Source organism: Catellatospora sp. NPDC049609 (assembly GCF_040675365.1).
GTDB lineage: Bacteria > Actinomycetota > Actinomycetes > Mycobacteriales > Micromonosporaceae > Catellatospora.
Genome location: NZ_JBFAOU010000066.1, coordinates 1 through 40,622, shown reverse-complemented (window position 1 = coordinate 40,622; position 40,622 = coordinate 1). Strand labels below are relative to the sequence as shown.

The following is a 40,622-nucleotide window of genomic DNA, read 5'->3' as shown; positions in this document are numbered from 1 at the left end:
ACCGGGGCGCCGGCCACGACGGCGTACGCGAGCAGCTCGGCGCCGCCCTGGCCGCCGTGCACACGGTCACCGGCGGCCGGTTCGGCTACACCGGGTCGGCTCAGGGCTCGAAGGCCCCGGCGCTGGTCGTTCCTACTGGGCACGACGGCCGTCAGGGCCTAGGCTGGCACAGATATGTGTGGCACAGACCTGACCATTGAGCGTCGGGACTGTTAGAGTCCGATCCCAGCTACGCGTAAACTGCGCGTGGCGCGGTGACGGCCGACCGTAACGCGGTCCGGTCACGCCGAGATGAACCATCAGTCACGCCCCTTACCACAGCCACCGGCCCCCGGTGCCGCGCGCAGGAGGAAGAAGTTGCTCTCCGCTTTTGTCAGTGCGTTCAAGACGCCTGACCTGCGCAAGAAGATTCTGTTCACACTCGGGATCATCGCCCTCTACCGTCTCGGCGCCACTCTGCCCAGCCCCGGTGTCTCGTACGGGAACGTGCAGAAGTGCATCGCGGCGATGGAGACCGGGGCCGAGAGCGGCGTCTTCACGCTTCTCAACCTCTTCTCCGGTGGTGCGCTGCTGTCGCTGTCGGTCTTCGCGCTCGGCATCATGCCGTACATCACCGCGTCGATCATCCTGCAGCTGCTGACCGTGGTCATCCCGCGTCTGGAGCAGCTCCGCAAGGAGGGCCAGGCGGGCCAGTCGAAGATCACGCAGTACACCCGCTACCTGACCCTGGGTCTGGCGGTCCTGCAGTCCTCGGCGTTCGTCGCGCTCGCCCGGTCCGGCCAGCTGTTCAACGGCGCCTGCGACTCGTTCCCGATCGTGCCGGACACCCGGCTGCCGCAGTGGGTCACGCTGACCGCCCTGGTCGTCACCATGACCGCCGGCACCGGTGTCGTCATGTGGCTGGGTGAGCTCATCACCGACCGCGGCGTCGGCAACGGCATGTCGGTCCTGATCTTCACCTCGATCGCCGCCCGCCTCCCCAGTGAGGGCTGGCAGCTCAAGGAGTCCAAGGGCTGGTGGGGCTTCGTCGGCGTGCTGGCGCTCGTCGTCGTGGTCATCGCCCTGGTGGTGTACATCGAGCAGGCGCAGCGCCGCATCCCGGTGCAGTACGCCAAGCGCATGGTCGGCCGGCGCATGTACGGCGGCACGTCGACGTACATCCCGCTGAAGGTCAACCAGGCGGGTGTCATCCCGGTCATCTTCGCGTCGTCGCTGCTCTACCTGCCCACGCTGGCGCTGCAGTTCATGGACAGCACCGACCCGAGCAAGGTCTACCTGTGGATCCAGACGTACCTGACGGATCCCACCCACTGGAGCTACATCGCGCTCTACTTCGCGATGATCATCTTCTTCACGTACTTCTACGTCTCGATCACGTTCAACCCGACCGAGATCGCGGACAACATGAAGAAGTACGGCGGCTTCGTGCCGGGTATCCGTCCGGGCAAGCCCACGGCCGACTACCTGGACTTCATCCTCAGCCGGATCACCCTGCCGGGCGCGCTCTACCTGGGCATCATCGCGATCCTGCCGAACATGTTCTTCATCTGGCTTGACTCGCAGAGCTACCAGAACTTCCCCTTCGGTGGCACGGCCGTGCTGATCATGGTGGGTGTGGGCCTGGAGACGGTCAAGCAGATCGAGAGCCAGCTCATGCAGCGCAGCTACGAAGGGTTCCTCCGATGAGTTACCGGGCGCAGCGGATCGGCGGCGTGTTCCCGCGCCGCCGGTTCGCCGAGCTTTGCGAGGTGCCATGATGCGGCTGGTGCTGGTGGGTCCGCCCGGAGCGGGCAAGGGTACGCAGGCCGAGTTCGTCGCCGCGCACCTGTCCGTGCCGAAGATCTCGACCGGTGACATCTTCCGGGCCAACGTCTCGCAGGGCACCCCGCTCGGGCTCGAGGCCAAGCGCTACATGGACGCGGGCGGCCTGGTGCCGGACGAGGTGACCATCAACATGGTGCGCGGCCGGCTGGCCGAGGCGGACGCCGCGGACGGCTTCCTGCTCGACGGCTTCCCGCGCACCGTGCCGCAGGCGGTCGCCCTGGACAAGATGCTGGCCGACACCGGCGCCACGCTGGACCTGGTGCTGGAGCTGATCGTCGACAACGACGAGGTCATCCGGCGCCTGTCCGGCCGCCGCACCTGCCACGGCTGCAAGAAGATCTGGCACGTGGAGTTCGACCCGACCACCGGTGAGGGCGTCTGCGACCGCTGCGGCGGCGAGCTCTACCAGCGTGACGACGACAAGGCCGAGACGATCGCGGAGCGGCTGAAGGTGTACGCCCGCGACACGTCCCCGCTGATCGACCACTACGGCGCCCAGGGCAAGCTCGTCGGCATCGACGCCACCGGGCCGGTGGAGGACGTCACCGAGCGGGCCATCAACGAGCTGCGCTCGTTCAGCGCGTAACATTGCCTGGCGCGCGGCGGTGTGGCCGGCGCCTGCGGGACTGCGGCTACGCCTCGTCGCGCTGAGCGGGACGACCAAGCGTCAACGGGACCCCGCCGGGTCTGACCACCCGGCGGGGCCGTCACGGCGGGGGAAGGCGACGGCCGAGCACATGGACATCGAGATCAAGACCCCGGAGCAGCTGCGGTTGATGCGCGCTGCCGGGCTGGTGGTGGCGGCCGCGCTGGCCGCGACCCGCGAGGCGGTCAAGCCCGGGGTGAGCACCGCCGAACTCGACGCGATCGCCGAGGACGTGATCCGGTCGCACGGCGCCGTCCCGTCGTTCAAGGGCTACCACGGCTTCCCGGCGACGATCTGCTCGTCGGTGAACGAGCAGATCGTGCACACCATTCCCAACCCGAAGCACGTGCTGGCCGAGGGCGACCTGATCTCGATCGACTGCGGTGCGATCCTGAACGGCTGGCACGGCGACGCCGCGATCACCGTGGGCGTCGGCGAGACCCGCCCCGACCTGCTGCGCATGGCCGAGGTCGCGGAGGACTCCATGTGGGCCGGCATCGCCGCCGCGGCCCGGGGGGTGCGTGCCGGGACCGGGCGGCTCACCGACATCTCGTGGGCGGTGGAGTCGGCGGTCCGCAAGGCGCCGCGCAAGTACGGCATCGTCAAGGGCTACGGCGGCCACGGCATCGGCACCGCCATGCACCAGGAGCCGCACATCCACAACCACGGCCGGCCCGGTCGCGGCCCGAAGCTGGTGCCCGGCATGGCGCTGGCGATCGAGCCGATGATCACGATGGGCTCGGCGCGCACCGCGGAGCTGTCCGACGGCTGGACGGTCGTCACCACGGACGGCTCCCACGCCGCGCACGTCGAGCACTCGATCGGCCTGTTCGAGGACGGGGTCTGGGTCCTCACCGCCCCCGACGGCGGCGCCGCCCGCCTCGGCGACCTGCTCACCTCGGCCGCCACCGCCGCCTGACCACCCCACCCGGCTTCTGGGTCCGCACCCCGGACGGCGGTGTCGCCCGCCATGGCGACCTCCTCACCTCGGCCGGCCGCCGGCCACATCGCCAAGCGAAGATCGTCGTAATGGGTCAGAACCTGTGGTCAGAACCCACCATCTGACCTGAAACAGCGATCTCCAGCCCACCCCGCCGCGCGGGGTGCCGGCGATGGTTGTGGAGTGCGACACTCCCGGCCGCGGGTGTTGGGGGGTGGTTTGGTATCGATGCCAGCGTGGGCGTAGACTGGCCAATCGGCGCACCGCGTCCACTCCATCATGCTCCCCGCGCTTCGGGGGCGTTTCGGAACCGCGGCTGGCGTGGTCCGGCTCTGACCGGATCGCGATGGACTGGTGAGCCGACCAAATTCACCCTAGTCAGGTAGCGGAGGACATGCCGAAGAAGGACGGGGCCATCGAGATCGAGGGCCGGGTAATCGAGCCACTCCCGAACGCAATGTTCCGGGTCGAGCTCGCGAACGGTCACAAGGTCTTGGCCCACATCAGCGGCAAGATGCGTCAGCACTACATTCGCATCCTGCCCGAGGACCGGGTCGTCGTCGAGCTCTCGCCGTACGACCTCACTCGTGGCCGGATCGTCTACCGCTACAAGTAACTGACTCACCGGGGTGAGTCTCTGTCCGTCTTTCCCTGGCCCGCCGCCGTGCGGGTTGGGAATAGCAGCAAAGGCGAGCCGTGAAGGTCAAGCCGAGTGTCAAGAAGATCTGCAACAAGTGCCGCGTGATCCGTCGGCACGGTCGCGTCATGATCATTTGTGACGACCCGCGCCACAAGCAGCGTCAGGGCTGATTCCAGCTCCCGACCCTGCCTGAGGCAGTTGCAGCACCACCAGCAATAGCTCGTTCCAGCCGCGGGAACGCTCCGACTCGTCGGACAGCTCTGCGGATCAACCCCCGGTCGGAGGCCGGGGCCCCACCCGGGCAGGTGGGGGATGGATCGGGCGCAGACCTCCGCGAACAACGAGGAGCAGCCCGCAATGGCACGTCTCGTCGGCGTCGATCTTCCCCGCGAAAAGCGGCTGGAGATCGCGCTCACCTACATCTACGGCATCGGCCGCACCCGGTCGGTTGAGCTGTGCTCCGCTACGGGCATCGACCCGAACAAGCGGGCCAAGGACCTCACCGACGAAGAGGTCGTCCAGCTTCGTGACTACATCGAAGCGAACTTCAAGGTTGAAGGCGACCTGCGCCGCGAGGTCGCCGCTGACATCCGCCGCAAGGTGGAGATCGGTTGCTACGAGGGCATCCGGCACCGCAAGGGCCTGCCTGTCCGTGGGCAGCGCACCCGCACGAACGCTCGTACCCGCAAGGGCCCGAAGCGCACCGTGGCCGGCAAGAAGAAGCCCGGCAAGAAGTAAGCCAGGGCCGTAGCAACCGCATCGAGAAGGAGCGCATAAAGATATGCCACCCAAGGCACGCGCTGGGGCCGCCGTCAAGAAGGTCCGGCGTAAGGAACGCAAGAACGTCTCCCACGGGCAGGCGCACATCAAGAGCACGTTCAACAACACCATCGTGTCCATCACGGACCCGACCGGTGCTGTGATCTCGTGGGCCTCCGCCGGCCAGGTCGGCTTCAAGGGCTCGCGCAAGTCGACCCCGTTCGCCGCGCAGCTGGCCGCCGAGGCCGCCGCTCGCCGGGCGATGGAGCACGGCATGCGCAAGGTCGACGTGTTCGTCAAGGGTCCGGGCTCTGGCCGTGAGACCGCCATCCGTTCGCTGACCGCCGCGGGTCTCGAGGTCGGGCAGATCTCCGACGTCACGCCGCAGCCGCACAACGGATGCCGTCCGCCCAAGCGTCGCCGGGTCTAAGGGGAGATAGAGAAACATGGCTCGTTACACCGGCGCCGACTGCCGCCGTTGCCGTCGCGAGAAGGTCAAGCTGTTCCTCAAGGGCAGCAAGTGCGATGGGCCGAAGTGCCCGTTCGAGTCGCGCCCCTTCCCGCCCGGCCAGCACGGCCGCGGTCGCACCAAGGAGTCCGAGTACCTGCTGCAGCTTCGTGAGAAGCAGAAGGCCCGCCGCATCTACGGCGTGCTGGAGAAGCAGTTCCGCGGCTACTACGAAGAGGCCAACCGCAAGTCCGGCAAGACGGGTGAGGTTCTGCTGCAGATCCTCGAGTCTCGCCTGGACAACGTCGTCTACCGGGCCGGCCTGGCCAAGTCCCGTGACCACGCCCGTCAGGTCGTGAAGCACGGTCACTTCCTGGTGAACGGCAAGAAGGTCGACATCCCGTCGTACCGCGTCACCGAGCACGACATCGTCGAGGTGCGGGACAAGTCCCGCCAGCTGACCCCGTTCGTGGTCGCGCAGGCCGAGGCCGGCTCCCGCTCGGTTCCGGCGTGGCTGGAGGTCATCCCCAGCCAGTTCAAGGTTCTCGTTCACTCGCTCCCGGCCCGTCAGGTGATCGACACCCAGGTCCAGGAGCAGCTGATCGTCGAGCTCTACTCCAAGTAGTAGTGCTCTGGCCGGTACGGCGTCATGCCGTACCGGCCGCCATTACGCGTGGCGTCAAATAGTGGGCGCCCTACGTATAGGAGTTCACCTGTGCTTATCTCTCAGCGGCCGACTCTGACCGAAGAGTCGATCAACGAGACCCGCTCCCGGTTCACCATCGAGCCGCTCGAGCCCGGGTTCGGCTACACCCTCGGCAACTCGCTGCGTCGTACGCTGCTCAGCTCGATCCCGGGCGCGGCCGTCACCAGCATCAAGATCGACGGTGTGCTGCACGAGTTCACCACGATCCCCGGTGTCAAGGAGGACGTGGTCGAGCTGGTCATGAACGTCAAGGACCTGTGCGTCTCGTCGGAGCACGACGAGCCGGTCAGCATGTACCTGCGCAAGCAGGGCCCTGGCGACGTGACCGCCGGTGACATCCAGCCCCCGGCCGGTGTCTCCGTGCACAACCCGGACCTGAAGCTCGCGACCCTGAACGGCAAGGGCCGGCTCGACATGGAGCTGACCGTCGAGCGGGGCCGGGGCTACGTCACCGCGGCGCAGAACAAGAACGCCGGTGCCGAGATCGGCCGGATCCCGGTCGACTCGATCTACTCGCCGGTGCTCAAGGTGACGTACCGCGTCGAGGCGACCCGTGTCGAGCAGCGCACGGACTTCGACCGTCTGATCATCGACGTCGAGTCGAAGTCGTCGATCTCGCCGCGGACCGCGCTGGCGTCGGCCGGTTCCACCCTGGTGGAGCTGTTCGGCCTCTGCCGCGAGCTGGACGAGACCGCCGAGGGCATCGACATCGGCCCGTCGCCGCAGGACGCGCAGCTCGCTGCCGACCTGGCGCTGCCGATCGAGGAGCTGGACCTGACCGTCCGCTCGTACAACTGCCTCAAGCGCGAGGGCATCAACTCCGTCGGTGAGCTCATCGGGCGCACCGAGGCGGACCTGCTCGACATCCGCAACTTCGGGCAGAAGTCCATCGACGAGGTGAAGATGAAGCTCGCCGGGATGGGTCTGGGGCTGAAGGACTCGGCTCCGAACTTCGACCCGGCGCATGTCGTGGACTCCTACGGCGACGCCGACTACGACACTGACGACTACCGCGAGACCGAGCAGCTGTAACCGAACCTGCCTCGGCAGCTCGGTAAGACAACTAGGAGCACCAATGCCCACGCCCACCAAGGGTCCCCGCCTCGGGGGCAGCCCCGCGCACGAGCAGCTGATCCTGGCCAACCTGGCCACGTCGCTGTTCAAGCACGGCCGCATCACCACCACCGAGACCAAGGCCAAGCGGCTGCGCCCGCTGGCCGAGCGGCTCATCACCAAGGCCAAGCGGGACGACCTGGCGGCTCGCCGCGAGGTCCGCAAGACGATCAGCGAGAAGGACACGTTCGTGGCCCTCTTCGAGCAGATCGCCCCGCGCTTCGCGAACCGCAACGGTGGCTACACCCGCATCGTGAAGACCGGCCCGCGCAAGGGTGACGCCGCTCCGATGGCGATCATCGAGCTGGTCGAGGAGCTCGAGGTGGCGGCGCCCGAGGCGCCGGCGAAGGCTGCCAAGGCCCAGGCCAAGAAGGCCGCGCAGGAGGACAAGGTCGCCGTCCTGTCGGGCGAGGCCGAGGCCGACGAGGCCGCGGACAAGGCCTGATTCTCACCGGTCGAAGCTCCTCTCCCGCTGCTCGCGCAGCCGGGAGGGGAGCTTCTCCGTCTTCAGGGAGCAGTGGACAGATGCAGATGATCCGGGTACGCCTGGACGTCGGGTACGACGGCACCGACTTCTCCGGCTGGGCCGCGCAGCCCGGCCGCCGCACCGTCGCCGGGGTGCTGCTGGCGGAGCTGGAGCGGGTCTTCGGGGGGGGCAACCCGGCCGGGCTGACCGTGGCCGGGCGCACCGACGCGGGCGTGCACGCGGTCGGGCAGGTGTGCCACGTCGACGTGCCGCAGGAGCGCTGGCAGGCGCTCGCGCCGACCCTGGTACGCCGCCTGGCGGGGCTGCTGCCGGGCGACGTACGCGTCTGGCGGGCGCGGGAGGTCCCGGAGTCCTTCGACGCCCGTTTCTCGGCCCTGTGGCGGCGCTACGAGTACCGCGTCTGCGACGCCGCGCCGGGGCCGGACCCGCTGCGGCGCCACGACACCCTGCACTGGGTGCGCCCGCTCGACCTGGACCGGCTCAACGCCGCCGCGGCGGGGCTGTGCGGCGAGCATGACTTCGCGGCGTTCTGCAAGCGCAAGGAGCACGCGACGACCATCCGGCACATCACGGCGATGTCATGGCGGCGCGAGCCCGACGGGGTGCTGGTCGCCACGGTGCAGGCCGACGCGTTCTGCCAGGCGATGGTGCGCAGCCTCGTCGGGGCGATGGTGACGGTGGGGGACGGCCGGCGGGAGCCGGACTGGCCGGCGTCGCTGCTGACGCGCCACGAGCGCTCCAGCGAGGTCGTGGTGGCGCCGCCGCACGGGCTGAACCTGGTCGAGGTCGGTTACCCGGACGAGGCGGAGTTCGCCGCCCGCGCCGAGCAGACCCGCAACCTGCGTGGCGTACCGGCCGGGCTGGCCCGCGCGGCGCGCGAGGGCTGACCAGGCAGGAGCCCACGAAGGGCGAGCACGTTAAGAAGGGCACCTTCTACAACGCATGGCGTTAAGAAGGTGCCCTTCCTTCCTTCCTAGCTGGCGGCGGGGGCGGGGGAGGCGCTGGCGATCGGGTCGGTGGCGCGGTCTTCGAGCACCCTGCCCCGCAGGTAGAACTCGATGACGTCGTAGAGGATCTGCTTGGCGAACGGGTCGCCGACCGCGATCTCCTCGCCGTCGGACCGGGCGATCACGCAGTAGACCAGGTAGTGGCCCTTGATGTTCCAGCCCGCGTGGGTGGAGGCGAGGGCGAGCGGCTTGGTGATGCTCTTCTTGGCCTGCCGGTCGGGCGCGTAGCCGAGGAACCGGCCCTTGCCGTCGTCGACGATCGGCTTGATCGCCTCGTACGCCTGCTCGGCGTTCGCGACCGTGTCCAGGTTCACGATGCCGCCGGTGACCAGGTACGCCCCGTTGGGGGACTTCATGGTGCCGCGGACGACCTGGCTGCAGCCCAGTTTCGTGATCAGCTTGGTGATCTCGCCGCTGGCCGCCGCCCGGCAGTCGGTGAGCACCTGCGGCTTGATGACGGTGTAGACCTCGGTGGGCTTGTTCGGGTCGATGACGATCTGCGTGCCGGGGAAGACCTCAGCGGCGGTGAGCGGCTTCGGGTCCACCTCGCGCGAGGTGATGTCGACCGGGGTGGCCGTCGGCGGCGGCGAGCTGTTGGCCTGCGCCTGGTTGCCCTTCTTCTCGTCCAGCACCATGAGGAACGAGCCGACCGCGCAGACGCCCAGCACCGCGACGACGCCGAGCACGCTCAGCGCCTTCTTCCACCGGCTGGACATGTTCGGGTTGACCGCCAGCCGCTGCAGGCCGGCGGCGGCCAGGCCACCCGCCGCGGCGGCCGGGCGCGGGCCGGTCTGCCGCGGCGGCACCGGCGGCGGGGTCACCGTCGGGCGGGTCGGCGGCGGGGGCACGACGCGGACGGGTGCGCCCGGGTTCGCGGGGACCGCGCGCGGCATCCCGCCGGGGCGGCCGGGCGCGCCGAGACCGGGGGAGACCGGCGTGGCGGGCGGGGCGGATCGCTGGCGGGGCTCGGTGACGTTGCGCCGGGGCGGTGCCGCGGGCGTGCCGGGCGGGGCGCCGCGGTGCGCGGACGGCGGCGGGTCCTCGACGCCGCGCGGGCGGGCCAGCGCGCCGTTGCGGGCGCCGGGCGGCTCACCGGGCGCGGGACCGCGGCGGGTGGGCGGGGCGAACCGCGGCTCGGCGGCACGGCGCGGGTCGTAGGCCAGCGGCGACGCGGGCGGGCCGGGCGGACCGCCCGGGATGGCGCCGCGACCGCCGGTGCGCGGGGTCTGCGGCGGCGGTGCGGCCGGTCGCCCGGCGGCGCGGCCGGGCATGCCGCCCGGGGGCTCGCTCGGGGGTTTGCGCTCCACGAAGCCGTTGAAGCGGTCCGGCGCCGGGTGCTGCGGCGGCTCGGGGGCCCGCCGGCGGCCTCCGCCTGGCGATCCGGTGCGGCTTGGTGACTCAGAGTCATGGGCACTGTCGCGTGGTGACCCGTGCCGACCGGCACCCGTGTCCCCTGGTGCACGGGGACCGGGCGTATCGAGGTCGCGCGGGTCACGACGGGAAGGTGGCGGCCAGTCCCCCGAACCAGCGCCGTAGCCGTGAGCCATGTCGCACAGCGTAATGGACGACACAGTCGCCAATAACCCTGCGGCGGTCGAGTCCGACCGTTCGGGGGAGAATGTGCGGGTGGGCGAGCACTATTTCACTGCGGAGCCGGGCGCGTCGGCGCGCCCGCGCGAGGTCGTCTTCACCATCGGGGGGCGTGATTACGAGCTGGCGGCGGCCGGTGGCGTCTTCTCCGCCACCCGCCTCGACCCCGGCACCACGGTGCTGCTCAAGAAGGCCGAGCTGCCCGCGGCGGACAGCGCCGGCAGCCTGCTGGACCTGGGCTGCGGCTACGGGCCGATCAGCATGGTGCTGGCCACGCGGTCGCCGGGCACGCAGGTGTGGGCGGTCGACGTCAACGCCCGCGCCCGCGAGCTGACCGCCGAGAACGCGAAGCGGTTGCAGGTGGCGGACCGGGTGCGGGTGGCCGATCCGGACGGCGTGCCGGGCGATGTCGTGTTCACGCAGATCTGGTCCAACCCGCCGATCCGCATCGGCAAGGAGGAGCTGCATGCGCTGCTGCTGCGCTGGCTGCCGCGGCTCACGCCGGGCGGCACGGCGTGGCTGGTGGTGGCCAAGCACAAGGGCGCGGACTCGCTGCAGCAGTGGCTGGCCGAGCAGGGCTGGCCGACCGAGCGGCACGCCAGCGGGTCGGGCTTCCGGGTGCTGAAAGTGACTCGCCCCGAGCCCGCCTGATCAGGCAGTATTCCGGCGTGGGATACGTGGATGTGGCCGGTGTCGCCTTCAGCCTGCCCGACGGGCGCGAACTGTTCTCCGACGTCTCGTTCCGGGTCGGCGAGGGGGCGAAGGTCGCGCTGGTCGGGCCGAACGGCGCGGGCAAGACGACGTTGCTGCGGATGGTCTCCGGCGACCTGCCGGTGACCGTCGGCGCCGTCGCGCGCTCCGGCGGGCTGGGCGTGATGCGCCAGTTCATCGGCATGCTCGGCTCGTCGGCCGCGACCGGCGCGCCGGGCGGCAGCGAGCTGACCCTGGCCGAGATGGCGTTCTCGCTCGTCGAGCCGCGGTTGCAGGCGGCCGGGTCACGCCTGGTCAAGGCCGAGCAGGCGATGCGCGAGGCGGAGGCCCGCGGCCGGCTGAGCAGCTCAGCCCAGCAGGCCCAGCTGCGCTACGCCGAGGCGCTGTCGGCGTACGGCGAGGCCGGCGGCTATGAGGCCGAGGTGCTCTTCGACACCGTGTCCACGCTGATCCTGGAGCTGTCCTGGGACGCCTGCCGGGACCGCCCGGTGCGCACCCTGTCCGGCGGGCAGCAGAAGCGCTTCGCCCTGGAGCTGCTGCTGCGCGGCACCGACGAGGTGCTGCTGCTCGACGAGCCGGACAACTTCCTCGACGTGCCCGCCAAACGCTGGCTGGAGCAGCGGCTGCGCGAGTCGAAGAAGTCCGTGCTCTACGTCTCGCACGATCGGGAGCTGCTCAACCAGACCGCCGACCGGGTGGTCGCGGTCGAGGGCGGCAGCGCCTGGACGCACGTCGGCTCGTTCGCGTCGTGGCACGAGGCCCGGGTGGCCCGGCACGACAGCATGGAGGAGCGCCGCCGCCGCTGGGACGAGGAGCACGAGAAGCTGCGCGCGCTGATGCTGATGTACAAGCAGAAGGCGGCGTACAACGACGGCCTGGCCTCGCGCTACCAGGCCGCGCAGACCCGGCTGCGCAAGTTCGAGGAGGCCGGCCCGCCGCCGCTGCCGCCGAAGGACCAGCAGATCCAGATGCGCCTGGCGGGTTCCCGCACCGGCAAGCGCGCCGTGATCTGCGAGCAGCTCGAACTGGAGAACCTCACCTTCCCGTTCGACCTGGAGCTCTGGTACGGCGACCGCCTGGCGGTGCTCGGCGCCAACGGCACCGGCAAGAGCCACTTCCTGCGGCTGCTCGCGCAGCAGGCGCACAGCGGCGAGGACGCGGGCCGCTCGGCCGACGGCGCCGTGCACGCCCACGTCAGGCACACCGGAGTGGCGCGCCTGGGCGCCCGCGTCGTGCCCGGCCATTTCTCGCAGACCCACGACCGCCCCGACCTGGCCGGCCGCGAGCTGATCGACATCCTGTGGCGCGGCGACACCCACCGCCCCTCGCTGGCCCGCGAGGCGGCGTACAAGGTCCTCGACCGCTACGAGCTGGCCAAGCAGGCCGAGCAGCGCTTCGGCACGCTCTCCGGGGGCCAGCAGGCCCGTTTCCTGGTGCTCCTGCTGGAGCTCAGCGGCGTCACCCTGCTCCTGCTCGACGAGCCCACCGACAACCTCGACCTCGCCAGCGCCGAAGCCCTCGAACAGGGCCTGCTCAGCTTCGAGGGCACGGTGGTCGCGGTGACCCACGACCGCTGGTTCACCCGCTCCTTCGACCGCTTCCTGCTGTTCCAGTCCGACGGCGAGGTCCTCGAAACCCCCGCCCCGGTCTGGAACGTCCGCTGACCAGGATCGCGCCGATCTTGCGCGTACTGTGGGGACGACACGCCCCTTCCGGGCATATCCCCAACAGTTCGTGCAAGATCGACGCGATCTAGGGCGGGGTGGTCAGTTCAGGCCGGTGTGGATCGCTGAGGTGAGGTCGCCGGCGGGGGTGTCGCCGTCGAGGGACCAGGCCATGGTGCCGCCCAGGCCGTTGGCTTTGACGTAGGCCGTCTTCTGGGCGATGACCTGCGGGGTGTCGTAGGACCAGAAGGCGCCGCCGCCGAACTTCCAGGCGGCCCCGGCGACCGGGTCGTAGTAGACGGTGCCCTGCTTGGCGATGACCTTCTTGTAGTCGTCGACGCCGTCCTCGTAGGTGCCGCGGGCGGGGCCGCTCGCGGGCTGGTAGAGGCCGGTGTTCGCGCTGGCGGCGCCGGCCCAGCCGCGGCCGTAGTACGGGATGCCGACGACGATCTTGTTGGCGGGCGCACCCTGGGCGCGGTACGTGTCCACGGCCAGGTCCACGCTGAACGGCGACTGCGCGGTGGAGTAGAGGTTGGCCTGGTGGCCGGTGACCGGGTCCCACGCGCCGACCAGGTCGTACCCCTGCACCGTGGCGAAGTCGAGGTGCGAGAAGAGCGCCGCGGTCTCGATGCCGGCGTTGATCTTCGCCGGGTCGGCGGGCAGGAACGCGGTGAGCGAGTAGTACCGGCCGACCTGCGCGCCGTACGCGTCGAGCTGGCGGCGGAACTCGGCGGCCAGCAGGGTGTAGTTCTGCTTGTCCTCGGGGCGCACGACGTTGCCGACCTCACCCGCGGAGGCGGGCCACTCCCAGTCCAGGTCGAACCCGTCGAAGACGCCGAAGGCGCTGCCGGTGCCGCCGTGCGGCGAGGTGCCGATGAAGGGCAGGTTGCCCTTGAGGTAGAGGTCGATGCAGCTGGCGACCATCGTCTGGCGGGAGGCCGGGGTGAGCGCGGCGTCGGAGAAGTACCTCGACCAGGTCCAGCCGCCCAGGGACAGGTGGATCCGCAGGTGCGGATACATCGCCTTGAGCTTGCGCAGCTGGTTGAAGTTGCCGGCCAGCGGCTGGCTCACCACGTCGCCGACCCCGTCGACCGACTCGCCCGACTTGAAGCGCTTCTGGTAGTCGGCCCAGGCGTCACCGACGCCGGCCTCGTTCGCCTCGAAGCAGCGCCCGTCCGGGCCGACGTTGCCGAAGGCGTAGTTGATGTGCGTCAGCTTCGCGGCCATCCCGGACGTGTGCAGGTTCTTGACCAGGAAGTTGCGGCGGTAGATGCCCCACTGGACGAAGTAGCCGACCTTGACGTATCCGGCGGCCGCCGCGGCGGCGCCCTCGGGAACGGGTGCGGGTGCGGCGGCCGCCGGTGTGACAGCGGCGATCGCGGTGCCGCCCAGGATGAGGGCGGTGAGGGCGAGGCGGAGTCTCATACCGTTCGAAGCTAACTGTAAACACTTTTCACAGAATCAGCGATCTGGATGAGGCGATGTAGACGCCGCCTGTCACGGAGGGCCCGTACCCATTCACCGATGAGAATCGATAGGGTGAGGGCATGGCGCTGGGGAGACTCCATCTGATCACCGACAGCCGGCCCGGCCGGGACCCGATCGCGATCGTGCGGGCGGCGTTGAGCGTCGCCACACCGGATCTCGTGATCCAGTTCCGGCCCGCCGACGACTGGACCGACCGGATGGCGTACGAGCTGGCCAACCAGATCGTGGCGCTGTGCCGCCCGGCGGGGGTCCCGGTGCTGGTCAACGACCGGCTGCACGTGGCGCTCGCGACCGGCGCCAGCGGCGGCCACGTCGGCGCGGACGACCTGCCGGTGACCGCGGCGCGGCGGCTGCTCGGCCCGGCCGCGGTGCTCGGCGCGACCTCGCGGCTGCCCGCCACCGCCCTGCGCGCGGTCGGTGACGGCGCCGACTACCTGGGCGTCGGCCCCTGCTACGCGACGTCCACGAAGGATGGTCTGCCCGTGTCGATCGGCCCGGAGGGCCTGCGCGCGGTGGCCCGGCAGTGCGCCGGGACCCCGATCATCGCGATCGGCGGGGTGACCGTGGCGCGCGTGCCGGAGCTGCTCGCCGCCGGAGCGCACGGGGTCGCGGTCATCGGCGCGGTCTCCGACGCCGCCGACCCGGCCCGCGCCGTCGCCGACCTGCTCGCCACCGTCGCCGCCTGACCGCCCCGCCGGCTACACGCCGGGCGGCAGGTTCAGGGGAACTGCGGTCATCGCGAGTCCGGAAGCGACACTTTCCCGGAAACTGCGGCATCACGGCGAGGTCCCGCGGTCGCGTGAGTGAAATGTGGTGAGGATCGCGGCGGGGCGCAACGGGTTGCCCGACGGTGCATGCGGGGTTACGCTGCCGACAGCCGTCACGGACGGCAACACACAAGTAACACGTGCACCACACTGAAAAGAACCCCACGGGAGCCTGGTGAACCAGGCTGAGAGGGGAGCTGATTCTCGCTCCCGACCGTAGAACCTGATCCGGGTAATGCCGGCGCAGGGAGGAGGCCGCGGTGGCCGCACCGCATTCCGTGTCCGTCGTAGGCGGCGGCATCATCGGGCTCAGCATCGCCTGGGAGTGCGCCCGGCGCGGCCACGACGTCACCGTCTACGACCCCGCTCCCGGCCGTGGCGCCTCGCACGTCGCCGCGGGCATGCTCGCCCCGGTGGGGGAGTCCTACTTCGGCGAGCGCGAGCTGACCGAGCTGCTGCTGGAGTGCGCGCGGCGCTGGCCCGCGTACGCCGCCGAGCTGAGTGCCGCGAGCGGCCGGGAGCTGGGCCACCGCACCGAGGGCACGCTGCAGGTGGGGCTGACCGCCGACGACCTGGCCGAGCTGCGCCGGTTGTGGACGCACCAGCGCGCGCTGGGCGCGGAGGTGATCGCCCTGGACGGCGACCGGCTGCGCGAGCTCGAACCGCTGCTGCACCCGCGCGCCCGGGGCGTGCTGGTCGAGTCCGACCACCAGGTCGACCCGCGCCGGGTGGTGGCCGCGCTGCGCGAGCTGGTGCCGATCCGCCGCGAGGCGGTGCGCTCGCTGTCCGATCTGGACGGCATCGTGGTGCTGGCCGCGGGCTGCGCGAGCGCCGCGCTGGCCGGGCTGCCGGTGCGGCCCGTGCAGGGTGCGATCCTGCGCCTGCGCGGCCAGGCGGCGCCGCGGCACGTCATCCGGGGGTACGCCGACGGCCGAGCCGTCTACCTGGTGCCCCGCCGCGACGGCGAGGTGCTGGTCGGGGCGACGGTCGAGGAGCGGGCCGACGGCCACGCCACCGCGGGCGGCGTCCGCGACCTGCTGCGCGCCGCGACCGACCTGGTGCCCGAGCTGGCCGAGCACGCGCTGGTCGAGGTGTCCGTGGGGCAGCGCCCCGGCACCGCCGACAACGGCCCGATCGTGGGCCGCCTGGCGAAGGACCTGCTGGTGGCCACCGGGCACTACCGGCACGGCGTGCTGGCCGCCCCGTACACCGCGCAGGCCGTGGCCGATCTGGTCGAGGGCCGTGCGCTGCCCCTGCTCTGGGAACCCTTCACGCCGCAACGACCCACCGCCGGAGGTGCCTGATGATCACAATTCTGGTGAACGACGTCCCGCGTCCCGCCGAGCGGGGCGGGACCGTGGCCGAGCTGCTGGCCGGGCTCGCGGTGCCGCGCCGCGGCGTCGCCGTCGCGGTCAACGGCGAGGTGGTGCGCCGCGCCGAGTGGCCCGAGCACCACCTGGCCGACGGCGACCGGGTCGAGGTGCTCACCGCGGCGCAGGGCGGCTGACCGGCATGGACGACAGGTTCCTGTTGGGCGGGGTCGAGTTCGGCTCCCGGCTCATCCTGGGCACCGGCGGCGCGAGCAGCCTGCACGCGTTGGAGCAGGCGCTGCTGGCGGGCGGCACCGAGCTGGTCACCGTCGCGCTGCGGCGCGTCGACCCGAGCGCCCACGCCGGGCTGCTCGACGTGCTGGAGCGCTGCGGTGTGCGGCTGCTGCCCAACACGGCCGGCTGCTACACCGCCACCGACGCGGTGCGCACCGCGCACCTGGCCCGGGACGCCTTCGAGACCGACTGGATCAAGCTGGAGGTGATCGGCGACGACCGCACGCTGCTTCCGGACGCGGTGGAGCTGCTGCGGGCGGCCGAACGGCTGGTGGGGGACGGGTTCACCGTGCTGCCGTACACCACCGACGATCCCGTGCTGGCGCGCCGCCTGGCCGACCTGGGCTGCGCCGCGGTGATGCCCGCGGGCTCGCCGATCGGCTCGGGGCTCGGCGTGTCCAACCCGCACCACATCCGGCTCATCCGCGAGGCGGTGCGCTGCCCCGTCATCCTCGACGCCGGCATCGGCACCGCCAGCGACGCCGCCCTCGCCATGGAGCTGGGCTGCGACGCGGTGCTGCTGGCCAGCGCGGTGACCCGGGCCGCCGACCCGGTCGCGATGGCGACCGCGATGCGGCACGCGGTGCTCGCGGGCCGCCTCGCCGCGCAGGCCGGCCGCATCCCGGTCCGCCACCACGCGCTCGCCTCGACGCCGGCGGACGGGCTCGCGACGTGGTGACCGGGGTGGTGACGGGCATGGTGACCGGGGTGGTCGTGGTGACCGACCGCAGCCAGACGTCGCGCCCGCTGGTGGACGTCATCGCCGCGGCCGTGGCCGGTGGCGCGCGCACCGTGCTGCTGCGGGAGAAGGATCTCCCACGTACCCAGCGGATGCGGCTGGCCGTGGCGCTGCGCGAGCTGTTGAAGCCGTTCGGCGGCCTGCTCATCGTGGCCGGACAGGACACTCTGGACGGTGAGGCGCTGCACCTGCGGGCCGGTGCCATCGCTCCGCTCGGCCGCCCCCGCCTGCTCGGCCGCTCGTGCCACGACGCGCACGAGCTGGCCCGGCTGTCCATCGAGGACTACGCGACCGTGTCGCCGGTCTTCCCCAGCCGCAGCAAGCCCGGCTACGGCCCGGCGCTGGAGCCGGCCGGGCTGCGGCGGCTGTGCGCCCGCGCGGCCCGGCCGGTGCTCGCGCTCGGCGGGGTCGAGCGGCCGGAGCACGCGGCCGCGTGCCGCGAGAGCGGTGCGGCCGGGATCGCCGTGATGGGCGCGGTCATGCGGGCCGCCGACCCGGCGCAGGCGTACGCCCGGCTGCGCGCCGGGTGGGACGGCGTGTGCGACACCCTCCCCGGCGACGGCGGGACAGTGATCGCATGAGCGAACGCAGTGACCGAACCGAATGGCCCGCCGGCCCTGCCGCCGACGGGCGAAGCAGGCCCGAGGCGCGCAGTCGCCGTGCCGCCACCGAGCTGACGGAGGCGACGGCATGACCCCTCACCTCGTGCTGACCATCGCCGGCTCCGACAGCAGCGGAGGGGCCGGCATCCAGGCCGATCTGAAGACGTTCGCCGCGCTGGACTGCTACGGCGCGAGCGTGATCACCGCGGTGACCTCGCAGAACACCAAGACGATCACGGACGTGCACCCGATGCCGGCGACCGTGGTCGCGGCGCAGCTCGGCGCGGTGCTGGAGGACATGCCCGTGTCGGCGGTGAAGGTCGGCATGGTCGCCAGCGGCGAGATCGCGGCGACGATCCGGGCCAAGGCCCGCAACGGCGAGCTGCCGAAGATGGTGCTGGACCCGGTGCTGACCGCGTCGACGGGGCGGCGCCTGGGCGTGGTCTCGGCGATCGAGCGGCTGCTGCCGTACGCCATGGTGGTGACGCCGAACGTCGAGGAGGCGTCGGCGCTGCTCGGCTGGCAGGTGAGCACCCCGGCGGACATGGCGGGCGCGGCGGCGCAGATCGCCTCGCACGGGCCGCAGTGCGTGGTGGTGACCGGGGGCGACCTGGGCGGCCCGGAGGTCGTCGACGCCGTGTGGACCGCCAGCGGGGCGCGGTTCCTGCGCTCGTCGCGGGTGGAGACGCCGAACAACCACGGCACGGGCTGCACGTTCTCGGCGGCGATCGCGGCCCGGCTGGCCCACGGCTACCCGGTCGACGACTCGATCGCGTACGCGAACCGGTATGTCCGCTCGGCGTTGCTGGCGGCACAGGACTGGCGGCTCGGCAGCGGAGCCGGACCGCTGAACCATTTTCCCCGCCTGTAGCAGAAGGAGGCAGCATGAGGCGCAAGGTCTACGTGCCGGGATCCCGTCCCGACATCCAGGTGCCGTTCGCGGAGGTCGACCTGACCGACGGCAGCACCCCGGTCCGGCTCTACGACACATCCGGCCCGGGGGTCTTCGACGACCTGCCGCGCCGCAACTGGGTCGAGGACCGCCGGGTGCACGGCGCGCCGGTGACCCAGCTCGGGTGCGCCCGCGCCGGGATCGTCACCCCGGAGATGGAGTACGTGGCCCTGCGCGAGGGCGTCAGCCCCGAGCTGGTGCGCGAGGAGATCGCGGCGGGCCGGGCCGTGCTGCCCGCCAACGTCAACCACCCCGAGATCGAGCCGATGATCATCGGCAAGGCGTTCCTGGTGAAGGTCAACGCCAACATCGGCACCTCGGCGGTCACCTCCGACGTCGCGGAGGAGGTGGAGAAGCTGACCTGGGCCACCCGCTGGGGCGCCGACACGGTGATGGACCTGTCCACCGGGCCGCGCATCCACGAGACCCGCGAGGCGATCGTGCGCAACTCGGCGGTGCCGATCGGCACCGTGCCGATCTACCAGGCGCTGGAGAAGGTGAAGGGCGACCCGCTCAAGCTGACCTGGGAGATCTACCGCGAGACCATCATCGAGCAGGCCGAGCAGGGCGTGGACTACATGACCGTGCACGCCGGGGTGCTGCTGCGCTACGTGCCGCTGGCCGCGAACCGGGTCACCGGCATCGTCTCGCGCGGCGGCTCCATCATGGCGGCCTGGTGCCTGGCCAAGCACCAGGAGAACTTCCTCTACACCAACTTCGCGGAGCTCTGCGAGATCTTCGCCCGGTACGACATCACCTTCTCGCTGGGTGACGGGCTGCGGCCCGGCTCGATCGCGGACGCCAACGACGAGGCGCAGTTCGGCGAGCTGCGTACGCTCGGCGAGCTGACCGAGATCGCGTGGCGGCACGACGTGCAGGTGATGATCGAGGGCCCGGGGCACGTGCCCATGCACAAGATCAAGGAGAACGTCGACCTGCAGCAGGAGGTGTGCCACGAGGCGCCCTTCTACACGCTCGGCCCGCTGACCACCGACATCGCGCCCGCGTACGACCACATCACCAGTGCCATCGGCGCCGCGATGATCGCCATGTACGGCACCGCGATGCTGTGCTACGTCACGCCCAAGGAGCATCTGGGCCTGCCGGACCGCGACGACGTGAAGGCCGGCGTGATCGCGTACAAGATCGCGGCGCACGCCGCCGACCTGGCCAAGGGTCACCCGGGCGCGCAGGCGTGGGACGACGCGCTGTCCAAGGCGCGCTTCGAGTTCCGCTGGGAGGACCAGTTCAACCTGTCGCTGGACCCGGACACCGCGCGCTCCTATCACGACCAGACACTGCCCGCCCCCGCCGCCAAGACGGCCCACTTCTGCTCCATGTGCGGCCCGAAGTTCTGCTCCATGCGCATCAGCCAGGAGCTGAAGGAGTACGCCGCGCAGGGCATGGCCGACAAGTCCGCCGAGTTCCTCGCCTCCGGCGGCAAGGTCTACCTGCCCCTGGCCTGACCCCCTAGATCACCCGACTTGCCTGGCACATGGGCGTATGAGCGGTCAAGATACGCACAGGTGCCGGGCAAGTCGGACGATCATGGCCCGCGCGGGGCGGGTCAGAGGACGCCGGGGCGGCGGGGGGCCAGGGCGATGACGGAGGAGACGACGAGGCCGACGACCACCGCGATCATCGCGCCGAGGTAGGCGTCCGCCTGGTCGGTGAGCGCGCGGGAGATGCCGGGGCCGCCGATGACGTACGCCATCGCGACCAGCAGCGGCCCGACCGCGCCGGACAGCGCGATCCACAGCCGCGACCGGCCGCGGTGCCGGGCCGCCAGGCCGCAGGCCAGCGCCGCCACCAGGGCGAGCACCGGCATGCTGAAGGTGGCCCGCGGGATCGGCTCCAGCGAGCTCAGGTCGAGCACGCCCAGCCGCATCGGGTCGTAGTACTCGGCGAGCGCGTCGCGGTTGCGGCCGAACTGCGCACTGTCCAGGAACGACGCCGCGGCCAGCAGCCACACCCCCGCGGTGCACACCCACAGGTTCGTGCTGAGCGGCTTGCGCGCCACCACCAGCAGCGTGACGAGCAGGCCGGCGACCACGCCCGCCCCGACCGCGATGGCGGCGGTCAGTTCGGGGTCGAACGACGCGTTGACCCGCGCGATCCGGGCCGGTTGCAGGGTCAGCGGCACGGTGGCCGCCGCCGCGCCGAGCGCCGCCCCGACCCCGCCGACGGCGCGCACCCCGGCGCCCACCCGGCTGCGGCCGGTCTGCTGCACCGCCAGGCTCGCCGCGTACGTCGCGCCGGCCAGCACGGCCAGCGCGGCGAACCACGCCACCCAGGTCAGCTGGAGATTCCACTCGTTGTCGGCGCCGCTGGAGAACTCACGGTCCAGGCGCAGCGCGTTCAGTCCATACACGACACCGAACTGGGCGGCCCCGACCAGCGCCGCCATGCCGAACGACGCCGCCAGCAGCTTGCCCCAGAAACGCATCACGCGGGGACCATACGTCGGCGCGCCGTTTCAGTCCACCGGCAGCCGGTAACCCCGCTTGACCACGGTCTGGACGAAGCCGGGGTCGCCCAGCCCGGCGCGCAGCCGCGCCACGGCCATCTCCACGGCGTGCTCGTCCGCGCCACGTGGCAGCGCAGGTAGCAGCGAGGCCCGGGATCGCACCTTCCCGGGCACCGCCGCCAGCGCCCGCAGCACCGCCATCGGGGCCGGAGCCAGCGGTTTCAGCTCGCCGTCCACCATCGCGGCGTGCCCGCGCAGGGTCAGCTGGTGCTCGGCGACCCGCAGCGTCACCGCCCGCCGGGGCAGCTCGTCGACGATCGCGCGGACCAGCGCGCCCAGCCGGGCGCGGGCGGGCGCGATGACCGGAATGCCCTGCCTGATCAGCGGCGCGGCGGTCACCGGCCCGACACAGGCGGCGACGACGTCGGCGCGCAGCGCCTCCAGGACCGCGTCGCCGCCCGGTCCGGCCGCGGCCAGCAGCGCGCCGACCGCCGGGGCCGAGGTGAAGGTGATCGCGTCCACCAGCCGGTTGGAGACCAGGTCCACCAGCCGGTGCAGGGGCGCGGAGTCCAGCGGCGGCGCCCAGCGGTACACCGGGACCTCGATGACCTCGGCGCCCGCCGCGCGCAGCGAGGCGCAGAACTCCGGCTGCTGGTCGCCGTGCAGCTGGACGGCGACGACCTGCCCGCCCACCCCCCGTTTGAGCAGGTGGGCGAGGCACTCGTCGCAGCTCTCCGAGTCGGGCGACCACTGGTCGTGCAGGCCCGCGGCACGCACCGCGCCCCGGGCCTTGGGGCCGCGGGCCACGATGTACGCCTCGGCCAGCACCGCGCGCAGCGGGTCGGCCAGGCCCCAGCCCTCCGCCGCCTCCAGCCAGCCCCGCATGCCGATGCCGGTGTTGGCCACCACCACGTCCGGCGGGGTGTCGAGGCAGCGGCGGGTGGCTTCGCGCAGCTGGGAGTCGTCGTGCAGCGGGACGATGCGCAGCGCGGGCGCGATCACGACCCGGGCACCGCGCCGCTCCAGCAGCGCGGCCAGCTCGTCGCGCCGCCGGTCGGCGGTCACGCCGACGGTGAACCCGGCCAGCTCGCTCATGACACGCCCTCGCTGCGCTCGGTCGTGCCATGTCCACGGAGCCGCCAGATGACCTCGCCGCGCTCGCTCATGACACGCCCCCGTCCGAGCCGGTCATGACCGTCCCCCGTCCCGCCGCACGACCGGTGTTCATGGCGTACCCACGACCACTTCGACGGTGTCGCCGCTGATCCGCACCGGGTAGGTGGGCACCGCCACCCCGGGCACGTCCAGGCACTCGCCGGTACGCAGGTCGTACACCTGCTTGTGCAGCGGAGAGGCGACGGTGGGCGCGTCGCCGCGGGTGCCGACGATGCCACGCGACATCACCTGCGCGCCCGCGATCGGGTCGCGGTTGCCGATGGCGAACAGCTCGCCGTCGTAGGTCCGGAAGAGCGCGATCTGTACGCCGTCCACCAGTGCGGCGACGCCGCGCTCGGCCTGCAGCCGGTCGTAGGCGCAGATCGCCGTCCAGGTCCCGGTCAAAGTCGCGACGGTCATGAGACACCTCCCAGGGTTACCGGCACCGGGCCGCGGGCAGGGATCTTCTGCCCGCGCTCGACCTCGAACGTGATGTCGGGGTCGGGCGTGCCCGGCGCGTTGACGAACGAGACGAAACGGGCGAGGCGCTGCGGGTCCTCCAGGGTGGCCCGCCACTCGTCGGCGTAGGTCCCGACATGGCGGGCCATCTGCGCGTCGAGCTCCTCGCACAGCCCCAGCGCGTCGTCGACGATGACCTCGCGCAGGTGGTCCAGGCCGCCGTCCATCGCCTCCAGCCAGGTGGCGGTGCGCTGGAGCCGGTCGGCGGTGCGGATGTAGTACATGAGGAACCGGTCGATGGTGCGGATCAGCTCCTCGGTGGACACGTCGGTGAGGAACAGGTCGGCGTGCCGGGGCCGGAAGCCGCCGTTGCCGGCGAGGTAGAGGTTCCAGCCCTTCTCGGTGGCGATGATGCCGAAGTCCTTGCTGCGCGCCTCGGCGCACTCGCGGGCGCAGCCGCTCACCGCCGACTTGATCTTGTGTGGGGCGCGCAGGCCGCGGTAGCGCAGCTCCAGCTCGATGGCCAGCCCGACCGAGTCCTGCACGCCGTACCGGCACCAGGTGGAGCCGACGCAGCTCTTCACCGTGCGCAGCGCCTTGCCGTACGCGTGCCCCGACTCGAACCCGGCGCCGACCAGCCGCTGCCAGATCTGCGGCAGCTGCTCCACCCGCGCGCCGAACAGGTCGATGCGCTGCCCGCCGGTGATCTTCGTGTAGAGCCCGAAGTCGCGGGCGACCTCGCCGATGACGATCAGCTTCTCCGGGGTGATCTCACCGCCGGGGATGCGGGGCACCACCGAGTACGTCCCGTCGCGCTGGATGTTGGCGAGGAAGTGGTCGTTGGTGTCCTGCAGGGCCGCCTCCTCGCCGTCGAGGATGTAGCCGTTGTTCACGGTGGCCAGGATCGACGCGATCGCGGGCTTGCAGATGTCGCAGCCGCGGCCGGTGCCGTACTCGCTCACCAGCTCGGTGAAGGACCGGATGCCGCGCACCCGGATGATGTCGAACAGCTCCTGGCGCGAGTACGTGAAGTGCTCGCACAGCGCCTTGGACTGGACCACGCCGCCCGCGGCCAGCAGCTGCTTGAGCAGCGGCACGCAGGAGCCGCAGCCGGTGCCCGCCTTGGTGCAGGACTTCAGGCCGGGCACGTCGGTGCAGCCGCCCGCGATGGCCTCGGTGATGTGGTCCTTGGTCACCGCGTGGCAGGAGCAGACCTGCGCGCTGCCGGGCAGCTCGGCCTTGGCCCCGCCCTCGCCGGCCGGGGCCAGCAGCGCCAGCGGCGGCGCGGGCAGCGGCCCGCCGAGCGAGGCCCGCAGCGTCGGGTACGCCGAGGCGTCGCCGACCAGGATGCCGCCGAGCAGGGTCTGCGCGTCGTCGGTGAGCAGCAGCTTGGCGTACACGCCGGTGACCTGGTCGGTGACGACCACGTCGAGGCCCTCGGTGAACGGTGCGCCGAAGCTGGCCACGTCCACCCCGAGCAGCTTCAGCTTGGTGGAGGTGTCCGGGCGGGCCATCGTCGCGTCGCCGCCGGTCAGCCGGTCGGCGACCACCTCGGCCATGGCGTAGCCGGGCGCGACCAGGCCGTAGCAGATCCCGTCGCCGTCGTCGACGGCCAGCGCCGCGCACTCGCCGATGGCCCACACCGCCGGGTCGGCGGTGGCGCAGGTCGCGTCGACCGCGAAGCCGCCGCGCGGCCCGCGGGCCAGCCCGGCCGGCTCGGCCAGCTCGTCGCGGGGCCGGATGCCCGCCGCGACCACGACCACGTCGACGTCGAGCGAGCCGCCGTCGTTGAACAGCATCCGGGTGACGCCCTCGTCGTCGCCCTCCAGGCCGGCGCAGGCGCGGCCGGTGTGCACGGTGACGCCGAGCGCCTCGATGTGCCGCCGCAGCACCGCGCCGCCGCCCTCGTCCACCTGCAGCGGCATCAGCCGCGGCGCGAACTCGACGACGTGCGTGCTGACGCCCAGCATCCGCAGCGCGTTCGCGGCCTCCAGGCCGAGCAGGCCGCCGCCCAGCACCGCGCCGACCCGCCGGCCGTCGGCGGTCGCCCACTCGCGCAGCGCCGCCAGGTCGTCGAGCGTGCGGTACACGAACACGCCGGGCAGGTCGGCGCCCGCGATCGGCGGCACGAACGCCCGCGACCCGGTGGCCAGCACCAGCGCGTCGTACGGCGTCTCGCCGGAGGCGCTGCGCACCACCCTGCGGTCGCGGTCGACGCCGGTGACGGCCTCGTTCAGCCGCACCGCGACCCCGTCCGGCGCGCCGCCCAGGTGCAGGGAGGAGGCGTCGTAGTCGTCGAACCAGGCCGACAGCCGGACCCGGTCGTAGGCGGGGCGGTCCTCCTCGGCCAGCACGGTCACCGACCAGCCGGGCTCCGCCCGCTCGGCGAAGGCCTCCAGGAACCGCTGGGCCACCATGCCGTACCCGGCGACGACCAGCCGCTTCATGGGTTCGCTCATGATCAGGACACCCCCACACTGTCTGAGGTGGACAGCCACCCGACGATGCCGTCAACCGCGTCCTTGCAGCTGCCGCAGCCGGTGGTGGCTCGGGTCTGGGCGACGACGTCGTCGATCGTGCGGGCGCCGGAGCGCCAGCAGCGCACCAGCGCGCCCTTGGTGACCGTGTTGCACTGGCACACGGTGGCGTTGTCGGGCATGAGCGCGGGCGTGGTCGTGGCGACCGGCGCCTCCCCGCCGCCCAGGGCCCGGCCGAGCAGCAGCGCGCGCCGGTCGCGTGGCACCAGGCCGCGCCGGTCGAACAGCTGGATGACCTGGCCGACGCTCGGGTTGTCGCCGAGCATCACCGCGCCGGCCAGCCGGTCGTCGCGGATCAGCAGCCGGGCGTACGTGCCGCGGGCCGGGTCGGCGAAGCTGACGTCCTCGCAGGCCGGATCGGGCTGCAGGGTGCCCATGGCGGCCAGGTCGATGCCGGAGGCCTTGAGCCGGGTCACCGGCGCGCTCGGCACGTACACCGCGTCGGGGTCGGCTCCGGACAGGCGGGCGGCCAGCACCTTCGCCTGCTCCCAGGCGGGCGCGACCAGGCCGCCGACGACCTCGCCGAACTGCGCGCAGTCGCCGATCGCCGAGATGCGCGGGTCGGAGGTGCGCAGCCGCTCGTCGATGACGATGCCGCGCTCCACCCGCAGCCCGGCGGCGCGGGCCAGGGCCGTGTCGGCCCGCACGCCGCAGGACAGCACCAGCAGGTCGGCGCGCAGGTTGCGGCCGTCCAGCCGCAGCGTCACGCCGTCGGCGTCGGCGCTCACCCCGGTCGCGGACGAGGCCAGGTGCACCGCCACGCCGTGCTCGGCGAGCGTGCGCACCAGCACCGCGCTGGCGCCCGGGTCGAGCTGTCGCTCCATCAGGTGGCCGACGCCGTGCACCACCTCGACGGCCAGGCCGCGCCCGGCCAGGCCGCGGGCGGCCTCCAGGCCGAGCAGGCCGCCGCCGAGCACGAGCGCCGAGCGGGCGCCCTCGGCCGCGTCGATGATGCGCCGGCAGTCCTCCAGGGTGCGGAAGGCGGCGACGCGCGGGTGCGGTGCGTCCAGGCCCGGGATCGGCGGCACGATCGCCTGCGACCCGGTGGCCAGCACCAGGTGGTCGTAGCCGAGCACCTCGCCGTCGTCGAGGGTGACGGTGCGGGCGGCGCGGTCGATCGCGGTGACGGCGACCCCGGTGCGGGTCTTCACCCCGTGCCCGGCGGCCTCGGTGAGCGTGATGTCGCCCTCGGCGTGCTTTCCGGCCAGGACGCTGGACAGCAGGATGCGGTTGTAGGCCCGGTGCGGCTCGGCGCCGAGCACGGTGACCTCGACGCCGGGCGTGGCGGACAGCTCGGTCGCGAGCCGGGCGCCGGCCATGCCGTACCCGACGATCACGACGTGGTTGGGGGAGACGTGGGGTCGCTCGACTGGCGGCACGCCGCCGCGCCGCTGGGTGTTACCTGGGTTCATGGCGTCACCGGCTCGATTCGTACGGCACAGACCTTGAACTCCGGCATCCGTGAGATCGGGTCCAACGCGTCGCCGGTGAGCGTGTTGACCCGGCCCGCGCCGGAGTAGTGGAAGGGTGCGAAGAGGGTGTCGGGGCGGATCGTGGTGACGATCCGGGCGGGTGCGGTCATCTCGCCGCGTCGGCTGATCACCCGCACCTGGTCGCCCTCGGCCAGTTCCAGCCGCTCGGCCAGGTCCGGGTGCAGCTCGACGAAGGGCCCGCCGGGCAGCGCCGCGATGCGGCGGGTCTGCGCGCCGGACTGGTACTGCGCCAGCACCCGCCCCGTGGTGAGGTAGAGCGGGTACTCGGCGTCGATCTCCTCGGCCACCGGCCGGTGCTCCACCGCGATCATGCGGGCGCGACCGTCCGGGGTCGGGAAGCCTTCTTCGAAGAGCCGCGGCGTGCCTGCCCGGTCCGCTGCGGGGCAGGGCCAGAAGACACCCTTCTCGGCGTCCACCCGCTCCCACGTGACGCCGGCGTAATCGGCCACCCCACCAGCGGTGGCACGCCGCAGCTCCTCGAAGACGGCGTACGGCTCCGCGGCGAACCGCGCAGACCGTACGCCACCGGCGCCGGAGCGACCGTCGCCGGTTCGGCCGAGCCGGGAGGCCAGCTCGGCCATCACCGCCAGATCCGTCCCTACCCCTGGCGGTGGCTTGCGCAGGGCCCGGCGCCGCAGCACCCGGCCCTCCAGATTGGTCATGGTGCCGTCCTCCTCGGCCCACTGGGCCACCGGGAGCACCACGTCGGCCAGCGCGGCCGTCTCGCTGAGCACGAAGTCGCAGACGACCAGCAGGTCCAGCGACTTCAGCCGTTCGGTGATCCGGCCCGCGCGCGGCGCGGAGACCACCGGGTTGGAGCCGAAGAGCAGCATCGCCTTCGGGCCGCCGGGCTGGCCCAGCGCGTCGAGCAGCTCGTAGGCGGACAGGCCGGGGCCGGGCAGGCTGTCCGGGTCGACGCCCCACACCGCGGCCACGTGCGCGCGCGCCGCCGGGTCGTCGATCCTGCGGTATCCGGGCAGCTGGTCGGCCTTCTGGCCGTGCTCACGGCCGCCCTGGCCGTTGCCCTGGCCGGTGAGGCAGCCGTAACCGGAGCCGGGCCGGCCGGGCAGCCCGAGCGCGAGCGCGAGGTTGATGAAGGCGGTGACCGTGTCGACGCCCTTGCTGTGCTGCTCGGCGCCGCGCGCGGTGAGGATGATCGCCCGGTCGGCGTTGGCCAGCGCGCGGGCGGTGGCCTCCAGGTCGGCGACGGGCACCCCGGTGATCCGCTCCACCCGGGCGGGCCAGTAGCCGGCCACGGTGCGGCGGACCTCGTCCCAGCCGGTGGTGCGCGCGGCCAGGTATGCCGAGTCGGTCAGGCCCTCGGCGACCACGATGTGCAGCAGGCCCAGGGCCAGCGCCAGGTCGGTGCCGGGGGTCGGCTGCAGGTGCAGGGTGGCCGCGCGGGCGGTCGGCGTGGCGCGCGGGTCGACCACGATCTGGGTGCCGCCGCCGGCGCGCTGCTCGGTCAGGTAACGCGCGAACGGCGGCATGGTCTCCGCCACGTTCGCGCCGATCAGCAGCAGGGTGTCGGCGCCGGAGATGTCGGCCATCGGGAACGGCAGGCCGCGGTCGATGCCGAAGGCGCGGTTGCCCGCCGCCGCGGCCGAGCTCATGCAGAAGCGGCCGTTGTAGTCGATGTTGGCGGTGCGCAGCACGACCCGGGCGAACTTGCCGAGGGCGTAGGCCTTCTCGTTGGTCAGGCCGCCGCCGCCGAACACCGAGACGGCGTCGCGGCCGTGCTCGGCCTGCACCCGCTCGATGCCCGCGACGATGAAGTCGTACGCCTCGTCCCAGGTCGCCGGCTTGCCCTTGATCAGCGGGGTGGTCAGCCGCTCGGGGTGGTCCAGCAGCTCGGCCGAGGTCCAGCCCTTCTGGCACAGCCCGCCGCGGTTGGTGGGGAAGTCGCGCGCGCCGACCTCGACCCGGCCGTCCGGCCGCTCCCGCAGCGTCATCCCGCACTGCAGCGCGCAGTAGGGGCAGTGCGTCTCGACCTCGCGCCCGCTCGCCACCACGGGGAGCCCGGTGGCGGGAGTGGCGGATGGGGCCGAGGGAGTCATGTGCGAAATCCTGCGGGCCGGGAGTTTCGCCTCAGCGTCCCTTGTGTTTCCAACCTGCTAAGACCAGCGCACGTCGCGCGCGAAACCGCTGTTGGTGACGCTGGGGTGATCGATCGCACGGCGGCGGGGGCCGTTCGGGCCGGTCGGCCGTCCAGTGATGACGATGATCGTCCGAATGGTCGATTATCCCATCCGGGCGCTAACGGTTACGATGACGTCACAGTGCGTAAAACTGCTCAGATTGGGTGATTTTCACTCATGCATCTGGCACGAAGAACAGGATGACTCGTGGTCACACCGGGCGTAATCTAATCGGCATGACTGCCAAAGTAACGCTGTCCTTCGCGGACGAGACGATTGAGGAAGCGCGCCGTTACGCCGAGCGCGACGGGCTGTCGCTGTCGGCCTGGATGGACCAGGCGGCCCGCGAGAAGGCCCTACGGGAGCTGTTCAGCGCCCACGCGGACGTGGTGCGCCGGGCGGGCGTCGACCGCTTGGAGAAGAACGCGCTCGACGACGAGCAAGAGGTCGAATTGGTACGCCTGGAACTGTCAGGACGGGGGCGGCGTGCTGCGTAGAGGCGAGATCTGGCGGATCGACGGTGCCCGGGAGCGGCTCGGCCTGGTCATCAGCTCGGATGTGTACAACAGCACGGACGTGCCGATCGTCATCGTCGCGGAGGTCGTCGAGGAGGACGAGCTCCGCGACTCGCCGCTGGCGGTGCCGATGGGCGAACTGATCATCATGCCGGACCGGGTGTCCTCGCCCATGAAGAAGTGGTTCACCGACATGGTCGAGGTCTGCGACACCGACACCATGCGCCGCGTGGGCCGGGCCCTGCGCATCATCCAGGACCTCTGACGCCCCGGCTCGGCAAGGAGCCCGCGTAGCGGCGACGCATGACTCGGCAAGGAGCCCGTCGGAGCGGCCGCTCGGTGTCATCCGGAGCGAAGCGGAGGATGACTGCCGGTTAAGGCCGCGTAGCGGGCGACGCATTAATCAGCTCAGCACTCCGTCTCGTCCTTGGGGCACTGCGCCCGGATCGAGGTCTGCAGGGGAGTGAACATCTCCGTCAGCTGATCGAGCTGCTCGGGGGTCAGCCGGTCGATGAAGACCGAGCGCACCAGCTCGACGTGATGCGGCGCGACCCGCCGGATCGTCTCCCACCCCTGGTCGGTCAGCACGGCGAACTGCCCCCGCCGGTCGTCGGGGCAGCTCTGGCGGCGGACCAGGCCCTCGCGCTCCATCCGGGTGATCTGGTGGGACAGGCGGCTCTTCTCCAGCAGCATCGTCTGCGACAGCTCCGACATGCGCATCCGCCGCTGCGGAGCCTCGGACAGGCACACCAGCACGCCGTAGTCGGTGCCCGACAGGCCGTGCTGGGCCATGCCGCGCTCCATCTCGGCCAGCACCAGCTTGGCCGTGAAGATGTAGCTGCGCCAGGCCGCCTGCTCCTTGTCGGTCAGCCAGGGGACCTCTGTCGTCTGCACTGCGGTGGTCGCCATGAATCACACCCTAGAGGGGTGGGGGCAGCAGCTCCCACCCCTCATCGTCTCGATCAGGCCGTCGTCACGACTTCGTCGTACGCCAGTCGGGGGTTGCGGTCGAACCAGGCGTTCTCGCCCGGCTTGCCGATGTTGACCACGGCCAGCACCCGGTGCTCGCCGTCGGTGAAGAACTCCTTCTCCACGCCGGCCGCGTCGAAGCCGGTCATCGGGCCGGCGGCCAGCCCGGCGGCGCGGACGCCCAGGATGAAGTAGCCGACCTGCAGCGCGCCGTTGAACCGGGCGGTCTCCGCGCGGGCGGCGTCGTCACCGGTGAACCAGTCGCGCACGCCCGGGGCGTGCGGGAAGGTCCGGTCGAACTTGTCGTGGAAGTTGGTGTCGGCGGCCAGCACGGCGACCAGCGGGGCGGCCGCGGTCTTGGCCTGGTTGCCCTCAGCCATCAGCGCCACCAGGCGCTCGCGGGCCTCCGGCGAGCGGACCAGCACCACCCGCAGCGGCTGCATGTTCAGCGAGGTGGGCGCGTACTTGACCAGCTCGTAGATGGCCTGCACCTGCTCGTCGGTCACCGGCTCGTCACTGAAGGTGTTGGCGGTGCGCGCGTCGCGGAACAGCAGGTCCTGCGCGGACTGGTCGAGAACGATGGACATGGCGTCTCCTTGGAAGTTCGGTCGGGCGGTGTCGGCCGCCTGTCCTCAACTTTGGTGAAAGTTCAACCATTTGGCAAGCCACATGGATGTGGCATATGCGACACCACCAACCCGTGACCTGGGAATACGAATGGCCCCGACCCCGGCAGGCGGGCCGGGGTCGGGGCGGGAGGAAGGTCGGGGTCAGACGCCCGCGTGGGCGAGGCTGGGGGCCTGCGCGACCAGCACGCGCCGGCGCAGGTAGCACCACCAGGTGACGGCGAGGCAGACGCCGTACATCGCGGTGAACCAGCCGAACGCGGTGCCGATGCCGCCGGTGGCGTTGATCGAGTCGCTGATGGCGCGCGGCAGGTAGAAGCCGCCGATCGCGCCGATGGCGCCGGCGATGCCCAGGGTCGCCGCCGACTCCCGCTTCGCGGTGGCCAGGTCGGGCGAGGTGGCCGCGAAGATCGCCGGGATCATGCGGTACGTCGACCCGTTGCCGGCCCCGGCCGCGGTGAACAGCAGCAGGAACGCGGTGAGGAAGCCGGCCATGCTCTTGGCCTGGACCGCGGTGATCACGCCGTACGAGCCGAGGCCCATGACCACGAAGCAGGCCGCGGTGACCCGGGCGCCGCCGATCCGGTCCGACAGCCAGCCGCCGAACGGGCGGGCCAGCGAGCCGACCAGCGGGCCGGTGAAGGCCAGGGTGATGGTCGCCGCGCCCAGGTGGGCGACCGGCGCCTGCGGGAACTGCAGCTTGAGCACCAGCGGGAAGGCGGCCGAGTAGCCCAGGAACGAGCCGAAGGTGCCGATGTAGAGGAAGGACATGATCCAGGTGTGCGCCCGCTTGACCGTGGCGAACTGGGCCTTGAGCGGCGACTTCGCCATCTCCAGGTTGTTCATGTACAGGCGGGCGCAGAGCGCGGCGGCCAGCACCAGCGGCAGCCACATCAGGCCGCCGTAGACCAGGCCGAACGACAGCGCGATCGGCACCACCAGCTGCATCACGCTGATGCCCAGGTTGCCGCCGGCCGCGTTCAGGCCGAGCGCCGTGCCCTTCTCCTTCTCCGGGTAGAAGAAGGAGATGTTGGTCATGGAGGAGGCGAAGTTGCCGCCGCCGAGGCCGGCCGTGGCGGCGAGCAGCAGCACCACCCAGTAGGCGGGCTTGGCGGTGACCGCGAACACCATGCCCGCGATCGGGATCAGCAGCAGCAGTGCGCTGATCATGGTCCAGGTCCGGCCGCCGAACCGGGTCACCGCGAAGGTGTACGGGATGCGCATCAGCGCACCGATCAGGTTCGGCAGCGCGACCAGCCAGAACTTCTGGTCGACGGTGTACGGGAAGGTGGTGGCGGGCATGGCCACCACCACGACGCTCCAGAGCGTCCACACCGAGAACCCGAGGTGCTCCGCGAAGATGGAGAAGATCAGGTTCCGCCGGGCGACGCGGCGGCCGGTGGACGCCCAGAACTCCGGGTTCTCGGGATCCCAGTGGCTGATGGCGGCGGGCTTCGAGCTCGTCGGCACAGGCGCGGTGACGGTCATGGCGACGAAGTTACGAACGTGTGATTGCCATGATGTTCCGCGACCTGTACCCGGGGTGTGAATCCCACCGCACCGTGCGCCGTCCGCCGCTGTGAGCTTGGCCTGCGGAATCGGACACGGGACGGCATACCACAGGGTCAGCAGGCCGTTTTGACCTCACTGCGGGGCAGCGGGTATCGTTAGCGGCTGTTGTGCGAGAGGTGGCGCCGAGCCGGTAGTCCTGATGCTCAGGTAGGCTTGTCGTTCGCGCGCCGGTCCGTGTTTGCGGCCGGCCGGCATCGCAGAATCCGTTGGTCGTGGGATTGCCCGCGATCACACAGACCTACGACGAGACAAGGTAGACCTGTGCGTACGTACAGCCCGAAGCCGGGTGAGATCGAGCGTCAGTGGCACGTGATCGACGCTTCTGACGTCGTGCTGGGCCGGCTCGCCACCCACACCGCCAACCTCCTGCGCGGTAAGCACAAGCCGACTTTCGCGCCGCACGTCGACACCGGCGACTTTGTGATCATCATCAACGCCGGCAAGGTTGCCCTCACCGGCAACAAGCGCGCGACCAAGATCGCGTACCGGCACTCCGGTTACCCCGGTGGCCTCAAGCAGGTCGGCTACGAGGAGCTGCTCACCAAGCGGCCCGAGAAGGCGATCGAGCTGGCCGTCAAGGGCATGATCCCCCACAACAAGCTGGGCCGGCAGATCCTGTCGAAGCTCAAGGTCTACGCCGGTGCGGAGCACCCGCACGCGGCGCAGCAGCCGGTGCCGTTCGAGATCAAGCAGATCGCGCAGTGAGCGCGGACGAAGGAATCACCATGACCGACACTTCCGTGCCGACCCAGGCCGTGGTCGAGGCTGAGGCCTCGGTCGCCGTCGCTGCCAAGCCGGCCACCCCGAAGTTCAAGGGCGACCGCCCGATCCAGACCGTCGGCCGCCGCAAGCAGGCCGTCGTCCGGGTGCGCCTGATCCCGGGCACCGGCAAGATCACCTGCAACGGCCGTGAGCTGGAGAAGTACCTCCCCAGCAAGGTCGCGCAGCAGTCGGTGCGGGAGCCGCTCGTGCTCGCGGAGAAGGGCGAGACGCTCGACGTCGTCGCCAACCTGCGCGGCGGCGGCATCAGCGGTCAGGCCGGCGCGCTGCGCCTGGCGATCGCCCGCGCCCTGTGCGAGCTCGACCTCGACGACCGCCCGGCGCTGAAGAAGGCCGGCTTCCTCACCCGCGACGCCCGCGTCACGGAGAGCAAGAAGTACGGTCTCAAGAAGGCCCGCAAGGCTCCGCAGTACTCGAAGCGTTGATCGCTTTCAGCTGCTGAACGGCCGGGCACGCTCCTGCTTCCAGGCGGGATGGCGTGCCCGGCCGTTCGACTTTTCCCCTTCTTCCGGCCACGGCTGCGCGTACCCGCGAGCCGGGTCGTGTCGTACCCCCTCCTTTCGCACCCCACAGAAAGGGCCACCGGATGGCACGCCTCTTCGGCACCGACGGCGTACGCGGCCTGGCCAACGCGGACCTCAGCCCCGAGCTCGCGCTCTCCCTCGCCGTCGCGGCGGCGCACACCCTCCCCGACCAGGCGGACCGGGTCTCCCCGCCGCTGGTGGTGGTCGGCCGTGACCCCCGGGCCAGCGGCGAGATGCTCGAGGCGGCCGTGGTCGCGGGCCTGGCCAGCGCCGGTGCCAACGTGGTCCGGGTGGGCGTGCTGCCGACCCCCGGGGTCGCCTTCCTGACCGCCGAGGTGCGCGCCGACTTCGGCGTGATGATCTCCGCCAGCCACAACCCGATGCCCGACAACGGCATCAAGTTCTTCGCCGCCGGCGGGCACAAGCTGACCGACGAGCAGGAGGACGCGATCGAGGCCGCGCTCGGCGCGACCTGGACGCGGCCCACCGGAGCCCAGGTCGGCCGGGTGCACGACCTGCTCGACGGCGCCGAGCACTACACCTCGCACCTGGTCGAGGCGACCGGCCGCCCGCTGTCCGGGATCAAGGTCGTGCTGGACTGCGCCCACGGCGCGGCCAGCGACGTGGCGCCTGAGGCGTTCCGGGAGGCCGGAGCCGAGGTCGTCGCGATCAACGCCGAGCCGGACGGGCTGAACATCAACGACGAGTGCGGCGCCACGCACCTCGGCCCGCTCAAGGCCGCCGTGGTCGAGCACGGCGCCCACCTGGGCATCGCCGTCGACGGCGACGCCGACCGGTGTCTCGCGGTGGACGCCTCGGGTGCCGAGGTGGACGGCGACCAGATCATGGCGATCCTGGCGCTGGCGATGCGCGACGCCGGTACGCTCGCCGAGGACACCCTGGTCGCGACCGTGATGAGTAACCTCGGGCTGCGCATCGCGATGCGCGAGGCCGGCATCAAGCTGGTCGAGACCAAGGTCGGCGACCGGTACGTGCTGGAGGAGCTGCGGGCCGGCGGGTTCAGCCTGGGCGGCGAGCAGAGCGGCCACGTGGTCTTCACCGAGCACGCCACCACCGGCGACGGTGTCCTGACCGGCCTGCGTCTGCTGGCCCGGGTCACCGAGACCGGCAAGCCGCTGGCCGAGCTGGCCGCCGTGGTGCGCCGCCTGCCGCAGGTGCTGATCAACGTCCGGGTCGCGGACAAGGGTGTGGCCCGCGCACCGGAGATCCTCGCCGCGGTCGCCGCCGCCGAGGCGCAGCTGGCCGGCAGCGGCCGGGTGCTGCTGCGCCCGTCGGGCACCGAGCCGCTGGTCCGGGTCATGGTGGAGGCGTCCACCGAGGACGTCGCCCAGAAGATCGCCGAAGGCATCGCCGCCGACGTCCGCGCCGCCAGCCCCGCCGCCTGACGACGCGGCCCGCGCGGTCGCCCCGTCGCCGGTCGGCGAAGATCGCTGTTTCGTGTCAGAAACTGTGGTCTGGCCTCACTCCCTGACCCGAAGCAGCGATCTCCACGAACACGAGCACGGCCTCCCCGGCACATGTCGGGGAGGCCGTGGCTGTTTCGGCAGGTCGTGGCCGCCGGGTGGGCGGGTCGCGTGGGTGGTCAGCCGCCGACGAAGACCGAGGTGCAGATGGCGGTGGCGCCGGTGGCGCTGGCCCGCTTCTGCTCCTTGCCGTCGATCGAGATGCTGCAGCCGTCCAGCTTCGTGTCCGCACCGCCGCCGAGCGCGATCACCGAGACGGCGAACGAGTCCGAGCTGACCGTGATCTCCTTGCTCCAGGGCAGGGTGGCCGTCTCGCTCTCGGTGCCACCGGTGCCCAGGCCCCAGGTGACGACCGTCGTGCCGGTGCCCTCGATGGTGTAGCGGACCGTGTGCGAGCCGCCGCCCTCACCGGTGACCACGCCCATGCTGGGCAGCGAGTCCTCGATCTCCTGGACCTTGTCGCCGGTCCAGTCGAGGACGAAGTATCCGACGGCGCCGCAGCCCACGCAGAGCAGCAGCACGACGCCCAGGATGATCCCGACGATCATGCCCGCGTTGCTCTTCTTGGCCGGCTGGATCGGGTTGACCTGGTATGCGGGCGCGCCGTACGGCGGGGGCGACGGCGGCTGGTTCGGGTCGTACGGAGGGGGGTAACTCATGCGCGGATGGTAGGCCAGGCGGGCTCGCCGATCACCTCCGCTGCCGCCAACCCGTCACTATTCGGGCGCGCGCGAGCGGGCGCCGAGGTCCGTCCGCATTGCAATCAGATCGCGTGCGTGAATGCCCCGGTTCCGAGCATGCAATATGAGCGAAACTCCGCTAAGGTAACGGGCATGTGCGGGATCGTGGGATACGTGGGCGGCCAGTCGGCCCTTGGTGTGGTGTTGGAAGGGCTGCGGCGCCTGGAGTACCGGGGTTACGACTCCGCCGGTGTCGCCGTGCTCGCGAGCGACCGGCTGCTGCTGGCGAAGAAGGCCGGCAAGCTGTCGAATCTGGAGAAGCTGCTGGCCGAGGCGGCCGAGGCCGACCTGCGTGCGGGCACCACGGGCATCGGGCACACCCGCTGGGCGACCCACGGCGGCCCGACCGACCGCAACGCGCACCCGCACCTGTCGGCCGACGGCCGCATCGCGGTGATCCACAACGGCATTATCGAGAACTTCGCGAAGCTGCGGGCCGAGTTGCAGGCAACCGGCGTGGAGTTCGCCAGCGACACCGACACCGAGTGCGTGGCGCACCTGCTGGCCGCGGAGCTGGCCGGCGTCGCGGGCAGCGCGCAGGCGCTCGCCGACGCGATGCGCGCGGTCTGCAACCGGCTGGAGGGCGCGTTCACCCTGCTCGCGGTCGACGCCCAGGCGCCGGGCGCGGTGGTCGGCGCGCGCCGCAACTCGCCCCTGGTGGTGGGCCGCGGCAACGGCGAGAACTTCCTCGCCAGCGACGTCAGCGCGTTCATCGAGCACACCCGCGAGGCGGTCGAGCTGGGCCAGGACCAGGTCGTCCTGATCACCGCCGACAGCATCGAGATCACCGACTTCGCCGGCAACCCGGCGCAGGGCCGCGACTACCACGTCGACTGGGACGCCCGCGCCGCCGAGAAGGACGGCCACGCCTGGTTCATGCTCAAGGAGATCGCCGAGCAGCCGCAGGCCGTCGCCGACACCCTGCGCGGGCGCATCGGCGAGCACGGCGAGATCATGCTGGACGAGGTCCGGCTGACCGACCAGGACCTGCGCGACGTGGACAAGGTCTTCATCGTCTCCTGCGGCACGTCGTACCATGCCGGCCTGGTCGCCAAGTACGCCATCGAGCACTGGACGCGCATCCCGTGCGAGGTCGAGCTGGCCAGCGAGTTCCGCTACCGCGACCCGGTGCTCGACCGGTCGACGCTGGTCGTGGTCATCTCGCAGTCCGGCGAGACCATGGACACGCTGATGGCGCTGCGGCACGCGAAGGAGCAGAAGGCCCGCGTGCTGGCCATCTGCAACACCAACGGCTCGACCATCCCGCGCGAGTCCGACGCGGTGCTCTACACCCACGGCGGTCCGGAGATCGCCGTCGCCTCGACCAAGGCGTTCCTGACCCAGCTCGCCGCCTGCTTCCTGGTCGGCCTGCACCTGGCCCAGGTGCGCGGGGTCAAGTACGCCGACGAGGTCGGTGCGGTGCTGGCGCAGCTCCAGGAGATGCCCGCCAAGATCGAGAAGGTGCTGGCGAGCATGGACCCGGTCCGCGAGCTGGGCCGCCAGCTGGCCGAGACCAACGCCTCCACGGTGCTGTTCATCGGCCGCCACGTCGGCTACCCGGTGGCGCTGGAGGGCGCGCTCAAGCTCAAGGAGCTGGCATACCTGCACGCCGAGGGCTTCGCCGCGGGCGAGCTCAAGCACGGCCCGATCGCGCTCATCGCCGGTCCGGCCGGGGACGGGCGGGCGTTCGACCGGGGCACCCCGGTGGTCTGCATCGTGCCGTCGCCCGCGGGCCGCGGTGTGCTGCACGACAAGATCGTGAGCAACATCCAGGAGGTGCGCGCCCGCGGCGCCCACACCATCGTCATCGCCGAGGAGGGCGACGACGCCGTCGTCCCGTACGCCGACATGCTGGTGCGGGTGCCGCGGACGCCGACGCTGCTGGCGCCGTTCGTCACCACCGTGCCGCTGCAGGTGCTCGCCGCCGCGATCGCCGACGCCAGCGGGCACGACGTCGACCAGCCGCGCAACCTGGCCAAGTCCGTCACGGTGGAGTAGCCGACCGGCGGGTCCGGCCAGGTGCCGCCACCATGCGCCAGGGCGGCGTGACCGAACCCGGCCGTCCGGTCGGGTGCGTCGGTTCGTCGTGACCGGGCCTGGTCGTCGGGTCGGGTGCGTCAGGGCGGCGTGGCCGGGCCTGGCCGTCCGGTCACGATCCCGGCCATGGCGCGCAGCGCCGGGCTGCCGGAGTCGAAGTAGCTCGCGTGGGCGTCGATCGGATCGGCGCCCACGCCCGCCGGGAACACCCGCGCGCCGAACTGCGCCGACGCCGGGTCCACGCCGTGCCACAGGTCGGCGTTGCCGCCGAGCACGGCATCGCTCACCGCGCCCAGCGCGATCAGCCCCGGCCCGCCGAATGCGCCGAGCGCCGCCTCGCCCGGCGACGGCGCGTACCGGATGATGTCGTTGGGTGCGGTCGACGCCCAGACGTGCTGCGGATCGCGCAGCTCGGCCGCGTGGTCCACGCCCATCCCAGGACTGCCCAGGGCCACGATCTCGTCCGCGGCGACCGCGCCGTCGCGCTCGGCCAGCCCGACGGCGAGACTGCCGTACGAGTGCCCGATCAGCGTCAGCCGCGCCGGCTCGCCTTCGTGCGTGACGCCCAGCCCGGCCTGGAACGAGGTCAGCTCGGCCCGCGCCGCGACCGCCGCGTCGTCGCGCGCGGCGTCCAGCCCGTTCGGCGCGTCGTAGCCCAGCCACATGATCGTGGACGTGCTCGCGTCGGGCGCGTGCGCGGCGGCGTGCTGCTGCAGCGTCGCGGCCCGGTCGAGCTCCCCGCCGAACGAGTCCAGCGACGTGCCCGCACCCGGCACGTACGTGGCGACGTTGTCGCTGACGTCCGGGTCGCCGAAGGACACCACTGCCCGCCCGTCGCCGCCCGCGCCGAAGCGGAGCAGGTAGGGCCGCGGGTCGACGCCGGCCAGCCGGTGGTAGAGCCCGCTGAGCGCGTCGAGGCGCTCACGTGCCGCCGCGCTGCCCGCGTCAGCGGCGACCTCGGCCCGCAGCCGGTCCAGCTCCCGGTCGAGCAGGTCCCGGTTGGCCCGGTCGCGGGCGGTCACCGGGACGCCGTCCAGCCCGCCGATCTGCTCGGGGCGGTGCGCCACCAGCCAGCGGCGCTCGGCGTCGGTGAGCCCGGCCCACCACTGCGCCACCTGCAGCAGGCCGACCCCGGTGGGCACGGTCGCCGGACCTCCCGCCCAGCCGGTGCGGGCGGCCGCGGCCAGTTCGGTGAGCGCCCGCGCGGTCTCGGTGTCACTGCGCTCGGCCGCAGCCAGCACCGCGTCGATCTGCGCGGCCAACCGCACGGCCAGGGCCACGTCGGCCTGCCCCGGCATCCCGCCTGCGCCACCGCCACCGGCCGCGCCGCCGCGGGCACCTGCGCCACTGCCGCCACCGCCGCCTGCGTGACCGCCACCCGCCCCGCCGCTGCCGCCTGAGCGGCCGCCATGGTCAGTGCCGGGCCCGCTGATCATGCCCGGCCCGGGTGCCAGGCCGCGACCACCGGAGCGGCCGTCCAGACCGTAGCCGGCGGCCGGGGCGACCACGCTCACGTCGCCGTTGGCCGAGACCCGGACGGCGGTGCCGCGGATGGTCGCGAGCGCGTCGGCGAGGCGCTGCCGGAGCACCTCGATCCGGGCGGCGTGCCGGGACAGGAGCTGATCGGCCTCCAGCAGCGCGCCCGGCGCGACCGCGAGCCGCCCCGCCACCTCCGCGCCCGACCGCCGGGCCGCCTCGGCGGCGGTGCCGCCGCTCCACGCGCGGTCCAGCCGGGCGAGCCGCGCCGCCAGATCGTCGGCGTGCTCGTCGACGCGGCGGCTCAGCCCGCGCCAGCCTGCCGCGCTGTGGCTCCACAGGCCCGGATCGGCGTCGCGCAGCTGCGCGTACGTGACGGTCATCGGCGGGCCGCCGCGGTGATCCGGCGGGCCAGGGCCGAGTCGCGGTCGGCGTAGCTGAGCCCGGCCACCCGCAGCCGTCCGCCGAACTCGGCGAGGTCGTCGGCGACGCCGGCCAGGTGCGCGGTCACCTCGTGCGCCAGCGCCGCCTGGGCGGCGCCGACCGCCCACCCCGGCGGTGAGCTGCGCAGACCCGTCGCGGCGGGTGCCTCCCGGGCGAGCGCGCCGGACAGTCCGTCCAGCCCGGCGGCCAGCCGGACCAGTTCATCGGGCTCTACACGCACCGGCTCGACCGGCGCGTTCCCCTCAGCGAAGGTGGGTTCCATGCCAGGGATGCTCCCGGCCGGAAAACCGCCCCCGCACCCCCTGTGGATAACTTCCGGCCCGGTTACCCACAGGTTTTCCACAGCCCTTGTCCACAGGCCGGCGCCGCTGCTAGGCGGTCTGCGGGCGCCGTACCAGCGTCGATCTTGCGCGAACTGTTGCCACGATGCCGGGGCGGCAGGAGCCGCTCGTGGTGGAGAGCGCGCGCGGGGTGCGGCTGCGGCTGGCCGACGGGCGCGAGGTGGTCGACGGCATGTCG

The 40,622-nt window shown here is 71.9% G+C and carries 41 protein-coding genes and 1 riboswitch; of the genes, 27 read left to right on the top strand and 14 right to left on the bottom strand.

The genetic code is table 11. From position 1 onward, the window contains the following. From AB0J67_RS19955 to truA, 12 genes are all read left to right on the top strand, one after another. On the top strand, positions 1 to 200 hold a 200-nt coding region (locus tag AB0J67_RS19955; protein WP_363484584.1), incomplete at its 5' end, for a hypothetical protein. Positions 201 to 357: 157 nt separating this feature from the next. Further along, positions 358 to 1,686, top strand: coding sequence for a preprotein translocase subunit SecY (gene secY / locus AB0J67_RS19950; protein ID WP_363484581.1), 1,329 nt, complete (start codon positions 358 to 360; stop codon positions 1,684 to 1,686). A gap of 70 nt (positions 1,687 to 1,756) precedes the next feature. Further along, on the top strand, positions 1,757 to 2,410 hold the full coding sequence (locus AB0J67_RS19945; RefSeq protein ID WP_363484578.1) for an adenylate kinase: 654 nt from the start codon (positions 1,757 to 1,759) through the stop codon (positions 2,408 to 2,410). Positions 2,411 to 2,561: 151 nt separating this feature from the next. Next, entirely contained in the window at positions 2,562 to 3,389 is an 828-nt protein-coding gene (gene map, locus AB0J67_RS19940; protein ID WP_363484575.1) for a type I methionyl aminopeptidase, read from the top strand. 415 nt (positions 3,390 to 3,804) lie between these two features. Then, on the top strand, positions 3,805 to 4,026 hold the full coding sequence (gene infA / locus AB0J67_RS19935; protein ID WP_007073013.1) for a translation initiation factor IF-1: 222 nt from the start codon (positions 3,805 to 3,807) through the stop codon (positions 4,024 to 4,026). 80 nt (positions 4,027 to 4,106) lie between these two features. Then, positions 4,107 to 4,220 (top strand): 50S ribosomal protein L36, encoded by a 114-nt coding sequence (gene rpmJ / locus AB0J67_RS19930; protein ID WP_020520458.1) that lies wholly within the window; start codon positions 4,107 to 4,109, stop codon positions 4,218 to 4,220. 187 nt (positions 4,221 to 4,407) lie between these two features. Continuing rightward, positions 4,408 to 4,788 carry a 30S ribosomal protein S13 gene (gene rpsM, locus AB0J67_RS19925; RefSeq protein ID WP_363484589.1) on the top strand — a complete coding sequence of 127 codons (381 nt, stop codon included), beginning with the start codon at positions 4,408 to 4,410 and terminating at the stop codon, positions 4,786 to 4,788. 43 nt (positions 4,789 to 4,831) lie between these two features. Further along, positions 4,832 to 5,239 carry a 30S ribosomal protein S11 gene (gene rpsK, locus AB0J67_RS19920; RefSeq protein WP_120317122.1) on the top strand — a complete coding sequence of 136 codons (408 nt, stop codon included), beginning with the start codon at positions 4,832 to 4,834 and terminating at the stop codon, positions 5,237 to 5,239. Positions 5,240 to 5,255: 16 nt separating this feature from the next. Further along, positions 5,256 to 5,882 carry a 30S ribosomal protein S4 gene (gene rpsD, locus AB0J67_RS19915; protein WP_203741686.1) on the top strand — a complete coding sequence of 209 codons (627 nt, stop codon included), beginning with the start codon at positions 5,256 to 5,258 and terminating at the stop codon, positions 5,880 to 5,882. 90 nt (positions 5,883 to 5,972) lie between these two features. Next, a complete protein-coding gene (locus AB0J67_RS19910; protein WP_203741680.1) occupies positions 5,973 to 6,995 on the top strand; it encodes a DNA-directed RNA polymerase subunit alpha in 1,023 nt (340 codons plus the stop codon). Positions 6,996 to 7,038: 43 nt separating this feature from the next. Further along, on the top strand, positions 7,039 to 7,521 hold the full coding sequence (rplQ, locus tag AB0J67_RS19905) for a 50S ribosomal protein L17 (protein WP_363484569.1): 483 nt from the start codon (positions 7,039 to 7,041) through the stop codon (positions 7,519 to 7,521). Between the two features lie 80 nt (positions 7,522 to 7,601). Continuing rightward, positions 7,602 to 8,450 carry a tRNA pseudouridine(38-40) synthase TruA gene (gene truA / locus AB0J67_RS19900; protein WP_363484566.1) on the top strand — a complete coding sequence of 283 codons (849 nt, stop codon included), beginning with the start codon at positions 7,602 to 7,604 and terminating at the stop codon, positions 8,448 to 8,450. 86 nt (positions 8,451 to 8,536) lie between these two features. Here the strand turns inward: truA and AB0J67_RS19895 are convergent, their stop codons facing one another. Beyond that, entirely contained in the window at positions 8,537 to 9,877 is a 1,341-nt protein-coding gene (locus AB0J67_RS19895) for a hypothetical protein (protein WP_363484563.1), read from the bottom strand. Positions 9,878 to 10,196: 319 nt separating this feature from the next. Here AB0J67_RS19895 and AB0J67_RS19890 point away from each other — a divergent pair, with 319 nt between their 5' ends. Both AB0J67_RS19890 and AB0J67_RS19885 read left to right on the top strand, forming a co-directional pair. Continuing rightward, positions 10,197 to 10,811 carry a methyltransferase gene (locus AB0J67_RS19890; RefSeq protein WP_363484560.1) on the top strand — a complete coding sequence of 205 codons (615 nt, stop codon included), beginning with the start codon at positions 10,197 to 10,199 and terminating at the stop codon, positions 10,809 to 10,811. Positions 10,812 to 10,828: 17 nt separating this feature from the next. Beyond that, entirely contained in the window at positions 10,829 to 12,535 is a 1,707-nt protein-coding gene (locus AB0J67_RS19885; protein WP_363484557.1) for an ATP-binding cassette domain-containing protein, read from the top strand. A gap of 102 nt (positions 12,536 to 12,637) precedes the next feature. Here AB0J67_RS19885 and AB0J67_RS19880 read toward each other — a convergent pair whose 3' ends face one another. Next, positions 12,638 to 13,960 carry a glycoside hydrolase family 18 protein gene (locus tag AB0J67_RS19880; protein WP_363484554.1) on the bottom strand — a complete coding sequence of 441 codons (1,323 nt, stop codon included), beginning with the start codon at positions 13,958 to 13,960 and terminating at the stop codon, positions 12,638 to 12,640. Positions 13,961 to 14,082: 122 nt separating this feature from the next. Here AB0J67_RS19880 and thiE point away from each other — a divergent pair, with 122 nt between their 5' ends. The 7 genes from thiE (at position 14,083) to thiC (ending at position 20,153) form a co-directional block, all read left to right on the top strand. Beyond that, the gene (gene thiE / locus AB0J67_RS19875; protein WP_363484551.1) at positions 14,083 to 14,709 is read left to right on the top strand and encodes a thiamine phosphate synthase; all 627 of its coding nucleotides are present in this window, start codon (positions 14,083 to 14,085) and stop codon (positions 14,707 to 14,709) included. Between the two features lie 235 nt (positions 14,710 to 14,944). Continuing rightward, positions 14,945 to 15,057: riboswitch (TPP riboswitch) on the top strand. Next, positions 15,051 to 16,094: a glycine oxidase ThiO gene (gene thiO, locus AB0J67_RS19870; RefSeq protein ID WP_363484548.1), complete on the top strand. Its 1,044-nt coding sequence runs from the start codon at positions 15,051 to 15,053 to the stop codon at positions 16,092 to 16,094. It overlaps the preceding riboswitch by 7 nt. Beyond that, a complete protein-coding gene (thiS, locus tag AB0J67_RS19865; protein ID WP_363484545.1) occupies positions 16,094 to 16,297 on the top strand; it encodes a sulfur carrier protein ThiS in 204 nt (67 codons plus the stop codon). The genes thiO and thiS overlap by 1 nt, the downstream gene beginning before the upstream one ends. Then, on the top strand, positions 16,294 to 17,073 hold the full coding sequence (locus AB0J67_RS19860) for a thiazole synthase (RefSeq protein WP_363484586.1): 780 nt from the start codon (positions 16,294 to 16,296) through the stop codon (positions 17,071 to 17,073). The genes thiS and AB0J67_RS19860 overlap by 4 nt, the downstream gene beginning before the upstream one ends. Before the next feature lie 17 nt (positions 17,074 to 17,090). Further along, complete coding sequence (locus tag AB0J67_RS19855; protein ID WP_363484542.1) at positions 17,091 to 17,714, top strand: thiamine phosphate synthase; 624 nt, start codon at positions 17,091 to 17,093, stop codon at positions 17,712 to 17,714. A gap of 109 nt (positions 17,715 to 17,823) precedes the next feature. Continuing rightward, complete coding sequence (gene thiD / locus AB0J67_RS19850; protein WP_363484539.1) at positions 17,824 to 18,606, top strand: bifunctional hydroxymethylpyrimidine kinase/phosphomethylpyrimidine kinase; 783 nt, start codon at positions 17,824 to 17,826, stop codon at positions 18,604 to 18,606. Between the two features lie 14 nt (positions 18,607 to 18,620). Beyond that, positions 18,621 to 20,153, top strand: a complete 1,533-nt coding sequence (thiC, locus tag AB0J67_RS19845; protein ID WP_363484536.1) for a phosphomethylpyrimidine synthase ThiC — start codon at positions 18,621 to 18,623, stop codon at positions 20,151 to 20,153. Positions 20,154 to 20,254: 101 nt separating this feature from the next. Here thiC and AB0J67_RS19840 read toward each other — a convergent pair whose 3' ends face one another. From AB0J67_RS19840 to AB0J67_RS19815, 6 genes are all read right to left on the bottom strand, one after another. After that, entirely contained in the window at positions 20,255 to 21,136 is an 882-nt protein-coding gene (locus AB0J67_RS19840; protein ID WP_363484533.1) for a hypothetical protein, read from the bottom strand. Between the two features lie 27 nt (positions 21,137 to 21,163). Continuing rightward, the gene (locus AB0J67_RS19835; RefSeq protein ID WP_363484530.1) at positions 21,164 to 22,249 is read right to left on the bottom strand and encodes a uroporphyrinogen-III synthase; all 1,086 of its coding nucleotides are present in this window, start codon (positions 22,247 to 22,249) and stop codon (positions 21,164 to 21,166) included. 129 nt (positions 22,250 to 22,378) lie between these two features. Continuing rightward, positions 22,379 to 22,729: a nitrite reductase small subunit NirD gene (gene nirD, locus AB0J67_RS19830; RefSeq protein WP_363484527.1), complete on the bottom strand. Its 351-nt coding sequence runs from the start codon at positions 22,727 to 22,729 to the stop codon at positions 22,379 to 22,381. After that, entirely contained in the window at positions 22,726 to 25,227 is a 2,502-nt protein-coding gene (gene nirB, locus AB0J67_RS19825; RefSeq protein WP_363484524.1) for a nitrite reductase large subunit NirB, read from the bottom strand. Before nirB ends, nirD begins: the two co-directional genes overlap by 4 nt. A 2-nt stretch (positions 25,228 to 25,229) precedes the next feature. Beyond that, positions 25,230 to 26,717 (bottom strand): FAD-dependent oxidoreductase, encoded by a 1,488-nt coding sequence (locus tag AB0J67_RS19820; RefSeq protein ID WP_363484521.1) that lies wholly within the window; start codon positions 26,715 to 26,717, stop codon positions 25,230 to 25,232. Beyond that, on the bottom strand, positions 26,714 to 28,855 hold the full coding sequence (locus AB0J67_RS19815; RefSeq protein ID WP_363484518.1) for a molybdopterin oxidoreductase family protein: 2,142 nt from the start codon (positions 28,853 to 28,855) through the stop codon (positions 26,714 to 26,716). Before AB0J67_RS19815 ends, AB0J67_RS19820 begins: the two co-directional genes overlap by 4 nt. 317 nt (positions 28,856 to 29,172) lie before the next feature. On the opposite strand from AB0J67_RS19815, the gene AB0J67_RS19810 reads away from it, so the two are divergent. Continuing rightward, on the top strand, positions 29,173 to 29,433 hold the full coding sequence (locus AB0J67_RS19810) for a DUF6364 family protein (RefSeq protein WP_363484515.1): 261 nt from the start codon (positions 29,173 to 29,175) through the stop codon (positions 29,431 to 29,433). Continuing rightward, positions 29,423 to 29,716, top strand: a complete 294-nt coding sequence (locus AB0J67_RS19805; RefSeq protein WP_363484512.1) for a type II toxin-antitoxin system PemK/MazF family toxin — start codon at positions 29,423 to 29,425, stop codon at positions 29,714 to 29,716. The genes AB0J67_RS19810 and AB0J67_RS19805 overlap by 11 nt, the downstream gene beginning before the upstream one ends. Before the next feature lie 143 nt (positions 29,717 to 29,859). Here the strand turns inward: AB0J67_RS19805 and AB0J67_RS19800 are convergent, their stop codons facing one another. The 3 genes from AB0J67_RS19800 to AB0J67_RS19790 all read right to left on the bottom strand — a co-directional run bounded on the left by AB0J67_RS19800 (position 29,860) and on the right by AB0J67_RS19790 (position 32,534). Continuing rightward, complete coding sequence (locus tag AB0J67_RS19800) at positions 29,860 to 30,360, bottom strand: MarR family transcriptional regulator (protein ID WP_363484509.1); 501 nt, start codon at positions 30,358 to 30,360, stop codon at positions 29,860 to 29,862. Between the two features lie 53 nt (positions 30,361 to 30,413). Next, a complete protein-coding gene (locus AB0J67_RS19795) occupies positions 30,414 to 31,007 on the bottom strand; it encodes a malonic semialdehyde reductase (RefSeq protein ID WP_363484506.1) in 594 nt (197 codons plus the stop codon). A gap of 183 nt (positions 31,008 to 31,190) precedes the next feature. Next, on the bottom strand, positions 31,191 to 32,534 hold the full coding sequence (locus tag AB0J67_RS19790) for a nitrate/nitrite transporter (protein WP_363484503.1): 1,344 nt from the start codon (positions 32,532 to 32,534) through the stop codon (positions 31,191 to 31,193). Positions 32,535 to 32,879: 345 nt separating this feature from the next. Here AB0J67_RS19790 and rplM point away from each other — a divergent pair, with 345 nt between their 5' ends. The 3 genes from rplM (at position 32,880) to glmM (ending at position 35,328) form a co-directional block, all read left to right on the top strand. After that, a complete protein-coding gene (rplM, locus tag AB0J67_RS19785; protein ID WP_281303234.1) occupies positions 32,880 to 33,323 on the top strand; it encodes a 50S ribosomal protein L13 in 444 nt (147 codons plus the stop codon). Positions 33,324 to 33,343: 20 nt separating this feature from the next. Beyond that, positions 33,344 to 33,823 carry a 30S ribosomal protein S9 gene (rpsI, locus tag AB0J67_RS19780; protein ID WP_212839733.1) on the top strand — a complete coding sequence of 160 codons (480 nt, stop codon included), beginning with the start codon at positions 33,344 to 33,346 and terminating at the stop codon, positions 33,821 to 33,823. A gap of 161 nt (positions 33,824 to 33,984) precedes the next feature. Further along, positions 33,985 to 35,328, top strand: coding sequence for a phosphoglucosamine mutase (gene glmM, locus AB0J67_RS19775; protein WP_363484499.1), 1,344 nt, complete (start codon positions 33,985 to 33,987; stop codon positions 35,326 to 35,328). A gap of 197 nt (positions 35,329 to 35,525) precedes the next feature. Here glmM and AB0J67_RS19770 read toward each other — a convergent pair whose 3' ends face one another. Further along, on the bottom strand, positions 35,526 to 36,065 hold the full coding sequence (locus AB0J67_RS19770) for a hypothetical protein (RefSeq protein ID WP_363484496.1): 540 nt from the start codon (positions 36,063 to 36,065) through the stop codon (positions 35,526 to 35,528). A 174-nt stretch (positions 36,066 to 36,239) separates the two neighbouring features. Here AB0J67_RS19770 and glmS point away from each other — a divergent pair, with 174 nt between their 5' ends. Next, positions 36,240 to 38,144: a glutamine--fructose-6-phosphate transaminase (isomerizing) gene (gene glmS, locus AB0J67_RS19765; protein ID WP_363484493.1), complete on the top strand. Its 1,905-nt coding sequence runs from the start codon at positions 36,240 to 36,242 to the stop codon at positions 38,142 to 38,144. A 119-nt stretch (positions 38,145 to 38,263) separates the two neighbouring features. Here the strand turns inward: glmS and AB0J67_RS19760 are convergent, their stop codons facing one another. Together AB0J67_RS19760 and AB0J67_RS19755 are read right to left on the bottom strand one after the other, a co-directional pair. Beyond that, positions 38,264 to 40,042, bottom strand: a complete 1,779-nt coding sequence (locus AB0J67_RS19760; RefSeq protein WP_363484490.1) for an alpha/beta hydrolase — start codon at positions 40,040 to 40,042, stop codon at positions 38,264 to 38,266. Then, on the bottom strand, positions 40,039 to 40,365 hold the full coding sequence (locus AB0J67_RS19755) for a type VII secretion target (protein WP_363484487.1): 327 nt from the start codon (positions 40,363 to 40,365) through the stop codon (positions 40,039 to 40,041). The genes AB0J67_RS19760 and AB0J67_RS19755 overlap by 4 nt, the downstream gene beginning before the upstream one ends. Positions 40,366 to 40,622: the final 257 nt, after the last annotated feature.

Coding starts and splice junctions, on each gene's coding strand:
- thiD (WP_363484539.1), top strand. CDS start 17,824: ATGACCCCTCACCTCGTGCTGACCATCGCCGGCTCCGACAGCAGCGGA.
- AB0J67_RS19820 (WP_363484521.1), bottom strand. CDS start 26,717: ATGAACCCAGGTAACACCCAGCGGCGCGGCGGCGTGCCGCCAGTCGAG.
- AB0J67_RS19795 (WP_363484506.1), bottom strand. CDS start 31,007: ATGTCCATCGTTCTCGACCAGTCCGCGCAGGACCTGCTGTTCCGCGAC.
- AB0J67_RS19855 (WP_363484542.1), top strand. CDS start 17,091: ATGGTGACCGGGGTGGTCGTGGTGACCGACCGCAGCCAGACGTCGCGC.
- thiS (WP_363484545.1), top strand. CDS start 16,094: ATGATCACAATTCTGGTGAACGACGTCCCGCGTCCCGCCGAGCGGGGC.
- AB0J67_RS19945 (WP_363484578.1), top strand. CDS start 1,757: ATGCGGCTGGTGCTGGTGGGTCCGCCCGGAGCGGGCAAGGGTACGCAG.
- AB0J67_RS19815 (WP_363484518.1), bottom strand. CDS start 28,855: ATGACTCCCTCGGCCCCATCCGCCACTCCCGCCACCGGGCTCCCCGTG.
- rplQ (WP_363484569.1), top strand. CDS start 7,039: ATGCCCACGCCCACCAAGGGTCCCCGCCTCGGGGGCAGCCCCGCGCAC.
- rpsI (WP_212839733.1), top strand. CDS start 33,344: ATGACCGACACTTCCGTGCCGACCCAGGCCGTGGTCGAGGCTGAGGCC.
- infA (WP_007073013.1), top strand. CDS start 3,805: ATGCCGAAGAAGGACGGGGCCATCGAGATCGAGGGCCGGGTAATCGAG.
- thiE (WP_363484551.1), top strand. CDS start 14,083: ATGGCGCTGGGGAGACTCCATCTGATCACCGACAGCCGGCCCGGCCGG.
- truA (WP_363484566.1), top strand. CDS start 7,602: ATGCAGATGATCCGGGTACGCCTGGACGTCGGGTACGACGGCACCGAC.
- nirD (WP_363484527.1), bottom strand. CDS start 22,729: ATGACCGTCGCGACTTTGACCGGGACCTGGACGGCGATCTGCGCCTAC.
- rpsD (WP_203741686.1), top strand. CDS start 5,256: ATGGCTCGTTACACCGGCGCCGACTGCCGCCGTTGCCGTCGCGAGAAG.
- glmM (WP_363484499.1), top strand. CDS start 33,985: ATGGCACGCCTCTTCGGCACCGACGGCGTACGCGGCCTGGCCAACGCG.
- AB0J67_RS19790 (WP_363484503.1), bottom strand. CDS start 32,534: ATGACCGTCACCGCGCCTGTGCCGACGAGCTCGAAGCCCGCCGCCATC.
- map (WP_363484575.1), top strand. CDS start 2,562: ATGGACATCGAGATCAAGACCCCGGAGCAGCTGCGGTTGATGCGCGCT.
- AB0J67_RS19760 (WP_363484490.1), bottom strand. CDS start 40,042: ATGACCGTCACGTACGCGCAGCTGCGCGACGCCGATCCGGGCCTGTGG.
- thiC (WP_363484536.1), top strand. CDS start 18,621: ATGAGGCGCAAGGTCTACGTGCCGGGATCCCGTCCCGACATCCAGGTG.
- AB0J67_RS19810 (WP_363484515.1), top strand. CDS start 29,173: ATGACTGCCAAAGTAACGCTGTCCTTCGCGGACGAGACGATTGAGGAA.
- AB0J67_RS19835 (WP_363484530.1), bottom strand. CDS start 22,249: ATGAGCGAGCTGGCCGGGTTCACCGTCGGCGTGACCGCCGACCGGCGG.
- AB0J67_RS19800 (WP_363484509.1), bottom strand. CDS start 30,360: ATGGCGACCACCGCAGTGCAGACGACAGAGGTCCCCTGGCTGACCGAC.
- rpsM (WP_363484589.1), top strand. CDS start 4,408: ATGGCACGTCTCGTCGGCGTCGATCTTCCCCGCGAAAAGCGGCTGGAG.
- rpsK (WP_120317122.1), top strand. CDS start 4,832: ATGCCACCCAAGGCACGCGCTGGGGCCGCCGTCAAGAAGGTCCGGCGT.
- AB0J67_RS19880 (WP_363484554.1), bottom strand. CDS start 13,960: ATGAGACTCCGCCTCGCCCTCACCGCCCTCATCCTGGGCGGCACCGCG.
- AB0J67_RS19770 (WP_363484496.1), bottom strand. CDS start 36,065: ATGAGTTACCCCCCTCCGTACGACCCGAACCAGCCGCCGTCGCCCCCG.
- AB0J67_RS19755 (WP_363484487.1), bottom strand. CDS start 40,365: ATGGAACCCACCTTCGCTGAGGGGAACGCGCCGGTCGAGCCGGTGCGT.
- nirB (WP_363484524.1), bottom strand. CDS start 25,227: ATGAGCGAACCCATGAAGCGGCTGGTCGTCGCCGGGTACGGCATGGTG.
- glmS (WP_363484493.1), top strand. CDS start 36,240: ATGTGCGGGATCGTGGGATACGTGGGCGGCCAGTCGGCCCTTGGTGTG.